Source organism: Winogradskyella echinorum, from assembly GCF_014297365.1.
Classification (GTDB): domain Bacteria; phylum Bacteroidota; class Bacteroidia; order Flavobacteriales; family Flavobacteriaceae; genus Winogradskyella; species Winogradskyella echinorum.
Map to the genome: position 1 here is coordinate 692,055 of NZ_JACOQD010000002.1, position 57,671 is coordinate 749,725.

38 protein-coding genes (2 of these 38 cut by a window edge) are annotated in these 57,671 nt (G+C 32.5%); 14 read left to right on the forward strand and 24 right to left on the reverse strand.

The window, feature by feature from the left end:
* Window positions 1-1,801 carry the 5' portion of a M3 family metallopeptidase gene (locus tag H8K90_RS10235; protein WP_186845865.1) on the reverse strand. Its footprint begins 266 nt before the window's first position, so the window shows 1,801 of its 2,067 coding nt (coding positions 1-1,801); the start codon lies at window positions 1,799-1,801; the stop codon falls past the left edge of the window.
* A 119-nt stretch (window positions 1,802-1,920) separates the two neighbouring features.
* Complete coding sequence (hpf, locus tag H8K90_RS10240; protein ID WP_186845866.1) at window positions 1,921-2,220, reverse strand: ribosome hibernation-promoting factor, HPF/YfiA family; 300 nt, start codon at window positions 2,218-2,220, stop codon at window positions 1,921-1,923.
* A 113-nt stretch (window positions 2,221-2,333) separates the two neighbouring features.
* Between hpf and H8K90_RS10245 the strand changes: the two genes are divergently transcribed.
* Together H8K90_RS10245 and H8K90_RS10250 are read left to right on the forward strand one after the other, a co-directional pair.
* On the forward strand, window positions 2,334-2,918 hold the full coding sequence (locus H8K90_RS10245) for a non-canonical purine NTP diphosphatase (RefSeq protein WP_186845867.1): 585 nt from the start codon (window positions 2,334-2,336) through the stop codon (window positions 2,916-2,918).
* Window positions 2,919-2,935: 17 nt separating this feature from the next.
* Window positions 2,936-3,772 carry an alpha/beta hydrolase gene (locus H8K90_RS10250; protein WP_222611342.1) on the forward strand — a complete coding sequence of 279 codons (837 nt, stop codon included), beginning with the start codon at window positions 2,936-2,938 and terminating at the stop codon, window positions 3,770-3,772.
* Between the two features lie 4 nt (window positions 3,773-3,776).
* Here the strand turns inward: H8K90_RS10250 and H8K90_RS10255 are convergent, their stop codons facing one another.
* The 5 genes from H8K90_RS10255 to H8K90_RS10275 all read right to left on the reverse strand — a co-directional run bounded on the left by H8K90_RS10255 (window position 3,777) and on the right by H8K90_RS10275 (window position 13,727).
* The gene (locus tag H8K90_RS10255) at window positions 3,777-4,004 is read right to left on the reverse strand and encodes a DUF3820 family protein (protein ID WP_186845869.1); all 228 of its coding nucleotides are present in this window, start codon (window positions 4,002-4,004) and stop codon (window positions 3,777-3,779) included.
* 1 nt (window position 4,005) lies between these two features.
* A complete protein-coding gene (locus tag H8K90_RS10260) occupies window positions 4,006-4,551 on the reverse strand; it encodes a DUF922 domain-containing protein (protein ID WP_186845870.1) in 546 nt (181 codons plus the stop codon).
* A gap of 35 nt (window positions 4,552-4,586) precedes the next feature.
* Window positions 4,587-6,494: a PBP1 and LysM peptidoglycan-binding domain-containing protein gene (locus tag H8K90_RS10265; RefSeq protein WP_186845871.1), complete on the reverse strand. Its 1,908-nt coding sequence runs from the start codon at window positions 6,492-6,494 to the stop codon at window positions 4,587-4,589.
* A gap of 13 nt (window positions 6,495-6,507) precedes the next feature.
* Window positions 6,508-8,043, reverse strand: a complete 1,536-nt coding sequence (gene guaA, locus H8K90_RS10270) for a glutamine-hydrolyzing GMP synthase (protein WP_186845872.1) — start codon at window positions 8,041-8,043, stop codon at window positions 6,508-6,510.
* A 146-nt stretch (window positions 8,044-8,189) separates the two neighbouring features.
* Complete coding sequence (locus H8K90_RS10275; protein WP_186845873.1) at window positions 8,190-13,727, reverse strand: discoidin domain-containing protein; 5,538 nt, start codon at window positions 13,725-13,727, stop codon at window positions 8,190-8,192.
* A gap of 497 nt (window positions 13,728-14,224) precedes the next feature.
* On the opposite strand from H8K90_RS10275, the gene H8K90_RS10280 reads away from it, so the two are divergent.
* Together H8K90_RS10280 and H8K90_RS10285 are read left to right on the forward strand one after the other, a co-directional pair.
* Window positions 14,225-17,908: an efflux RND transporter permease subunit gene (locus H8K90_RS10280; RefSeq protein WP_186845874.1), complete on the forward strand. Its 3,684-nt coding sequence runs from the start codon at window positions 14,225-14,227 to the stop codon at window positions 17,906-17,908.
* Between the two features lie 10 nt (window positions 17,909-17,918).
* On the forward strand, window positions 17,919-19,661 hold the full coding sequence (locus tag H8K90_RS10285; protein WP_186845875.1) for an efflux RND transporter periplasmic adaptor subunit: 1,743 nt from the start codon (window positions 17,919-17,921) through the stop codon (window positions 19,659-19,661).
* An 87-nt stretch (window positions 19,662-19,748) separates the two neighbouring features.
* Here H8K90_RS10285 and H8K90_RS10290 read toward each other — a convergent pair whose 3' ends face one another.
* Together H8K90_RS10290 and bshC are read right to left on the reverse strand one after the other, a co-directional pair.
* Window positions 19,749-25,343 carry an RICIN domain-containing protein gene (locus H8K90_RS10290; protein ID WP_186845876.1) on the reverse strand — a complete coding sequence of 1,865 codons (5,595 nt, stop codon included), beginning with the start codon at window positions 25,341-25,343 and terminating at the stop codon, window positions 19,749-19,751.
* Window positions 25,344-25,555: 212 nt separating this feature from the next.
* Entirely contained in the window at window positions 25,556-27,157 is a 1,602-nt protein-coding gene (bshC, locus tag H8K90_RS10295; protein WP_186845877.1) for a bacillithiol biosynthesis cysteine-adding enzyme BshC, read from the reverse strand.
* 118 nt (window positions 27,158-27,275) lie between these two features.
* Here bshC and H8K90_RS10300 point away from each other — a divergent pair, with 118 nt between their 5' ends.
* The 4 genes from H8K90_RS10300 to H8K90_RS10315 are packed head-to-tail and all read left to right on the forward strand — an operon-like array spanning window position 27,276 to window position 33,345.
* On the forward strand, window positions 27,276-29,756 hold the full coding sequence (locus tag H8K90_RS10300) for a M14 family metallopeptidase (RefSeq protein WP_186845878.1): 2,481 nt from the start codon (window positions 27,276-27,278) through the stop codon (window positions 29,754-29,756).
* Window positions 29,757-29,783: 27 nt separating this feature from the next.
* Window positions 29,784-32,615: a M16 family metallopeptidase gene (locus tag H8K90_RS10305; RefSeq protein WP_186845879.1), complete on the forward strand. Its 2,832-nt coding sequence runs from the start codon at window positions 29,784-29,786 to the stop codon at window positions 32,613-32,615.
* A 27-nt stretch (window positions 32,616-32,642) separates the two neighbouring features.
* Entirely contained in the window at window positions 32,643-33,014 is a 372-nt protein-coding gene (locus tag H8K90_RS10310; RefSeq protein WP_186845880.1) for a VOC family protein, read from the forward strand.
* Between the two features lie 4 nt (window positions 33,015-33,018).
* On the forward strand, window positions 33,019-33,345 hold the full coding sequence (locus tag H8K90_RS10315; protein ID WP_186845881.1) for a hypothetical protein: 327 nt from the start codon (window positions 33,019-33,021) through the stop codon (window positions 33,343-33,345).
* A gap of 24 nt (window positions 33,346-33,369) precedes the next feature.
* On the opposite strand, the gene H8K90_RS10320 is transcribed toward H8K90_RS10315, so the two are convergent.
* From H8K90_RS10320 to H8K90_RS10340, 5 genes are all read right to left on the reverse strand, one after another.
* Window positions 33,370-34,065, reverse strand: coding sequence for a hypothetical protein (locus H8K90_RS10320; RefSeq protein WP_186845882.1), 696 nt, complete (start codon window positions 34,063-34,065; stop codon window positions 33,370-33,372).
* Complete coding sequence (locus H8K90_RS10325; protein ID WP_186845883.1) at window positions 34,062-39,737, reverse strand: T9SS type A sorting domain-containing protein; 5,676 nt, start codon at window positions 39,735-39,737, stop codon at window positions 34,062-34,064. The genes H8K90_RS10320 and H8K90_RS10325 overlap by 4 nt, the downstream gene beginning before the upstream one ends.
* Window positions 39,738-39,766: 29 nt before the next feature.
* Window positions 39,767-42,088: a peptidase G2 autoproteolytic cleavage domain-containing protein gene (locus H8K90_RS10330; RefSeq protein ID WP_186845884.1), complete on the reverse strand. Its 2,322-nt coding sequence runs from the start codon at window positions 42,086-42,088 to the stop codon at window positions 39,767-39,769.
* A 30-nt stretch (window positions 42,089-42,118) separates the two neighbouring features.
* Entirely contained in the window at window positions 42,119-42,628 is a 510-nt protein-coding gene (locus tag H8K90_RS10335) for a T9SS type A sorting domain-containing protein (protein ID WP_186845885.1), read from the reverse strand.
* A 113-nt stretch (window positions 42,629-42,741) separates the two neighbouring features.
* Window positions 42,742-43,389: an outer membrane beta-barrel protein gene (locus tag H8K90_RS10340; RefSeq protein ID WP_186845886.1), complete on the reverse strand. Its 648-nt coding sequence runs from the start codon at window positions 43,387-43,389 to the stop codon at window positions 42,742-42,744.
* 230 nt (window positions 43,390-43,619) lie between these two features.
* Between H8K90_RS10340 and H8K90_RS10345 the strand changes: the two genes are divergently transcribed.
* Complete coding sequence (locus H8K90_RS10345; RefSeq protein WP_186845887.1) at window positions 43,620-45,434, forward strand: tetratricopeptide repeat protein; 1,815 nt, start codon at window positions 43,620-43,622, stop codon at window positions 45,432-45,434.
* A 274-nt stretch (window positions 45,435-45,708) separates the two neighbouring features.
* Window positions 45,709-46,251 (forward strand): DUF4287 domain-containing protein, encoded by a 543-nt coding sequence (locus H8K90_RS10350; protein ID WP_186845888.1) that lies wholly within the window; start codon window positions 45,709-45,711, stop codon window positions 46,249-46,251.
* Window positions 46,252-46,273: 22 nt separating this feature from the next.
* Here H8K90_RS10350 and rimO read toward each other — a convergent pair whose 3' ends face one another.
* Entirely contained in the window at window positions 46,274-47,578 is a 1,305-nt protein-coding gene (rimO, locus tag H8K90_RS10355) for a 30S ribosomal protein S12 methylthiotransferase RimO (protein WP_186845889.1), read from the reverse strand.
* Between the two features lie 80 nt (window positions 47,579-47,658).
* Here rimO and H8K90_RS10360 point away from each other — a divergent pair, with 80 nt between their 5' ends.
* Together H8K90_RS10360 and H8K90_RS10365 are read left to right on the forward strand one after the other, a co-directional pair.
* Complete coding sequence (locus tag H8K90_RS10360) at window positions 47,659-48,738, forward strand: serine hydrolase domain-containing protein (protein WP_186845890.1); 1,080 nt, start codon at window positions 47,659-47,661, stop codon at window positions 48,736-48,738.
* 142 nt (window positions 48,739-48,880) lie between these two features.
* Entirely contained in the window at window positions 48,881-49,852 is a 972-nt protein-coding gene (locus H8K90_RS10365) for a fibronectin type III domain-containing protein (RefSeq protein WP_186845891.1), read from the forward strand.
* Window positions 49,853-49,905: 53 nt separating this feature from the next.
* On the opposite strand, the gene H8K90_RS10370 is transcribed toward H8K90_RS10365, so the two are convergent.
* The 9 genes from H8K90_RS10370 to H8K90_RS10410 form a co-directional block, all read right to left on the reverse strand.
* Window positions 49,906-51,579 carry an amidase family protein gene (locus tag H8K90_RS10370; RefSeq protein ID WP_186845892.1) on the reverse strand — a complete coding sequence of 558 codons (1,674 nt, stop codon included), beginning with the start codon at window positions 51,577-51,579 and terminating at the stop codon, window positions 49,906-49,908.
* A gap of 124 nt (window positions 51,580-51,703) precedes the next feature.
* Window positions 51,704-52,678: a signal recognition particle-docking protein FtsY gene (gene ftsY / locus H8K90_RS10375; RefSeq protein ID WP_186845893.1), complete on the reverse strand. Its 975-nt coding sequence runs from the start codon at window positions 52,676-52,678 to the stop codon at window positions 51,704-51,706.
* A gap of 140 nt (window positions 52,679-52,818) precedes the next feature.
* A complete protein-coding gene (locus tag H8K90_RS10380; RefSeq protein ID WP_008271041.1) occupies window positions 52,819-52,971 on the reverse strand; it encodes a DUF4295 domain-containing protein in 153 nt (50 codons plus the stop codon).
* Window positions 52,972-52,977: 6 nt separating this feature from the next.
* Complete coding sequence (gene rpmG / locus H8K90_RS10385) at window positions 52,978-53,160, reverse strand: 50S ribosomal protein L33 (RefSeq protein ID WP_008271040.1); 183 nt, start codon at window positions 53,158-53,160, stop codon at window positions 52,978-52,980.
* A gap of 26 nt (window positions 53,161-53,186) precedes the next feature.
* Window positions 53,187-53,423, reverse strand: coding sequence for a 50S ribosomal protein L28 (gene rpmB / locus H8K90_RS10390; RefSeq protein ID WP_186845894.1), 237 nt, complete (start codon window positions 53,421-53,423; stop codon window positions 53,187-53,189).
* 114 nt (window positions 53,424-53,537) lie between these two features.
* Window positions 53,538-54,782: a competence/damage-inducible protein A gene (locus H8K90_RS10395; protein ID WP_186845895.1), complete on the reverse strand. Its 1,245-nt coding sequence runs from the start codon at window positions 54,780-54,782 to the stop codon at window positions 53,538-53,540.
* The gene (locus tag H8K90_RS10400) at window positions 54,783-55,124 is read right to left on the reverse strand and encodes an Hpt domain-containing protein (protein WP_186845896.1); all 342 of its coding nucleotides are present in this window, start codon (window positions 55,122-55,124) and stop codon (window positions 54,783-54,785) included. It lies immediately after the preceding gene.
* On the reverse strand, window positions 55,125-55,736 hold the full coding sequence (locus H8K90_RS10405) for a fumarylacetoacetate hydrolase family protein (RefSeq protein ID WP_186845897.1): 612 nt from the start codon (window positions 55,734-55,736) through the stop codon (window positions 55,125-55,127).
* A gap of 396 nt (window positions 55,737-56,132) precedes the next feature.
* Window positions 56,133-56,906: a 3'-5' exonuclease gene (locus H8K90_RS10410; protein ID WP_186845898.1), complete on the reverse strand. Its 774-nt coding sequence runs from the start codon at window positions 56,904-56,906 to the stop codon at window positions 56,133-56,135.
* Window positions 56,907-57,074: 168 nt separating this feature from the next.
* On the opposite strand from H8K90_RS10410, the gene H8K90_RS10415 reads away from it, so the two are divergent.
* Together H8K90_RS10415 and H8K90_RS10420 are read left to right on the forward strand one after the other, a co-directional pair.
* The gene (locus H8K90_RS10415) at window positions 57,075-57,617 is read left to right on the forward strand and encodes an RNA polymerase sigma factor (RefSeq protein ID WP_186845899.1); all 543 of its coding nucleotides are present in this window, start codon (window positions 57,075-57,077) and stop codon (window positions 57,615-57,617) included.
* 11 nt (window positions 57,618-57,628) lie between these two features.
* Window positions 57,629-57,671, forward strand: partial view of an ABC transporter permease family protein gene (locus H8K90_RS10420; protein ID WP_186845900.1) — the start only. It continues 356 nt past the right edge of the window; the window shows 43 of its 399 coding nt (coding positions 1-43); it begins with the start codon at window positions 57,629-57,631; its stop codon lies off the right edge, out of view.

Consider the following 57,671-nt stretch of genomic DNA (forward strand, 5'->3'; position numbering starts at 1 on the left):
CATACCAATCCATAACACCCAATTGCTTATCTATATCTCGCCAAAGTTGGTCTGTATCTAACGGTTTTTCGGGATTATATTTATCGTATAAATTCATGTCGTAGATACAGCTTCTTAAAGAGCGTTGCGCAGATATACCAGATGATACATTTTTAGCTTTTACCATATTATCAAACAATTCTTTTGGTAATACCTCGCCAGTTTCGTAATGCTTTGCAAATGAACTTAAGATATCATAATCCCAAATCCAATTTTCAAAAATCTGAGACATCGCCTCTACAAAATCACTTTTAGTGTCGGCCTGCAAACTGTATTCTCCGCTATAAGACATAGAGTCCATAATATGACCAAACTCATGAAATAAGGTACTTAACTCATTGTGCGTAATCATAGATGGTAGTTTATCTGTACCCATAGTAAAATTACCTAATAACATAGCCACAGGCACTTCATAACCATCATTCATTTGCTTACCATTAGATAACGGTACGGCGTAAAACCAAGATTCTTTATTTGGTCTTGGAAATAAATCTAAATAAAAACGCCCCTTAAGTTTTCCGTTTTCGTAGACTTCATAAGCCTCAACATCCTCATGCCAAACAGATGCATTTTCAATTTTTCTGAATTCTACATCAAGTAATTCTTGATATAACTCAAACATTCCAGTAAGACATGTTGTTGTTGGCAGATACGCTCTTATTTTTTCGTTATCAACTTTATATTGTGTTTTTAATATCTGGTTATGGTAAAATGGTAAATCCCAAGAATTTAATTTTTTATTAGTTCCTATGCCATCAATACGCTCTCTAGCCGTTTTTAACGCCTCAATATCTTGAATGGCTTTCTCTTTAGATTCTGCCACTAAATCATTAACAAATTTCCAAACAGTCTCTGGATTTTTTGCCATTTTTGGCACCAAATTATATTCTGCATAAGATTTATATCCCATTAATTGTCCGAGTTGATATCGTTTTTCGACCAATTGATTAAGAATCTCTAAATTTTTATCGGCTCCTCTGTTGGAATATAATATTTGAAATGCCTTTCTGGTTTCAGATTTAATTGCATTTTGCATTACAGGGCCACTTGTTGACGGTTGAGCAGGAATTTCATAAGTTCCATTTTCGGTCTTATATTGCTCTTTAAAACTTTCAGGAAGCCCTTCTGCTTCTGGTTCATTAAGTTTTAAAATGGCATTTGCAGTATTCATATTTGTGGAATATTGCGATGTTAATTCCGAAATTTCAGCTTGAAGGGTTTTGAACTCCTTGAGTTTGTCTTCATCTAAATTAACTCCAGATAGTTCAAAATTATTAATGATATCATCTACAAAACGTTTCCTTTTGTTATTCAGCTTTTTATAATCATCTGAAGCTGCAAAAGTTTTAAACTGTCTAAACAATCCTTTATCTGATGAAATTTCTGTTCGTAACGAATCAATTTTTTGAGAATATTCAATGCCTTTTACTCGAGTTATAGAATCTGTCGACGTCCAATACAGCATAAATGAATTATTACCCGCTTGACTCAACCTATTTAAAACAGCATCAAACGAAAGAAATGTATTCTCTAATGTCGGTGTAGATTGATTTTTTATAATTTCTATAGTCTGCGCAGTCTTTTCTATTTCATAAGACACAAAATCTTCTATGGATGCTCCTGTGACATTAGCATAATCAATAGGTTCATTTAAACCCACATTAAACGGATTATCAGCTGCAAGTTCTATAGTTTTTGTAGTTTCTTTTTCTGAACAATTCATAAATAAAATCAATACTAAAATGGATACAATTCTTATCATAAGATTTATTATTAATTGTAGTAAATATACAATTCTAAAAAACAAGATACTCCAACAAAAATAAACCTCATAAAACTAGATATGCTTTATGAGGTTATCTCCATTTTAAGATGTTGCGCTTAATGTGTTTTATAAACTTCTTTGCGTTTTTTAAGCTGTCTCTCTAAATCGCTAATAGTCTCTCTAACAGCAACTTCATAGTTCCCTTCATTAGACGTGGCAAATACACGTGGTCCGGGAAGGCTTAACTCTATATCGCAAATCTTTCCTTTGTCGTGAAAATTATCATCGTGCTTAAACTTTACAGCCGCACTGATTAAAAATTCATATCTATTAAATAATTTACTCAACTTATCTTCTGTGAAAGCCGAAAGTGTCTCACTTACATCTGTATTTACATACTGGAAATTTACCGTCATAATCAATCTATTTTATGTTAATAATTACTATTTCTAAGATACGAAATTTTATGCGTTTTATTAGAATTAATACTCATAAATATTAACTAAATTTGGTATCAAAATTCACATATATGCAACTCGTTTTTGCTACCAATAATCATAATAAACTTAAAGAAGTGCAGGCCCTTGTGCCTAAACATATTAAACTATTAAGTTTGGCTGATATTCTTTGTATAGAAGATGTGCCAGAAACCCAATCTACTATAGAAGGTAATGCTATACAAAAAGCTGAATATATTAAAGCCAATTATGGCTATGACTGCTTTGCTGACGATACAGGACTAGAGGTTGAGGCCTTAAATGGTGAACCCGGAGTGTTTTCTGCGCGATATGCCGGACCTCAGCGAAATGCAGAAGCTAATATGTCTAAATTATTATCTGAGTTAGACAACAAAACTACTAGGCGAGCACAATTTAAAACAGTTATAGCATTGCACCTTAACGGCAAACTCGAAACTTTTATAGGCATTTGTAAAGGTGAAATTACAAGAGAAAGGCAAGGTGAAAAAGGTTTTGGTTACGACCCTATTTTTAAAGCTGAAGGATATGATAAAACCTTCGCTGAAATCTCATTAGAAGAAAAAAATAAAATCGGTCATCGTGGTAAGGCTGTACAACAGTTAATTCAATTTTTGAAAAATCAAGAATCTCATTAAGCATAAAATTAAATATGATGGCATCTATAAAAAGAGTCTTTTTAATATTTTTATGTTTGTTAGCCATACAAATTAGGGCTCAAGAAAATAAAGAGAAAATTGATAAAGTACCAATAATCATTGGCGAATCAATAACATTTTATTCTAAGGTATTAGATGAAGATAGAACGCTTAATATTTATTTACCTCAAGGTTATTCAGCTGATTCTACTAAGACTTATCCCGTAATCTATTTATTAGATGGCTCAATTGACGAAGATTTTGTTCATATTTCTGGTATAGTTCAATTTGGATCATTTTCATGGATTAATATGATACCTGAAACGATAGTTATTGGTATTTCTAACGTAGATAGAAAAAGAGATTTTACATACCCAACCACAATCGAACAGGATAAAAAGGATTTTCCGACAACTGGTGAATCCGAAAAATTCATCAATTTTATTGAAGTAGAACTCCAGCCAATGGTTAAAGCTCTATATAAAGTAAATGGGATTAAAACTATTATAGGGCAATCTCTTGGTGGTTTGTTAGCAACAGAAATTCTATTTAAAAAACCAGACTTATTTGATAATTACATTATAATTAGCCCAAGTCTTTGGTGGGATAATCAGTCTTTATTAAAGTTAAAACCTAAAGTATATTCCAGTCATAAAAACATATATATTGGCGTAGGCAAAGAAGGAGATATAATGGAAAAAGATGCAAAACAGCTTTATAAAAATCTTAATTCTAATAGAAAAGAAAATACTAAAGTCCACTTTGGTTTTTTTGAAAAGTTAGACCATGGAGATACATTACATTTAGCCGTTTACTCGGCTTTTGAAGAGTTATTTAAAGTAAAAAAAGACTAAATTATTATTTTTTAAAATTGCGTCTTATATTATAAATCAATTCTTCTAATCCATTGATTTTAATATCGTGCATCTGTGTCATCATTAGGCCTAGTTTGCCCTTCGGAAAACCTTTTTGCTTAAACCAAGTGTAATAATATTCTGGTATATCAACTAAATAATGGTCTTTATATTTACCAAACGGCATTTTATAGTGTGCCAACTCAACAAGCGCTTCTTTACTGCCTTCCAAATTACTGAGACTTATATTTATCTAAAGCTTTAAGCTCTGCAGCTATAAAACTTTCCCATTGCTTTTGCATTTCTACATTAATAGAATGATTGGTTTGCTTATCATAACGCTTTTGAGTTTCATTTAAGGCTTCATTAACCGAATTATGAAGTTTATTGAGTTGTACCTTAAGGTTTTGATTTACATGCACTCTATTTAATTGTTCTCTAAACTTACGCACATATAATTCTGTAATATCGAAATGTAATTGCTCATGTCCTAAAATATAATCATCACTTTTATCTTTTAAGAACCAAGATCTATTTGGATAAAAATGAGCTTCAACTGTAGCGGAGAAGTCAATGATTTTACTTCCCGAAGTTTTTACAGAGTAACCAAAGGTAATACCAGAAGCCGTTAAAGCTGCAGCATTAGATTGTACATCTGGCTTTGCTCTAAAATCTGCCCAAGTGAGTTTTTTAGATGCGTTCCAAGTTATGGTTTCATCCGTAGAATCAATTCCAACGAATATAAACAGAAGGCAAAATATGAAATGTTTTATTTGCATTATTTCTGTTTAACGTAATAAGAAAGCTTTTTATTTTAATTTGCCTTAACGATTCTTAAGTTATCGTATTTAACAATGTAAACGGCCTCATTTACATAACCTCCAAACATAGCTTTTTTATACCTAAACTTGTTTTCTACATATTCTGTTTCAATAGTATCACTCGACGCATCGTATAGAGTCTCTTCTGAAGCCAAACGCATTAATATATCTAAAGTAAGGTCAAAACCACGAGCCGCGTATTTACTTGGAGAAACACCATATTCTTTCTGGTATCTCCTTACAAATCCATTAGAATTAGATTCATCAAAATCTTTATTTACAGATGGGTAATGAAACTTAAGATTAGACAAATTATTGTTATCAATATCTTTACCTTCAAAGGCTTTATTCTTATCTAAAGTCATTAAAACAATCTCTGTTTTATCATTAATTAAAGCATTAAGCATACTTATAATACTCGATGCAAATGAATTGTTATTAGTTTCTAAAAACACAATGGTTTTACCAGCGGCGAATACATTATCGAGTTCAGTAGGATATATAAAAAAAGCATCTTTGGTCTTATTCTTTCTATCCATTCTAGTAAAGATTAATTTAGCGCCAGGAAACTCATTTTTTAAAGCCTCACTAGATGCACGATGCGCTTGATCAGAAATGATAACGACTTTAGTTTTTAAGCTATCAGCTTTTACGAAATCTATCATTTTTTTGCGCAATAACTTATCTTCAGGTAAGGTTTGAAACACATTGCTATATACCTCTTTTGGCTTTTTCATTGCAGCAATTACTGGCACTCTATCATTTTTTAATGCAGATGCAACACGATCAAAGCTTTCTTCTTCCATTGGGCCAATAATTGCATCATATTCTGAAAAATCGTTTTCATCCAATAAACTTCTTACAGCCGAGGGTCTATAACGTGTATCAAAAACTTTTAAGTCTGTAGAAATTCCCAATTGTTTAGCCGAATCTAAAGCCATTAATACTCCAACATGAAAATCTAAAACAATAGACAATAGTTTTTCTTCTTTAATTTTTTCCTTAGTCTCATTTACAGCATCAACATCAATTCTATCGAGACGATATGGCATCATTAAAGCTATTTTTTTAGTTTCAAAATTTTTAAGGTTCATCTTTAAATTTGTAACCTCTACAGCAGACAAACCTCCTTCTGTATTAACACCTGCAGGAACTTTTAATACCATACCAGCTTTTAAACCAGTTTCTTTTAACTCAGGATTTAATTCTTCTAATTGCTCTTGTGTTAAATCTAATTTTACTTTTAACCTATAAAATCCTTCTTTTGGTAAAACCTCATAATAGCCATAAGAAGTTTCAATTGGCTTTTCTTCCTCATCCTCAATATTAGGAACGTTAAGTTTATCACCTGGTTGAATGACGTCATTCATGTTTGGGTTTAAACCTTCGAGTTCAGCAACAGTAATACCAAATTTATAGGCGATTCTCCATTTTCCTTCTTTTGGTTGAACAGTATACTTTTTAACAGTATTGTTTAACGTTTGCTTAGAAATAACGGTTCTATAATTAGGTATTCTAATCTTATCCCCTTTTTTAAGATTCTCTGAATATAGAAATCGATTGGCTTTCTTAATTTCGTCTTCAGAGACATTGTATTTTTTAGATAAACCGTATAAAGTTTCTTTGCGCTTTACCTTATGCTTTTTATAACCAATAAGTTCACGGCTTTCTTCTTCAATGGCTTCATTCTTAATCTTAGAATTAGGAATAATTAAAACTGTATTAGGTTGAAACTTTGTCTTTGCATCAGGATTTAAAGCATAAATATCGAAAGGAGTAACCAAATATTGCTTAGCTATACTCTCTATAGTTTCTCCCGCTTTTACTTTGTGTTCTTTATAATTTTGAGCACTTAAACTTATTGTAAAAGCAATAAATATGACGGTTAAAATATTTTTCATGTATTCTATTTTGTTATTCCCACTCTATAGTTGCTGGTGGTTTTGAGCTGATATCATATACAACCCTATTTACACCTTTTACTTTATTTATAATTTCATTTGAGGTTTTTTGCAAAAACTCATATGGTAAATTTACCCAATCTGCCGTCATTCCATCTGTACTTTCTACAGCTCTAAGAGCAACACATTTTTCGTAAGTACGCTCATCTCCCATCACCCCAACACTATTAACAGGTAATAAAATTGCCCCTGCTTGCCATACTTTATCATACAAATTCCAAGAACGTAAGTTATTTATAAAAACAGCATCTACCTCTTGTAATATACGTACTTTTTCTTCAGTTAGATCTCCAAGAATACGAATTGCCAAACCAGGACCAGGAAAAGGATGTCTTCCTAATAATTCTTTATCCATATTCATAGAAGCTCCTACGCGTCTAACTTCATCTTTAAATAATGCCTTTAATGGTTCAACTACTTTTAATTTCATAAAATCTGGCAAACCACCAACATTATGATGACTTTTAATCGTTGCACTTGGACCACCAGTTGCCGAAACACTTTCTATAACATCTGGATAAATAGTGCCTTGGGCCAACCATTTTACATCTTGTATAAGATGTGCTTCATCATCAAAAACTTCAATAAAGGTTTTACCTATTGCCTTCCTTTTTAGCTCAGGATCACTTAATCCTTTAAGAGCATCCAAAAAGCGTGCCGAAGCATCAACTCCCTTTACATTGAAACCCATACCTTCGTATTGCTCAAGAACCTGAGTGAATTCATTTTTTCTTAATAAACCATTGTTTACAAAGATGCAATACAAATTCTTACCGATAGCTTTATGCAATAACATAGCTGCTACTGAAGAATCAACTCCTCCAGATAAACCTAGCACAACTTTATCGTCACCTAATTGTGCCTTTAAACTGTCAACGGTTTCTTCGACAAAAGATTGTGGAGTCCAATCTTGATCCAATCTTGCAATATGTACTAAAAAGTTTTCTAACAATTGTCTACCATCTGTAGAATGATATACTTCCGGATGAAATTGAATTGCATAAGTAGTCTCACCTTCTATTTTATATGCCGCATTTTCCACATCGTGTGTACTTGCCAGCAGTACTCCATTTGTTGGTAAGGCTTTAATAGTATCACTATGACTCATCCATACTTGGCTACCTTTAGAAATACCCGTAAAGAAATCTTCGTCATTTTTTATAAAGTTTAAGTGCGCTCTACCATATTCTCTGGTATTAGATTCTGCGACTTCTCCACCAGAAAAGTGTGCTAAGTATTGTGCACCGTAACAAACTGCCAATAATGGTTTTTTACCTCTAATTTCAGACAGATCTGGATGTAAAACATCTTCACCTCTTACGGAATTAGGGCTACCAGATAAAATAACAGCTTTAAAGCTTTCTCTGTCTGTTGGAATTTTATTGAATGGATGAATTTCGCAATAGATGTTTAACTCTCTAACGCGACGCGCAATAAGCTGTGTGTATTGCGACCCGAAATCTAATATTAGGACTTTGTTGTGTTGCATGCGCAAAAATAAGGATTGCAACTAAAATTAATACAACAACCTAATAAATTTTACACGAAATTGTTAACACTTAAAACAATTTTGTAAATAAAAAAAGCTGTCTAATATAGACAGCTTTTTTTATAAGTATTATTGACATTTAAAGTCTAATTAATAATAATCTTCTGTGTTTTACTCTGATTATCATTAAATACTTTAACAAAATATACTCCGGATCCTATCATTGAAATATCAATAGTATTGCTTGTTTCTAAATGATTTATTGATTCATTTAATACTAATCGACCTTGTATATCATATAAACTTACTCTACAATCAGCATTTAATTGTCCTTTTAAAACTAAAGACTTTGGACTTGTTGTAGTATATATTTGAATATAATCTAACTCATTCTGCCCAACAGATAGTATAGATGATGTAACACGAAGATAGAAACGACCAGTACCATTTAAGTTTGAACTAGGTGTGATTGTATAATCACCTGAATTTAATAAAGTAATAGTATTAGTTACATTATCTTCTAAATATACTTCGACATTACTTGGTAATGTGGTTTCGCTTATACTAAAGGTAATTTGCTCTCCTTGATTAGAATTAACACCTAATGGAATTACAGTATTAACTAAATCTAAAGGATTTAAAGCTTGTAATGCAATTGGAAGCCCATTATTATCTTCTACTAAATGAGAATAAATTGCAAAATTCGGTGCTACATTACCTAAAATTTTACCGTCGTATCCACGATCTAAACCTTTACTTGCGTTATCGTTAAAATAAAATTCAGTAGTATAATCCTCGTTGCTTGTGCCTAAATTTAGCTTTAAATAGGTTAATATATTTGTACTACGCCCAGCTATAAAATCATCATCAACACCTATTGCTCTCATTGAAGGGTCAAAAACAATATTGTAATCATTTACATAGGCGTCATTTGCAGCCACAAAGAACCCTTGCCCTGGAGCCATTAATTGGTTACTTGCATTGGCTAAGGTGATTATTCCCCATTTATTAGATGTGCCATTTCCTAAATATCCATAAATACCTGAAATATCTTCTAGGATACTTAAATTTGTAGTTACAGGATCTGTATTAGCATCTAAAACATAATTTAAGAACAAATCCATATCGAGATAAGATGGATAAGGGTTACCTATTAAGTTCCAATCTGGAAACGCGGCTCCTGTATCTAAAATATTAACATCAATCGATGTTGTTGGAACAGAACCTGCAAAGGTTAAATTAGTTCCTGCTTGGGTTGCAGCTCTATATCCTCTACCACTTACTAAATTTAAATTATCTAAATCAGTCTGTGCATTGGTATAATTTACATAACCATCTACAGTTTTATCAAATGGACCAAATGCATAAGTTGTTGGGTTAATACCTCCATTATTTAATAAGTCCGTTGCATTATTGTCTAAATTTAAAAAGTCTTCCCAAGATTGTCCAGCAAGAGGTGGTGAAATTAAATCATTACCACCAGAATTTGCATTAACAAAACGTTCATATTTCACTTCACCTTCAATAGTACCATCTGCAATTAAGCTAGAATATAAAACTGATGTAGATTTTAGAGTTGTTGTATTAGCGGAAACTGTAACTCCAGAGTTTATTGTTAATCCAGCACCAGGTTCAACAGTGATAATATCACTTATGGTATTCATAGAAATAACTGCTTCACCTCCTTCAATTAAAATAGTATCATTAAAATTAGAAACATTATTAGGATCACTTGGTGACCAACCATTATTATATGTGTAATTTGTTACAGTGTCTACATTAATTTCTATGGTTTTAATACATTCTGTAGGAATTGTTCTTACAATATTAATCTCAGCGGCTGAAGCCCATACATTACCATTAACTTCAGACAGTGCGGCTAAACGCACATACCTTCCTTGTGTTACTGGAAAACTTACCGTTTTTAATGCATTACTATTTGCCCAAGTACCAGTACTTATTGCAGTTCCCCAATTGTTTGGATCATTACTAACATAGATTTCATAATCTGCAATAGTTCCATTAATTCCTGCCTGACGTGGTAAATATTCAAGACCTGAGACATCTGACTCAATTCCCAAATCTATTTGAAACTCGTGTGGATAAGGGGTATCTGGTATTGTATTATTACTATACTGTGAGTGCCATATCGTATTTGGATCTCCGTCAAGGGCATTTGAAGCAAAACCACCAGAACCAGTATCTTCGCTATTCACATAATAAACTGTTGGCTCTGGTCTTATTATACCAATCTCTGCAGCAGCAGCCCAAGGGTTACCATTTACCTCAGATAGCGCTACAAAACGTAAATACCTTGCTTGTACAGCAGGGAAATTAACCGTTTTTAAAGCTTGATCATTTGCCCATGTACCTGTACTTATGGGAGCTCCCCAATTGGAGGTTGAATTACTTACATAAATTTCATAATCTGCAACTCTACCATTTTGTTGAGCTGCTTGACGTGGTAAATAAGTAAAACCAGACACTAATGAATTTTCACCCAAATCTAAGTGCATTTCATGTGGTGGTGGAGGGTTCGCATTCACCCACTCTGTATGCCATATGGTATTGGGGTCGCCGTCAAATGCATTTGAGGCAGGATTACCAGCATTAAGCTCTTCACTATCATAATATATTAAAATTGGATCAATTGGATTTTGCGGTGTTATTCCTATTGTACTTCGTACTGTATATACTCCTGATTGTCCTAAACTAATATTATTAATTGTATTACTAGGAAGAACTATAGCATTAGGATCTTCTACAGTATAAGTAACAATATCTGAATTAAGAAACAACCCTATATCATCACCTTCAGTAACGGTAATCTCAGTTTCTCCTGTACCACTTTCTCCATTTATTTCATAAATTATAGCTAATTCTTCACAAGGTTTAGATGTAACATTAATTTGTAAGGTTTTAACACATTCTACAATTCCAGTTGCTATAATATCAATTTCAGCTACAGATGTCCATGGATTACCATTAACTTCAGAAAGCGCAACTAAACGTACATAACGACCTAGCTTTTCTGTGAAATTTACCGTCTGTAATTGATTATTGTTTACCCATGTACCTGTATTTACTGCCGCGCCCCAATTATTAGCATCATTACTAACATAAATTTCATAATCTGCAATTCTACCATTAGGACCATTCTGTCTTGGTAAATACTCAAGACCAGATACAACTGATTCAACTCCTAAATCTAATTGTATTTCATGGTTATGGAACACATCTACAGTATTATCATTGGCATTATAATATTCTGTATGCCAAAAGGTATTAGGATTTCCATCAAGAGCGTTTAAAGCCCCATTATTACCTATAGGATGTTCACTATCCGCATAAAGCAAAGTTGGATTTAATGTTATAGGACCATTTATAGAACTTCTGAATGTATAAAGGCCAGATTGATCAAAGGCAATATCATTAATAGTATTACTTCCAAGTACATTACCATCTGGATCTTCTATAGTATAAGTTACATCATCTAAATTTATTAACAACGTTACATCATCATCTTCAGTAACCGAGATCTCTGTTTCGCCAGAAAAACTTTCTCCTTCAACTTGAGCTACAGTTTCAATATTATCACAAGATATAATTGTACCTGCACAATTACAGTTACCATCTTCTATATCGTTACTTGTATTTATATCACCATCGTCACAAACAGTTCCTTCTGCTGGACAGTTTACACCCACGCCAAACACCTGAACTTCTGCCAAACTCAGTATGCCGGTTTGCCGAATCATAACATACCTTGCAATGCCTAAATTTTGAGTTAAAACCTGAGTTCCATCTGCTGTTAGTGTAGCTACTTCCGTATAATCTGCAGGATTTGTACTATCGATATTACCGATATATACTGTAGCACCATCTAAGCGCCCTGTACAACAATCAGTTCTATTAAATACACGGATAGCATTTAAATCATATTCATAAGTATCACCTAAATCTACTCGCCACCATGCATCAGTTTGATTAGCTCCATCACCAGTATGAGTTACGGAATTAGGATTTGCATTAAAAATACCATTAGTATTGCCATCAACAGCTTTAAAAGATTCTCCATTAGGATATAGACTAGATTGAGATGTTGGCTGATTTAAAGCTAAATTATCTTCTAAATTTAAATTACCGACCAAAACGGTTTCAGAAATACTTGGCACACCATCAGCATTCATTGCGAATAACATATAATAGCCTGGTGGCATTATGTTAGCATTAGGCATATCTAATTGAAAATTACCATTTGTTCCTGTAAAAGTAACAGGAACTCTACGTTGTTCGTTATTAACACTATGGGTTGCAGAGGATAGTCTAATAAAAGCAAAATCAGTAACATCTGGAGATGCTATGACAGAAAAAGTGTTATCATAATAAGCTAAATTTGGTGCACTCAAAGTTGGGCGAACAGCTAAATCTCCATTAGTATCAAATAAATATGGAGGGCTATAAATTTCAGCATTAGCATGGTTTGTTGTACAACCACCACAAAGACCACCGCCTCCCATAAATACGCGGCCATCTTTCATTAATATACCTGCACTATGGTATGTTCTAGCTTCATCCATATCAACAACTGTCCTAAATAAATTGGTATCAGGATTATAAATCTCAAGAGATAAATGCGCACCATTATCAGAAAATGGTACTGACGTATCCATACCACCTATAATCATAACTTCACCGTTAGGTAATACAACACCAGTTGGAAAAATTCTTCCTTCTTCTGCATCATTTCCTGTTAATGCTACTGTTACATTATTTTCGTCATTGATATCAATAACATAAGCATTATCGTTACTTGGAGTACCACCAGAATAGGTGTAACTACCACCAAATTTTAAAATTTTACCTATATCAAACATCACAGTAGTTCCATTCATAGCATATATATCTGGCCTGGATGTTGTACCTCTTTGACCAACAACAGTATAAGAACCATTACCAGTAACATCAATCCAATGCATAGTCTCTCCTGGACCAGCATGAAAAATTTTACCATTAGGAGCTGCCCATAACCAAGCATGATTATCTAATCTATAAGAACCTTGTTGAGTTTCGTAAATATCATCTTGTGCATTATACAGTACGTTTTTTGTTATCCCAGGAAGTACAGTCCACCCAGTCTCTTCTGTCCAAATTTCTGCATCTTTAACTCCACTTCCACCACTCCAAGATCCACCAACAGTAAACACTGAACCATCTGATAGAGTTACGGCACCTTGATAACCTCTAGCATAATTCATATTTTCTGCTGCTGTCCATGTTTCTGTTAAAGGATCATAAAGCGTAGCCTTTCCTGCTGAGCTGCCACCTGTTGCCAAAATTCGACCATCTGCCAAATTGTTTATACCTGGACAGAACATATCATGGTTAGTATTTGTAACTATTTCTGGCAGAACACCTCCATCAGTTCCTATAGATGGATCGAATATTTGAGTCCATGTAAAACCATCTGCTCCACCAAAATTAAATTTAGACTTTGACGACCAAGTAAGGATTCTTCCATCTGGTAAATTTGCTATAGCAACTGGTACTATATCGAAAGGAATTACATCACTCCATTGACCATCTACTTGAGGGGTTTGAGAAAAACCTTTGAAACCTACCATTACTAAAAAAAAGAAAATAGTAGACGCTCTTAATTTGTTAATTAAAGTTGAGTTATCCATAGCTAGCAAGACTTAATTAATTCTTATTGTTGATCCGAAAAATCAATAAAAAAAGATTTCTACATGAAATCAAAAGCTGTTCTAAATAGTTTGAGAAAAGCTTTTATAGTTTTATACACAATTGTGTTCCCTTTTTTTTTCGGACCATAAAGAAACATAACAAAGTATCATAACTAACTTTTATTAAGACTAACTACTTTAATAATCGATAAAACAAATCAAAATCAACTATCCGCATGCTTACAAACATCTCATAATAAAAGATTTATATTATTAACATAAATAGAACCAATCACTTTTAGCTTATTAAAACTGTTTGAGAATTCTAGTTATATTTATTTTTTAATTAATAATTTAACTAAATTCACCTTTTATAAAATTAAGCTTATAACTAGGTTTTCTAATACAATTATTAATCTCCTATCATTTTATAAAGTCCTTTTCTTGTAAGATGTAGGAATTTTATAATTTCACAACTTAGGTAGTTAATTTTCAATATGTTAAATAAAAGTGTACAATTTTTAATCAAAAATAAGATTCTTGCCCTCATAGCAATTTTTTTGATTGTTATAATAGGTGCTATTACGCTACCATTTAATATAGGATTAGACTTTTTACCAAAGTATCCTGTTTCGGTTGATGCTATTCCGAATATGGGAGAAAATCAACAGATAGTTTATACTGAATGGGAAGGCCAATCACCCGAAGATATTGAAGACCAAATCACCTACCCTTTAACATCTAATTTATTAGGAATACCAGGAGTTAAATCTATTCGTAGTAGTTCTATGTTTGGATTTTCTAATATCTATATAATTTTTGAAGATAATGTAGACTTTTATTGGTCTAGGTCTCGAATTTTAGAAAAACTCAATGCATTACCAAATACGCTTTTACCAAAAAATGTACAACCCAAACTTGGACCAGATGCTACCGCTTTGGGGCAAGTATTTTGGTACACCTTAGAAGGTAGAAATGAAAATGGTGAAGTAACTGGAGGCTGGAATTTACAAGAGCTAAGAAGTATACAAGACTTCTATGTTAAAAACGCCTTAACATCTACCAAAGGTGTCTCTGAAGTAGCCTCTATTGGTGGTTTTGTAAAAGAATATCAAATAGATGTCAACCCAGAATTAATGAAGCAATATGGAGTTTCATTACCTAGTGTTGTTAAAGCCATTGAAAAGAGTAATCGTAACATCGGTGCACAAACACTCGAAATTAACAAAGTTGAGTATTTTGTTCGCGGTCTCGGCTACATTAAATCTATTGCAGATATTGAGAAAACGGCAATTGTTTCAAATGATTTAACAACCATCCACATCGGAGATATTGCTCAAGTTTCCATTGGTCCGGCTGCTAGAAGAGGCATATTGGATAAAGAAGGAGCTGAAGTTGTAGGTGGTGTTGTAGCATCGCGTTTTGGTGAAAATCCAATGGAGGTATTAAAGGCATTAAAAGAAAAAATTGATGAAATAAGTTTAGGCTTACCAAGTAAAGTATTGCAAAACGGACAAAAATCGCAATTAACTATTGTTCCGTTTTATGACCGTTCAGAATTAATTGAAGATTCTTTAAATACTTTAAGCAATGCTCTTATTTATGAAATAATGATTGCCATTTTGGTCGTTATAATTATGCTAATGCATCTACGTGTTTCTTTCCTTATTTCGGGATTACTACCATTAGCCATATTAACGGTTTTTATTATAATGAAGATATGCAATGTAGAAGCAAATATTGTTGCATTGTCTGGTATTGCTATTGCAATTGGCACTATGGTAGATATGGGTATAATTCTAACAGAAAACATTGTAAGACATGTTGAAAATACTAAAAATGAAAACCTAAATGCTGTAATCATCAATGCTACAAAAGAAGTTTCTGGAGCAATAATAACTGCAGGTCTCACTACTATAATTAGTTTTACACCCATATTTCTGCTAACAGGAGCCGAGGGCAAACTTTTTTGGCCATTAGCTTTTACAAAAACAGTTGCACTATGTGCAGCGATTTTAATAGCATTATTTCTGCTACCTCCTATTGCCGCACTTTTTATTAAAAAGCACAATCAAAAGAAAACAGTTGATACCATTTTTTCTGTTCTTTGGGTATTAGTTGGGTTGTTAACTTTTTTATATGGTCAACATCTTGGATTATTTATTCTTGGTTTTGGTCTCATAGGCATATTAGAATCTTTAAGATATAATAAACAACCTCAGGCAAAACGTATAAGGTTAATATATATTGTTATTACAATTACTATTCTATTGGCTATCTATTGGAGACCTTTGGGATATGCTAACAATTTATTTCTCAATTTTCTATTTATTATTGCTATTTGTGCAGTGGTACTTGTGCCAATACATTTCATTATTTTAAAATACGAAATAATGCTCAAATGGGTTTTAGAGCATAAACTCATTAGCATATCTATTCCTTTGATAGTGTTAGTTATAGGTAGTATAATATTCGTTAATACCGGAAGAGAATTTATGCCTTCTCTAGACGAAGGAGAATTTTTACTAATGCCAACTTCAATGCCTCACTCTGGTATTGAAGAGAATAACAAAGTTTTAAAAATGTTAGATATGGCAGTTGCATCAATACCAGAGGTAGAATATGTTGTTGGTAAAGCTGGTCGTACAAAATCTGCATTAGATCCAGCACCAATTTCAATGTACGAAAATCTTATCTCTTACAAATCCGAATACATTAGTGCTTCTAACGGAAAACCTAAACGATTTAAGACTAATGACAAAGGTCTATTTGAAACGAAATCAGGAAATTTTATTGAATCTGGAAGTGGTATAGATTCCAAAGATTTGATTGAAAATAGCAATGGAGATTATTATAGAAACTGGCGAGATCATATTAAAACTAAAGAAGATATTTGGGATGAAATTGTAAAAGCTACTGAATTACCAGGTGTCACCACGGCTCCAAAACTTCAACCAATTGAAACCAGATTAATAATGTTACAAACTGGTATGCGTACTCCATTGGGTATTAAAGTTAAAGGGCAACGTCTAGAAGATATAGAGGCATTTAGCACGCAATTAGAACAAGAGTTAAAAACCATTGATATTGTTAAATCTAAATCCGTATTTGCAGATCGTACAGTTGGCAAACCATATATGCTTATTGATATAAATAGAGAACAAATTGCACGTTATGGACTAACTATAGAAGCTGTTCAAGAAACATTAGAAGTAAGTGTTGGCGGAAAATTACTAACACAAACTGTAGAAGGAAGAGAACGTTATGGTATAAGAATTAGATATCCTAGAGAATTAAGAGGAACTCCTGAAGCCCTAGAAGCCATATACATTACATTGCCCAATGGAGAATCCTTACCAATTAATGAATTTGTTGAGATTACATATGAAAAAGGTCCTCAAGCCATAAAAAGTGAAGATGGATTTTTAGTTAACTATGTAATATTTGATAAAAAAGATGACATCTCTGAAGTTGATGCTGTCAATGCTATAAAATCTATATTAAAATCGAAAATAGAACAAGGTAAATTAGACGTGCCAGATGGTATAAATTATGAGTTTAGTGGCACATACCAAAATTATGTACACGCACAAAAAACACTTAGGTTAATAATTCCGTTAGTACTAATTGTTATCTTTTTAATATTATATCTTCAATTTCGTTCAGCATCTATTACATTAATGATTTTCGCAAGTATTGCGGTAGCTTTTGCAGGCGGATTTATTTTTTTGTGGCTCTATAGCCAATCTTGGTTTATGAATATTGATTTAGGTATCAAAAATATGAGAGATTTGTTTCATATGCATCCCATAAATATCAGCGTAGCAGTTTGGGTTGGATTTATTGCTCTTTTTGGCATTGCAACAGACGATGGAGTTATAATGGGCACTTATCTTAAGCAAAGTTTTAAAAATAAAACATATTCAGATATTAATAGTATTAGAGCTTTAGTTATTGAAGCTGGTAAAAAAAGAATTAGACCTTGTTTAATGACTACTGCTACCACAATTTTGGCTTTATTGCCTATATTAACCTCAACAGGGAAAGGAAGTGATGTTATGATACCAATGGCAATTCCATGTTTAGGAGGTATGCTAATGGCTGTAATAACCTTATTTGTTGTGCCACTATTGTTTTGTTGGCAAAAAGAAATGCTCTTTTTAAAGAAGCCTGTAAACTAATAAAGTAAAAATGATGACAAAAAAAATTGGAATTTATATTGGCTGTGTAGTTCTTGGTTTTGCTTTAAGTTTTATCTTTTTTGATTATAATAATGATCAAAGCAAGAACACTAAAAATGACACAAAAAATATAACTCATAAAGAATGGACTTGTGCAATGCATCCACAAATAAAAGAGCAAGAAGAAGGCACATGTCCTTTGTGTGCTATGGATTTGGTATTAGTTCCATCTGATGATAGTGAAACTTCACTATCTGATAATCAGTTTAAAATGTCTCAAAATGCCTTGGCTTTGGCTAACATTGAAACTTCAGAAGTGAATTTTAGTAGTGAAGACGAAGTCATAATAAAACTATCCGGCATAATAAGTACAAATAAAGAAACTGATGCTACACAAACCTCAATTTTTGATGGCCGAATAGAAAAGCTTTATGCAAATTATATAGGCACAAAAATTAGAAAAGGTAAACAAATTGGACTTATATACTCACCCGAATTGTATTTGGCACAAAATAAATTATTGACTTCTGTTTCATATAGAAAAACGCATCCACAACTATTCGATGAAGTAAGAAACTCACTAGGATTATGGAAAATGACTGACGAGCAAATAGAAAACGTCATTGTAAGCGAAAAACCAATGACAAACTTTCCTATATATGCAGATGTTTCAGGAACAGTTACAGAAATTATGGCTTCAGAAGGTAGTTTTTATAATCAAGGAGATCCTTTATTTAAAATATCAGACCTCAGAACTGTCTGGGCTGTTTTTGATGCTTATGAAAGTCAATTAGGATCTTTAAAAGTTGGGCAAAGTCTTGAATTAAAATCCAAGGCCTTTCCTAAAGGTATTACAACTGGAAAAATTGATTTTATTGAGCCCATATTACATACTAAAAAAAGAACAGCGACAGTTCGTGTAGTAATCGATAATAGAGATGGAAAACTAAAACCCGGTATGCTCATAGAAGGTAGTATTACATCCAAACTTTCAAAAGGGGTTTTAACCATTCCAAAAACTGCTGCGCTTTGGACAGGGAAGCGATCTATTGTTTACCTTAAGCCATACCCAAACAAACCTTATTTTGAAATGACAGAAGTGGTGCTTGGTCAATCTTTAAAAGATAGCTATGAAGTTTTAAGCGGTTTAGAGGCAGGAGATACTATTGTAACCGAAGGTGCATTTACTATTGATGCGGCAGCTCAGCTTCAAGGAAAAAGGTCAATGATGAATACTATAATAGAAACTAAAAACCACCAAAAAAATACTAATTTTAAGGACTCTGACCTCTCAACTAACCATATTTCAATTGATTGGGATATGCTTAAAAAAGATGAATTCAACCTTTTAATCAAAGATTATTTATTATTGAAAGATGCATTTGTAACTTCTGATGTTAAAAAAACAAAACATCATGCAAATTTATTATTAAAGGCCATAAATAAGTTAGACTTGAAAAAATTACCAGATCTCAATAAAAAAAATATTGAACAATTATCTAACATTACAAAATCAATAAGCACCATAAACGATTTAAAGAAACAAAGACTTCACTTTAAATCCTTATCAACTAAAATTATTGATATGGTATTAAATTCTAAAAGCTTAAACGACCGAGTTTACATTCAATTTTGTCCTATGGCTGATGAAAATAAAGGAGCAAAATGGCTAAGCCTAGATAAGAAAATAATGAATCCATATTTTGGGGATAAAATGCTCAATTGTGGGAGTGTTTTAGAAGAAATAAATTAAGAAGTATAAAATTACATATCTCTATACTAAAAGAGCTGTCACTTTATAAATGACAGCTCTTTTTATTTTTAACTAGATTTTAATCCTCTATTTAATGATTATTTTTTGAGTTTTACTCTGATAATCATTAGTTACTTTCACAAAATAGACACCAGTTCCTATACTCGCGATATCAATAGTGTTTAATAAACTTGATTGCATAAGAGATTTATTTAAAACCAATCGTCCCTGTATATCATATAAATACACGCCTGTAGTCATTTCTAATTCGCCTTCAATTATCAAGGATTTTGGATTAGATGTTGTATATATATGAATACCATCTAACACATTATTTCCTACAGATAATACCGATGAAGTAAAATGTAGATAGAAACGTCCTGTACCATTCAAATTCATATTTGGTGTGATAATATAATCATTAGAATTTAATAAAGTTATAGTATTAGATTCTGTATCTTCTAAATACACCTCAACATTACTTGGTAACGTAGTTTCACTTATACTAAACGTAATTTGTTCACCTTGATTTGCATTAACACCTAATGGAATTATTGTATTAGTTAAATCAGAAGGATTTAAAGCTTGTAAAGCTATTGGAAGTTCAGAGTTATCCTGTACTAAGTGAGAGTAAAGTGCAAAGTTAGGTGCTACACTACCCAAAATTTTACCATCATATCCTCTGTCTAAACCTAGACTTGCATTTTCATCAAAATAGAATTCAGTACTATATTCATTATTACTTGTGCTTGCTTTGAGCTTTAAAAAGGTTAGAACATTTGTGTTTCTCCCTTGAATAAAATCATCATCAGAACCTATAACTCTCAACGATGTATCAAAAGTAATATCATAATCATCTACATGAGTGAGACTTGCTGCAACAAGAAATCCTTGCCCAGGAGCCATCAATCTATTACCTGCATTAGCTAATGTAATAACATCCCAACCATTAGAAGCATTACCATCGTAACCATAAATACCAGAGATATCTTCTAACAGATCTATGTTTTTTACGTTTGGCGCAGTCTCATAGTTTAGGAAATCTGCAATACTAATATATGAAGGATATGGATTACCTATTAAATTCCAATCTGGATAATTGGCACCAGAATTTACAATATCAACAGTAACTGGTGTCGTCAACACATTACCTGTAAAAGTTAATGTTGTACCGCTAACTGTTGCAGCTCTATAACCTTTACCACTATCTAAAGTTGTAGAGGTTTCATCAGTGTAATTTACATACCAATCAACTGCTTTATCAAAAGGTCCAAATAGATAGGTTCTTGGATTATCATTGCCATCATTTAATATATCTTCAGCATTTGTGTCAGTAAGTAAAAAATCCTCCCAAGTCTGCCCAGAAAGTGGCGGAGAAATAAGATCATTACCACCAGAATTAGCATTAACATACCTTACATATTTTATGTTTCCATCCACTGTACCATTTGCAATTAAACTAGCAAAGGACTGTGAAGTTGACTGTAAAGTAGTTGTATTTGCCAATAAAGTAACACCATTATCTACGGTAAGTGCAGCACCAGGACTCACTGTAAAATCATTACAAATTGTATTACTAGAAATAACAGCTTCACCAGAATTTACAATTATAGAATCATTTGCATAAGAAAGGCCATTAGGATCACTCGGTAACCAACCATTATCATAAGTATAAGTTGTACTTATAGGAGAACTATCACAGCCTAATAATTCGATCTCGGCTAACTGTGTTAAAGCTATATTACCTAAATTTTTGGTGATTTCTATTCTATAAGTTGTGTAAGCAGTTGTATTAGAAAATACAAAATATTTAGATTGATACCTGGTATAAAACTGCTCACCTGTCCAAACTCCCAATTCTGTATAAGCACCACCATTAGATCCTAATATTCTAAAGTTTTCAGGGTCTCTATCTGGTACATCATTAGCACTTGTAATAATTAATTGGTTCACATATTGAGGTCTTACAAACTCAATAGAAATAAAACTAGGGTTACTTACACTTGGTACACCTGTATTATCTAACCATTTACTAAAATCATTTTGCGTCTTTTTATTATCAAAGGCTTTGAACTTATTTTCGGCTTCATTAATCTCTCCTCTTGCAGTTATAATACCTGTACCAACAGGATCTGTATGGTCTACAATTAAGCCAGTACAATCATTCGATCTTAAATCAGTGAATGTCCACTTAAAAAAATCAGATCCATCATTAGGATATGTTTTAACACTAGCTCCATTAGACAGCGAGTTGTTCTCAATTCCTAGATAAAGTCCATTAACCTTACTTTTTATAGCATATTCATCATTACCTAGATATTCTAATGAAAACAATTGGGCATCTGTACCATTCTCTTCATACTGTATCAAATTAGTCCCTGGATCTTGCCCAGCATAAAGTACATCGAGATTTTTATTACTATGTACGGCCTTTATAGTAAAATAATTATCCTCAGCAGGTGCTATTATAAATTGTTGATTTTCCCCTAAATTACTTGTCCACTGAATAACATCTGCTAGATTATCTTGAGATTGATCAAAAACATCCATTACCAAAGTACTACCAACATTAGTAATCGTATAAACTGAAACACCAATAGTTGAACCTTCATATACTGTTATTTGGGCAGTATCTGTAAATGCACCTTCAACTGTAGTTGCAGTAATAGAAACAGTTCCTTCGCTAATCCCTGTTACAGTTCCGGTTGCATCGACAATCGCAATAGACTCATCGCTTGAAGACCACACAATACCTTGTTCACTTGCATCATTAGGTAGCACTGAAGCTGTTAAAGAAATGGTTTCTTCAGTAAAAACCGATGCAGTAGTGGGTGTTACAGTAACTCCAGTAACCGGCTCATATAATAAATCTGTAAATGTCCATTTAAAGAAATCTGACCCATCGTTGTTATAGGTTTTAATACTACCTCCATTGCTTACTGAATTATTCTCAATTCCTAGGTAAAGCCCATTAGACGTACTTCTTATTGCGTATTGATCATTTCCTAGATACTCAAACGAAAACAATTGAGCAACAGTACCATTTTCTTGGTATTGTATAACATTAGTTCCTGGATCTTGTCCTTGAGCTTGTACATCAATATTTTTATTGCTATGAACAGCCTTAATCGTATAACTAGTGCCATCCACAGGAGTAACAATGAACTGCTGATTTGCACCTGAAACGTAATTCCATTGCTGTACATCTGCAAAATTATCGTTAGATATACCTGCGATATCCATTGCTAAACCACTTCCTACATTTGTTATGACATAAGTAGAAGCATTTATCGTTGGGTTTTCGTAATTAGGCTCAAGTTGATTTATCCATTCTTCTACAAGGTCTACTCCTTGCTGATCGGCTACATTTTTAGCAATTGGTGGCATAGCAATCGTTTGGTCAACACTTTCTGTTCTATGGAAAAGAATTGATTTTGAGGCATCACCTCCTACAATTATACGTTCTCCAGGAATTCCCAACGGAGTATTTGTACCAGCATACATAAGACCAGTTTGCACCAAACTGTTAGATAATCTTAAATCAAACTGAGCCCTATCACCTGTTCCACCTGGTCTATGACAATAGGCACAGTTGAGATCTAGGTAAGACCTTGCTTTTTCATCTAAAGTAGCATTAGGATCATCTTTGGCTTTATAAGTTTGGTAGCCTAAGACTGTATTATCATCAATTGTTTCATCTAAAATTCCTAAATGACTTAATGTTACCAATTGATTTGCGGTAATTGATGTCGTTGGGTAAGTGATATCAGAATTTAAATACCTTGTTCTAGGACCTAATGTTCCTTTGGTAGCTGGATTATGACAAGAAATACAGTCTTGAGTGCCTGGATAAGTCCAAGTTTGATTTCTTGTCGATCCACCTTCTGTAGTAATTTGTATTGTCTCTTCTATACCAGAATCTAGCAGTACAGCATCTGTTTCGTCTGCATTCCATTTATATGTTAAATAATAAAAATTACCTGTGCTTGCCTTTACCGAAAACCTAGTTTCTAAACGCTTTGTAATACTAGGATTAGAATCATCAATAGGCAATTCAAAATGCTTTATCAAAACAGAACCAACAGGGAATTCCCAATCTCCATTTTCTGAAAAGCTAATTTTTTCTTGTGGAGTATCATGAGTACCATCATTTGGAATTACCATCCAGCGCTTTTTAATGGCTCCATCAGACCAAAATGATTCAATTAAATCATAAGGAATTACACCAGAATTTGGAGTTAATGTTTGTAAATCTTGAAATGCTCCTGTTTGTGATAATAATTGAGGTGCAGCATCTAGTGGCGATTGATTTACTTGAGATAATTTGTATAAGAAGACATTATTTCCTTGACTCAACAAATAAAGCTCACCTGAGTTATCTTCACCAAAACCTATAATATTTGTAGGCGAAAATGCGGTTATTAAATCGTATTCACCTGTATTAATATCTACGGACCATATTTCTTCACCAGCACCATAATCGGCACAAATATATTTACCATAAAAATCTGGCATATCGGTTCCTCTATACACATAACCGCCCATTAAGGCATTAGCCTCAGCCCTTGGAAATGCTACCAATGGACCTTCATGTGGCATATTGTTGTACATTCCACTATCTGCACCACCACAACCTGCACCAGGACCTGTTGCATAACCTTCATAAACGGGCCATCCATAATTTTTTCCTCTACTAACAATATTTACTTCTTCGTGTGTACTCTCACCTATTTCCCCTATATAAAAAGTACCAGTTAGTTTATCCTTAGTCATTCTATGTGGATTTCTGTGACCAATTGTATAGTACTCTTCAAAATTTTGACCAGAAGGGCTCAGAAAAGGATTATCATTTGGTATACCGTAACCCACACCAGAAATTTCATCATTAAATCGACCTGTATCTAATTTTCTAATTGGAGCATGACTTTTAGTTGGGTCTTGATCTACATCTATTCGTAACACACCACCATCTAAGTTGGTTGTAATATTTTGAGGCTTTGTGTATGCAGATTGTTCTCCTGTAGCCAAATATAAGAAGCCATCATTGCCAAAATCCATAGAGCCTCCGCGATGTGTAGAACTAAACATTCTCATTTTTAACATTGTTAATTCTGATCCCGGAACAACAGTATATGTTGTTGGATTAACTTCATACCTTCTTAAGTATAAAAAACCTCCCCAATAATCCTCTTGGTAACAGCCAAATCCACTTAAAAAGGCATTAGGATAATCATTCCCATTACCATCTTTAGAAGTGTAATAGGTATAGAAATAGTTTTTACCAGGAGTTCCGAACTCCGGATGAATAGCCAAACCTAAAAATCCTCCATCCCAAACAACACCAACCTCATTTGATAAATCTGCAACGAGGTTTTTTGTAGTTACGGATTCATCATTTTCAAACCAATATATTTCACCATTTCGCTGACCTAAAATTATCACGTTAGTGTTGGGCACATTTGTAAATGTTAAAGGTGAATCGAAAGTTAAATTTGGAAAAGCCGGTTGATAGGGTTGAGCCGATGCCGTAACATCTGGAAAATTACCGTTTAAAAATGTACCAACTGCTTCTGGTTGAGTAAGACCTGGTCCTATAAAATATGGTGCTACTCCTAAAATAGTAAATACAGAAATCCCAATAAGAATTGTAGAAATCTTATTCCTTTTAATTGAAAGATTCATTATGTAAAAATTGATTAATAGCTTTCACAAATAAAAAGACTTTAACCGAATTTCTACCTTAATTAAGGCAAACTACTTTTTTTTTCGACAAACCATCTATTTGCCACAAAATTAGATGTTTAACCTAAATAAATATTGTCATTACATCCAATAATAATGTCGTATTAAATAAGAATTATATAATTTCAAATTAAAAAAAGAAGAACTTATTTTTATAAAGTTAGGATTGTAAAATCACCTTTTAAAGGTTGTAAAGATTTCATAATTTCTGGTATTAATTGATTACCAAATTCTAAATATAGCTCTGAAAAATTGGTATTACGTTCTTGCAAACTCTGCCCAGGAAACAATTGCTCTTGCAACTCCGTACAACGACTAATTTGATCTACTAATTTCTTTTTTTGTGCTTTTAAAAGTCGCTTTTCTAAAGCTTGTAATCCTTTTATTTGCTTTACTTCTTGAGCCTTAACTGCACCTAAAAAGGATTTATCGGTTTGTTCAGCAAGTTCATTTAGATTTTTAAACTGTGCTTCTAGATGTTTTATTTGTTCTGAAAAATCAATATCTATATTAGATATTTTTCGCACTTTTTTATTGATAAAGGAATTTCTATCTAAGAATAAATCTTTATCCGAAATATTCAATTTTTTAAGCTTATCTGCCTGCTTCGCCGTTTTTATCAATGCCGAATTCCGCAACAATAACATTGGAAAAGTAACCTGTTGTGCTTCAAAATTAGATTTTAATTGCAACCAATAAATTAGCTCTCCACCTCCACCTATATAGCAAAGATTTGGTAAAATTACTTCTTGATATAGCGGTCGCATTATAACGTTTGGTGAGAACCGCTCTGGCACCTCTTCGAGGTGTTTTAATAGCTCACTCTTACTCCAAGTGATGTTTGTGTCTAAAACCGAAAAAACACCATCAGTTTCAACAATACGTTCTCGCAAACCATCCTTAATATAAAAGAAATTGATTTCTCTAGGATTCACCTGAATTTTCAATCCTAATTCTTCAAGTTTTGAATTCGTTTCAGAAACCGTTTTAAAAGCCGTTTGCGCTATAAGTTCCTTTTTAATATTTGGGATGAATAAGCGTTTTAAATCAGCGTGGTCAGAATCTAAAATCACCAAACCATACTCACCAAATAATTCATTAGCTAAATAACGTGTGGCATCAGCTAAATTATCATGGTTTAAATATGCTTCCTTAAACCACGTTTTTAATTGTTCGGCGTTTTTTCCTGGTCCAAACTCAGCAGAAACAACTTCAAATACTGCATCTAAGCCTTCGGTATTAAAATGACCTACAGCTCCTGTCTGATTAGAGTTCCACTGAATTTTTTTTCCTCTAAAATTGAAATAGTTGATTTCTTCAAAATCATGATCCTCAGACGCCATCCAATAAACAGGTACAAAATTGTATTCTGGATATTGCTCTTTTAAGTCTTTAGTAAGATTGATTGTAGAAATAATCTTGTATAAAAAATACAGTGGTCCCGTGAATAAATTTAATTGATGACCTGTAGTGATGGTAAACGTATTTTCAGAATTAAGACTTTCTATATTTTCAAGTGTTGCATCCGAAGTGTCTAATTTACTGTATTGTTTTTTTAGAACCTCAACTAACACTTTTCTGTGTGATTCTGAAACAAGTTCAGAATGACGCTTCTCTTCTATCTGTGCTTTAAAATTATCTAGTAACGGAAACCTATTGTACAAAGGCTTTAACTCTGATTTTTCATCTAAATAATCACATATAAAATCTGAGAAGTAATTAGTTTCTCTAAACGGAATACAGTCGGTTGGCATACAATTCTATAAATAAGGCATAAATATAAGACTCTTCTATTTTTTAACTGCTAATTTTTAGTTAATTCAGTTTGGCTGACTATCTTTACTTGCTTTCAACCAAAAAATAAATTATTAAATGCAAAAATTAGTTTTAGTTCTGTTGGTCGTTTTTGGTAGCTTAACCTTAACATCAGCTCAAAACATTAAATCACCAAGCGACTTTTTAGGTTATGAAATTGGTACACAATTTAGTCGTCATCATCAAGTTGTAGATTATTTTAAATCTGTAGCTAATACACTTCCTAACCAAGTAAAACTAGAGGAATATGGTAAAACTAATGAGCGTAGATCGTTGTACTTGGCTTATGTATCAAGTGAAGAAAACATTAAAAACCTTGAGACGATTCGTGAAAATAATCTAAAAAATACAGGTTTATTGGAAGGCACACCTACGGCTACAGATATTGCCATCGTTTGGTTAAGTTACAATGTACATGGTAATGAAGCATCTAGTACAGAAGCCGCAATGCTAACTTTATATAAACTACTTACCGAACGAAAAGAGTTACTAAAAAATACGGTTGTTATTATTGACCCATCGATTAATCCAGATGGAAGAGATCGCTACGTAAACTGGTATAACGAAACTGCAAGTCAGCCTTATGATATTGACCGTAACGCAAGCGAGCACAGCGAACCTTGGCCAGGAGGACGACCAAACCATTATCTCTTTGATTTGAATAGAGATTGGGCTTGGGCTACGCAAGTTGAAACTCAACAACGCTTAAAAGTCTATAATAAGTGGATGCCACATATTCACGTTGATTTTCATGAGCAAGGCATAAATGAGCCTTATTATTTTGCGCCAGCAGCTGAACCGTTTCATGAAATTATTAGCGATTGGCAACGCGATTTTCAGACTCAAATAGGAAAAAATCACGCCAAATATTTTGATGCAGAAGGTTGGTTATTTTTTACTAGAGAACGTTTTGATTTATTTTATCCGAGTTATGGAGATACATATCCAACTTATATGGGAGCGATTGGAATGACGTATGAGCAAGGTGGACATGGTATGGCTGGATTGGGTATTTTGAATGATGAAGGTCACGTACTAACTTTAGTAGAACGCTTAACACATCATACCACAACTGGACTTTCAACCGTAGAAATTGCTTCAAAAAATGCTTCAAAATTAAATTCTGAATTTGCTAAATTCTTTGATAATTCTAGCTTAAAATACAAGAGCTACGTCGTTTCTGGTAATGCAGATAACTTAAATAGTTTAAAAACACTTTTGAGTAAGCATGAGATTACTTTCGAAAATTCCAACGGCTCTAAAGTTTCGGGTTACAATTATAAAACCGGACAACAAGGTAGTATGAATACCAATAGTGAAGCATTAGTTGTACATACCAATCAACCAAAAGGAAAAATGGTAAAAGTATTGTTTGAACCAAATGCAAAACTTTCAGATTCGTTGACCTATGATATTACTGCTTGGTCTGTACCTTATGCTTATGGTTTAGATGCCATTGCAAGTACTTCTAAAGTTCCGAGTTCTAAGTTAATGGAGAAAAAAGCATTACAAACCTTAAATGATGCTTATGGATATGTAAGTAAATGGAATTCACTTGAAGACGCACAATTTTTAGCCGAATTATTAAAACAAAATTTCAGAGTACGATTTACTGAAAAACCATTTACATCTAATGGCAATACATTTGAACGTGGTTCTTTAATCATCGCAAAAGGTGATAATAAACATATTGAACAGTTTATTTCAAAACTCAACACTATTGCCCAAAAACATTTACAGCCATTAACACAAATTAATTCTGGATTTTCACAAACCACACCAGATGTTGGTTCTCCAGATATTAAATTAATTAACAAACAAAAAGTTGCTATCCTCTCTGGCAAAGGTACATCATCGTTAAGCTATGGAGCTATTTGGCATTTCTTTGAACAACAATTGCACTACCCTTTAACCTCTATAAACACTGATAATTTAAGTAGAACCAACTTAGATAAATTCAATGTTTTAATCATTCCAAGTGGTTATTACGGAAGCGTATTGACTGAAGGCAACATGACAAAACTAAAAGATTGGGTTCGTGCAGGTGGAAAAGTCATTGCTATTGATGGAGCTTTAAGAAGTTTTGCTGGCAAAGAAGGATTTAGTCTAAAATATAAAGACTCTGAAAATGATGAACAAGATGATAATTTAACGCCTTACGCAGATCGCGAACGCGAGTATAGCAATAACCTAATAACTGGTGCCATTTTTAAAACTAAGGTAGATAAAACGCATCCTATGGCTTTTGGTTATGGTGAGGATTATTTTACGTTAAAACTAGGTAGCTCAGCTTACAGTTTATTAGACAGCGGTTATAATGTAGCTCACTTAGATAATACAAAAGTATATTCTGGTTTTGCAGGTAAAGACGCACTAAAAAACTTAGACCAAACGTTAGTGTTTGGAGAAGAACCAATGGGAAGTGGCAGCTTTATCTATATGGTGGACGACACCTTATTTAGAAGCTTTTGGGAAAATGGAAAACTGTTCCTGGTTAATTCTATTTTCTTTGTGAATAATAATGCTTTTGAACTTTAATGCAGCATCAATCAAAAAAATAATATTATGAAACATTTTAAATCACTAATCTTAAGTTTTGTTCTTGTATGTACCATCGCATCTTGCAAACAAAACGAAACCAAAACCGAAACCAAAGAATTTAAAGTTGATTACGAAAAATTCACTTTAGATAATGGTCTGCAAGTCATTCTTCATGTAGACAAATCAGATCCTGTTGCTGCTGTGGCTTTGACGGCTCATGTAGGTTCTGCTAGAGAAAAAGAAGGACGTACAGGTTTCGCACATTTATTTGAGCATTTATTGTTTTTAGAATCCGAAAATTTAGGCAAAGGCGGACTCGACCAGATGAGTGCTCGTATTGGTGGTTCTGGTGCCAATGGCTCTACGAGTAGAGATCGTACCAACTACTTTCAAACGGTACCAAAAGATGCTCTCGAAAAAATGATTTGGGCTGAAGCAGACAAGCTAGGCTTCTTTATCAATACAGTTACAGAACCTGTTTTGGCCAAAGAAAAACAAGTGGTAAAAAACGAGAAACGTCAACGTGTGGACAATCAACCTTACGGACATAATTCTGCTGTAATAAACAGTAATTTATATCCTGAAGGTCATCCTTACAGTTGGGAAGTTATAGGTTCGCTAGAAGATTTACAAAATGCAACTTTAGAAGATGTTAAAGAATTTTACAGACGTTGGTATGTACCTAATAACGTGACTTTAACCATTGCTGGAGATATAGACGTAGCGCAAACCAAAGCTTGGGTAAAAAAGTACTTTGATGAAATCCCAAAAGGCGAAGACATTCCAAAAATTGAAAAACAACCTGTTACTTTAAAAGCTTCTAAACGTTTGTATTATGAAGACAATTTTGCACGTGCACCAAGATTGACAATGACTTGGCCTGCGGTTTATCAATACCACGAAGATTCTTATGCCCTCAGTGTGTTATCGCAATATTTAACTCAAGGGAAAAAAGCACCTTTATACAAAGTATTAGTTGAAGACCAACAATTGACGAGCAACGTTAGGATGTATCAAAATTCATCTGAAATCGCAGGACAACTAATGCTTAGTGTTACAGCTTTTAATCAAAAAGATTTAAACACTGTTGCATCTGCTATAAATGATGGCTTTAGAGATTTTGAAGCAAATGGTATTTCTCAAACAGATTTAGATAGGATTAAAGCCGGACAAGAAACGCAGTTTTACAATGGGCTTTCTAGTGTTTTAGGAAAAGGATTTCAATTAGCACAATACGAGATTTTTGCAGGTGATCCTGGGTTTATAAATCAGGATGTAAAAAATATTTTGGCCGTAACACCAGAAGATGTTATGCGTGTGTATAACAAATATATTAAAGATAAAAATTACGTTGCTACTAGCTTTGTACCCAAAGGACAAAAAAGTTTAGTGCTAGATAATTCTCAATTAGCCAAAGTAGTTGAAGAAAAAATTATAGAAGGTGCCGAGGAAACTTTTGATCCTAGTATTGCTGCCACGTACGAAAAAACACCTAGTAGTTTTGATAGAAGTACTGAACCTCCATATGGTAACAGTCCTGAATTGACAATTCCTCAAGTATGGAAAAATGAATTGGCTTCTGGAATAAAAGTTTTTGGTATTGAAAATACAGAAGTGCCATTAGTACAGTTCGAAATGCAAATTCAAGGTGGATTATTGCTAGAAAATAAACATAAAGTTGGTGTCTCTAACCTATTAGCAAATCTTATGACTAAAGGGACAAAAAATAAAACGCCTGAAGAATTAGAAAATGCTATTGAAAGTTTAGGTGCTAACTTATACGCTTATGCAACAGATGATAGTATTATAATTTCTGGAACAACCTTATCTAAACATTTTGACGCGACTATGGCATTAGTCACAGAAATTTTATTAGAACCTCGTTGGGATGAAAAAGAATTTGACCTTATAAAACAAAGTACCATTAGCGGTATTCAGCGCAGTAAAGCCAACCCAAATAGTATTGCTTCTAATGAATTTTCAAAATTACTTTATGGAGACAATAATATATTGGCCTATAACAATAATGGAACAGAAGACACTGTAAATACTATATCATTATTGGATTTACAAGATTATTATAATACTAATCTCACTCCAAAATTAACTCATATGCATGTTGTTGGCGCCATCTCCGAAGAAGATGTAATCAATGCCTTGGAGACTATTAATACATCTTGGGAATCTAAAGATGTTGTTTTACCAGAATTGCCAATGCCATTATACCCTGAAACTTCTAAGGTTTATTTTTATGATGTTCCAGGCGCAAAACAATCTGTTATTCGTTTTGGCTATCCTGCTTTAAAAATTACGCACAAAGATTATTATGCAGCAACAGTTATGAATTATCGTTTAGGTGGTGGAAGTTTTGCTTCGCAATTAACGCAAGAATTACGCGAAGGTAAAGGTTACACCTATGGTATTCGTTCAGGATTTTCTGGTAATAATCAAAAAGGTGAATTTACCATTAGTAGTGGCATAAGAACCAATGTAACTTATGAAGCTACTAGTTTAGTGAAAGATATTTTAGAGAATTACGGTAAAAATTATAGTGAAAATGATTTAGATGTCACAAAAGGTTTTACCATTAAAAGTAATGCAAGAGCTTTTGAAACCCTTGGAGCTAAACTTAATATGCTAAATAATATTAGTAATTATGGCTTTGCAAATGATTATGCGAAACAACGTGAGGCTATCGTAAATGATTTAACTGTTGAAGATGTAAAAGCTTTAGTTGAAAATTATATAAAACCCAACCAAATGATTTATTTAATTGTTGGTGATGCCGAAACACAATTAGAAAAGTTAGAAGGATTAGGATTTGGGAAACCTATTTTACTAAATGGTGAAAAATAAAACTCAATTAACTAAAATACTACTATTATGAAACTAGGCGCATTCTCAATAAGCCTTGCTGTAAAAGACATAAAAGCTTCTAAAGCGTTTTATGAAACCTTAGGGTTTTCAGTTTTTGCAGGAGATTTAGAAAAAAATTACCTCATCATGAAAAATGAAGAATCACTCATTGGATTGTTTCAAGGCATGTTTGAAAATAATATTTTAACCTTTAATCCTGGTTGGGATCAAAGCGCCAAAACTTTAGAGAATTATGATGATGTGCGCGATATTCAAAAGCATTTAAAATCTAAAAATATATCATTAACAAATGAAGCTGATGAATCTACCACAGGTCCTGCAAGCCTTGTTGTTTTAGATCCAGATGGGAATGCCATCTTAATCGATCAACATATCTAAAATTATGAACTGGGATGACGCCTTAAAAATTTACGACGACATTACTGAGGCCTGTGATGGTTTTGAGCGTAAAGGCAAAAAGATGATATATACTTCATCTAATGGTTATATGTTCACCCTTTTGAATAAAGATGCAGAAATTGGTATTCGTTTGCCAAAAGAAGAAGCTGCAAAGTTTATAGAAGAACATAATACTGGTCATTATTATTCTTATGGAGCAAAAATGAAAGATTATGTTTTAGTCCCAGAAACACTTTGGAACGATAAAAAACTAATGGTTAACATTTTTGAGCAGAGTTTTGCTTATGTAAATAGTTTACCGCCAAAATAAAAAGTAAAAGCATAACAAATAAGGTTAATTGAGAATATTAAATTGATAAACACCAGACTCAGATGTGTTACCTTCTGCATCTTTGCTTACAATTTCCCAATAGTAAATTGTTCCAGGTGTTACCGAAAGTGTTAACTGATTTACTATAATATCACTTGAGTTTATACTTGGAGGATTGCTGGTGCCAAAATACACATCATAAGCAACTATATCATTATCAACATCGCTTCCACTCCATTGTAATGTTACTGAATTTATCGCAGCAATAGTCTCTGCCATACTTGGTGATATAATCTCTGCAGGAAAAGGTGCATAGGTTTGTACTCCTGGGCCAGCATTATAAAAATTCCAAACATCACTTGATTTTATTTCATCTTGATAATTGTATTCTACAAACCATTTATAGGCATTTGCTCGCTGAATAGTAACAGGAAATATAAAGTCTGCAGCTTCATATTGCTCTATATTACCTGTGGTTAAGTTTTCTATGGTTACTGTATAGAATTCTGCATTATTATTTGGTACCCATTCAAAAGAAACGGTACTTTGAGTTGGTGTTAAATCTGCACCTTCATTGCATAAAGCATCTTGATATGGAAAAACTAATTGCACCCCATTTGGTGGATCTAGATTTGGATTTATATTTGGGCCATCATCAGTGGTATCTTTACAGCCAAACATAAATACTACTGTACAAAATATGTAAACGATTTTTTTCATTTCTTTATAATTTTATATGATAACATGTTAGATTGAGACTGAACATTAACATAATACATACCCAGAGATAAGCTACTTGTATCTATACTCATATCTGTACCTTGATTAATAAATGTTTTATTTAAAACTAGCTGTCCGATTGAAGAATAGATATTTACATTAATGGTTTCGCCCACTTTACCATCGTAAATATTTATAATATTATTAAACGGATTAGGGTGAACGATAAAATCATTAGACATTATTATTCTTTCTTCGTAAATACCTTGACATTCCATATCTGTACTTACCTTTAGATGGTTAATTCCTGGTTCTAATTGAAGTGTAATTTCAGAATTATGTGTGGTAAAAGTTATACCGTTAAATTCAATATGGTAACTAGAACTTCCAGACATATCTACTGATAATTCGTTACCAGAAGAATTTCTACTAGCAAAAACTGTTAGTGGATTAGGTTCTGTTATAATAATAGTATAACAACTTTGGTAATCTGGCCACTCCTCGATAGTTATACACATTTGATATGTATCTGCTAATAGATTAAAAATATCTACGTCATTGGTGAAATTATATTCTTGGTAAAAAACCTCTCCGGTTCCATCCATAATTTGTTCACCAATTAATGTGGCGGTATAGTTGTAAAGTTCTTGAGCTATTATAGTAACTTTTCCATTATTACTATTTAAACATGTTTCGCCAGTAATTGAAATTGTAAAATTATCGTTAGGCAAATCTATGATTGCACATCCAAATAAATCTACAGCTGCTCCAAATTCTGTACTCGGACAAAGATCATCATCATTTGGAATACCGTCATTATCTGCATCTTCGCAAATGGTTTGGTAATTAGCTGTATCATCCTTTAACCAATCGTCATATAACCCTTCTGTATTTTCTATAACTGCCAAAGGGTTATCAACTAAAATACATCCCAAATCTGGATTATTTGTAGCGTTAAAAATTTGTAAGCTTTCATTATTACCGTTTTGTATATTTAATTGGTCTGCTACCAATAAATTAGATTGACAAAACAGTATATTTAAGTTAGGATTTTGTGTAACATCTATGCTTGTTAACTGATTAAAGGCACAATTAAAATCTTCTAAATTCACCAAAAAATCTACATTTATAATCGTAATTAAATTGTTAGATATGTCTAAATCTATTAGAGCTGTATTTGTATTAAGATTTAATTGGGTAAAACTATTATTAGAAACATCTAAGACCGCCAAGTTTAATAATATTGAGATATCTAAACTTGAAATTAAATTACCAGAAACATCTAAATCTACTAATGCTGTATTAGTACTTAAATCTAATAGTGTAATAGAATTGTCTTCAATATTTAATGTTGTTAGGCTTATGAAATCTTCAATTCCTGTAATATCCGAAATCTCTCGATTACTTAGATTTAGAAAGATAACATCTTCAATATTTTCAGTCAACACATAATCATCTAAAGCTCCAGAATCGTAACCTAAATCAATTAAGGCCTGTTCGAAATTATCATCTGGAACATAGGTTTCACCAAAGAAACAATTTATGGCAAATTGAGCCGTTGCATCTATATTCCAAATTGATCCAGCTGGTACTGTTCCATTATCTGTTTCTATACAATTTAAGTTGGGATTGTTAATAGCATTTAGCTCTGCTAAAATTGAGTTTTGTCCATTTTTAATATTTAGCGTTTCGAGTGAATTAGATTCGCAACTCAAGTTTGTTAATGCTAAATTTTGCTGAAAATCGAGTTCTAAAATGGCATTATTATCACAATTAAAAACTTGCAAAGACAAGACTTCGTTAGGTGAAAAAACCGTAAATGCATTATCGCTTATATTTAAATTTGTAAGACTAGTATTTGCACTAAGGTTTAAGCTACTTATAGCATTAGTAGAACAATTAAGCGTTACTAGAGCTATATTGCTCAAAGTTTCTAAATCTGCTAACAAATTATTTGAACAATCTAGATTTATCAAATTGATATTTGAGCTTACATTTAACTCATTTAACGCATTGTTAGAGCAATTTAAAATCTCTAAAGCTGCAAAATCTTCTATTCCTGTGAGGTCAGCAATATTATTTCCACTAACATCTAAACTTATTAATGCTTCAATATTTAAAGTTGGCACATAATCATTTAATGGACCAGAATCGTATCCTAAATCTATTAAGGCTTGTTCAAAATTATCATCTGGAACATAGGTTTCTCCATAATTGCAATCTTCATTGTATGTTGTAACACTATCTTTAATCCAATTTAAACCTATATTGTTTGCATCATCAACTTGAATACAGGATAAATTCGGGTTTCCTGAAGTATTAAAATTTGTAATATCTGTGTTTATTCCGTTTTGAATATTTACAAAACTGAATAAATTATTAGATAGATTTATAGTTATTGTTTCTGGGCAATACTCTGTTTGATTCGGTTGAAAAACACAAGCTGAAATTGCCATGGAGCTTAAATCTATATCACCTTCAATTTGATTACTACTTACGTTTAACGATTTTAATGTAACTAAGTTATTAGAAAGCTCAAGGTCCGATATAAGATTTGAACTAATATTTACTTCTATTAAATTAGTATTGTTACTTAAATCTAATTCTGATATTTGATTATTTGAGCTTGACAAAAATTTAAGTAAGGTATTAGACGCTAGCTCTAGTTGTGTAATCTCATTATAATCACAATTTAATTGTTCCAAAATTGAATTCGCCGACACGTTGAGTAAGGAAAAGTTGTTTTGAGACGCATACAATTCAACTAAATCAGTATTATTTAAAAGGTTTAAATTAGAAATTTGATTATTGGAAATTGACAAAAAGTTTAATGCCAAATTATTAGATACATCTAAGTCTGCTAACTCATTAGATCCACAATTTAAAGTTTCTAGTGCTGCATAGCTATTAATCAACACATTAGACAAATTGTTATTAGCACAATTCAACGTAATCAATGTGGTATTATTTGTACCAAAAGTTGATAAATCGTTCAGTTGATTACTACTACAATTAATATCTTCTAAAGATGCATTAGTGCTAATGTCTAAATTGGTTAATTCATTGTTAGAACAATTTAAAATTCTTAAAACCGTATTGTTATTAATATTAAGAGTAGATAAATTATTATCTGCACAATCTAGTAATTGTAGATTAAGGTTTAAGGATGTATCGAGATTGTTAAGGTTGTTATTAGAACAATATAGCTCAATTAAGTTTGTTGTACCAGTGGTATTTAGTAATCCGTTAATATCATTAACATCATTGGTTAGAAGGTAATTAGAACTACAGTTTAATCGCTCTAAATATTGCATTTCGCTGACATCTAAAGCTTCTAAAAAATTACCACTACAATTTAATTCTAAAAGTGATTTAAAATCTTGTATTCCGGTTAAATCTGAAATGCTTTTACTGCTAACATCTAGGGTCAGAATATGCTCAATATTTGATGTTAATACTTGTGCGTCTATTACATCGTCGTACCCAAAATCTATTAGTGCTTGTTCAAAAAAAGCATCTGGAATTATTGTAAAACGATTATTTGTACAATCACCATCGTAAATCGCAAAGGCGTCTTTTTGCCAACTACCAGGAATACTAGCAACTAGGGCATCATCAATATTTATGCAGTAGAGATTGGGATTGTTTGTAGTATTAAAAATCGTTAAAGCTCCATTATTTCCATTTTCAACATTAAGGTTTAAAAGTGAATTATCATTGCAACGTATAGAGGTTAATGCGGTATTTGTGGTTAGGTCTAAATCTTCAATCTCATTATTAGAACAATCTAAAATTTGTAAAGCAGTATTAGCGCTTAAATCTAAAACTGTTAAATTATTATCAGAACAATTTAATTCTTGTAATGCCGTAAAGTCTTGAATACCCGTTAAATCTGAAATTGAAAGGCCAGAAATATCTAGAGGCATTGCAAATGCAACAATATCCGTAGTTGCTACAAAATTATTTAGTGTGTTATCAGAATCTATCCCTTGGTCGATTAGAGCTTGTTCAAAATTATCATCTGGCACATAGGTTCCGCAATCTAAATTGTATGCAGCAGATGCATCCTTTTGCCAACCAATAGCAGTGTTAGCAAATGCAACATCATCAACTTCGATACAAAAAAGATTTACATTATTTGTTGCTATAAAAGTTGAAATTAAATTATTGCTTCCATTATTAATACGCAATGCAAATAAGTTATTATCATTGCTTAAAAGGCTAACTAAAGACGTATTAGAAATAATATCTAAACTTTCTATTTGATTAAATGAACAGTCTAAATCATTTAATAAAACATTTTGACTTACCTCCAAACTAGTTAAAGAATTATTTGAACAATTTAGTATCGTCAACGCTGTATTATTACTTAAATCTATAGCATCGATAAAATTACTGGCACAATATAAAGTTGTTAGCGCTGAATTTGCAGAAACATCTAACTCTAATAAATCATTATTTGTAACATCTATTTGAAGTAATACTGGATTATTTGAAAGGTCTATAATTTCAATAGAATTTGTACTACAGTCTAAAGTTTCTAGACTTATAAAATCTTCTATACCAACTAAGCTAGATATTGAACTATTAGAAATATTTAAATCTGTAATAGTGCTTATAGAAGACGTTAACACTAAATTATCTAGAGCATCATCATAACCTTGATTAATTAAGGCTTGCTCAAAATTATCGTCTGGCACATAAGTATAAATGTCTGCACATACATTTTCAGAAAAATAAACCCAATCATCTTTTATCCATCCAGAAGGAATAAAACCATTATCTATTTGAATACAAAATAAGTCCGTATTATCTGATGCATCAAATAACGAAACCAACTCATTATAGCCATTAGCAACAACTAAAGAAGTTAGTTGATTACGCGAAACATTTACTAGGCCAACTCCTTGGCATAGAGTAACAGGATCTGTTTGCGGATCTGGACATACTACAGTATTAATAGCACTTAGGTCTAAATCTGTTAATGCATTATTTGAAACATCTAGATTTTTTAGAACAGTATTAGCAGATAAATCTAGTACACTAATTTGATTTGAAGCACAAAATAAACCTTCTAGATGAGTATTATTACTAACAATTAGTTCACCTAATAGTCTATTATTAGAAACACTTAAAAACGTAAGGTTAGTATTGTTTGAAACATCAATTGTAGATAATTGATTTCCAGATGCGGTAAGGCTAAGTAAATTACTATTATTTGATACATCTAAATTTTGAATTTGATTATCAGAACATGTTAATGATTCTAAGCTTACAATATTACTAACGGCTAAATTTTGTAAAAAGTTAGAGCCACATAATAATGATACTAAATTGGTATTATTATCAACATTAAGCGTAGTTAAATTATTATTACTACATATTAATGTTTCTATAGCAGTAAAATCTTCAATCCCAGAAAGATCTGATATTCCTAAATCACCTACATCTAAAAAAGTTACACCACTAATACTATTAGTTAAAACCAATCCATTGTTTGCAATACCATCTCCCATACTAGCTGCATCACCAATTGATACTACTGCTCCATCCTCATCATGAGTTTCTAAATAATTTTCAAAAATAGCATCAGGAATCGCTGTTGTTTGCGCTTTTGCAAAAAAAGACGACAATACTATAATTATTAAAGTAATTCGGAAATTATGTTTCATAATACTAGGGTTAGATTAATAAGACTTTATTAATGTCTAGTTTCCTTATTTACTTCCTTGTGGTAATGGATATGCTTATCCATACTTTCCCTAATTTTATTGATAAAATTCTGTTTGAATTCTGGATCTTCGTTTATTTTTTTCCAAATGAAATTCTGACTCTTAGAAATGTCAGATTCATTCATCATTTTTTCTGCCATTACCATAGCTTTTTCAATTTCTTCATCCGAAACTTCAAAATAAATTACACCGTTTTCTTCTTCGTAATGACGACCATCATGGGCAATATTATCTGTTTGAGTAGAGCTATTAGTATTTTGACCTAATGCTATTGTACCATTTTCAATATTGTCTATTCTTTCAATGGTTTTTGTTAATAATTCTTTTAAAGCTTCAATCTCGTTTTTATGTGCTAAGACTTCATTTTCTAATTTTTCTACTATGGTATTGTTGTCGTTATTATTTATCCCAACAGCAGTGTTTATAAGGTTAATACTAAATTGATTTTCTGAAGATTCCCAAGCAATACCAACAATGTTTTTAATATCTCTTATAGTTATTTTATTTGGAGATACTGCAATACCTAACCCATCGTTATTTCCACTTGGCAAAATATAATCGCCAATATTTACCTTACCCAAAACTTTTACCGGCACCTGCCCCATGAAAGCCACTTTTTCATAAAAATGTTCTTCACTAGGTTGTGGTAATGCACCTAGTACAGCAGGTTTGTAAGATATCACCATCATACGCTGAGAACTAGAGGTGTTTTTAGAAATTTTTCCTCCATTAACTCCAACAATATCACCATAACTCATTACCTCATTGACATTAAGCCTTTCTAGGTATTCTGCATAATCACCAGCTCCAGAAGCATAAGAAACTCCGCGATACTTTACCTTATTATCATTAAAAGTAAACAACATATAACTAGAAAAAACTTGATTAGCTACAGCTGCGATTGTTTTTACAGCCATTATAACATTATCAGCCGTTTCATTAATAATTATTGAAGGAATAGGTGCTGTAACACAGGTTCCTAATCCAAAACAACCTGTACTACTTGATACTGCAGCAGCAAAATCACCACCTTGCGCAATATTATCTAATAGCTGCCATGCTAAATCGAGTGTACCATCAGTAAAATCGTAAATAACACTGAGTTTTTCCAAGTTATAATCGGCATTGTTACTAAACTCACTTTCGTTAGTCTCTCCTTCAATTCTTCCCCAGAGCATAGGACCAGAAGTATCTGGAAGAATCTCACCTGATACGGTATTAGCTGTAGAAGGAACTGCCGCATTTAAATCGTCAAAAATACTTGTGTCTAAACCAACAAGTTCAAATACATCTTCAATAGGACCAGTAATAGCTTCTAAATCGTGAGGAGAAACTGAACCAACTGGTGTTTCATCCCAAAACGACACAAAATTGTTTTGGTTAAGAGCTCCTACGGCATTAACTTTAATTGCAATACCTTGGTTACCACCTTCGACTAATAGTGGATAATTTTTAATATTTAGATCTGAACCTTGAATCGAAGATGAGATTTTAACCTGTGAGTCTGATGTAATATTTAGACCACCATCTAGATGTGTAGAATCTGTTACTTTTAGATTTTCTGCCGTTAAATCTCCAAAACTAGCTTCGCCATTAACCACTAAATCATTTAATGTAGTTAATCCTATAACATCGAGCGTACTATTTAATAAACTACTTCCATCGACGTTTAAATTACCGGTTAAATTTGTTAAACTGCCATTATTAACATTAAATGCATTATTAAGATCTGTAATGCCGTCTACATTTAAGGTTCCTGTAAGATTTGTAGCATTACCATTATTAACATCTAGAGTGCTACTTAAATTTGTTGGTCCTTCTACTTGCAATTCTCCATTTAAATAAGTTCTATCATCAACAGTTAAAGTGCCCGTTGCTGTTATATTTCTATGAAATGCATAAGGCAAAAACGTGAGTCGTTCTCTGCTCATTTCTTCAAAATTACTGCCAGCTTCAAAATCAATTTCTACCTTTAAATCTTTTGGTGTTCCATTCCAATTCATTTCTTTGAAATAGTCATGATTACCATCACCAATTAACAGGTTTATACGACCAAATTCATCGGTTTCTGTAGTTTGTACTTCTTGAAATTCTAATTGATTTTGTTCGTCATATATAGTAAATCGGATAGCGATAGTTGTGTTTGGTAAATAATTACCTGGCGAATCTACACCTGGTAATTCTAAATCATCTGGCGCAATAATTACCGCTTGGTAAGTAATACCATCTGTTTGCGCATAGGCTAGAGAGAAAAAACAAACGAAAAATGCTAAGGTTAATATTTTTTTCATAATTGGTGGTTTTATTTTTTTTGATACTTTTTAAATCTTTATGAGTTTTTCATTAAAATATTTTCTACCAGAGGTTACTTTTAAAAAATAAAGTCCGCTCGATAAATCATTTAAGTTGAGTTCAACTTTTTGTAAGGGTAAGAATTCTTGGTTATGAATAATTTTGCCATTCACATCAAAAAGCATAATAGCTATATCCATAAACATAGTATCACTAAAGCTTATAACTACAACATTAACAAAAGGATTAGGATAAACTTTTAAATTTAAATCATTATCTAAATTATTAGTGACTTTAACGTTAGTTAAAGGTTGCTGATAACCTTGTCTTAGATAATAGCCATTGTTAGCGTATGTGCCTATAACACTAGACTGACCAATGCTTTGGCTTACTTTATAGGTCCCTTTTGATGTAACAACATTTTTTGATGAGCCACTACTCCCTAAATTTGAACTGATTATGCGATACCCAGAATTTTCCTGAGCATACATTTGTTGTAAAAAACAAAATAGTAATAGTGTGATTAGTATTGTTTTCATATCATTTTATTCTATTTTTTTTATTTCTTATCATTCTAAACCTAAAACTATATTTTTACATATTATTAAGTTTTGTTTTTTGTCCACCTTTTGTCCACTTAAACACCGTTTTTCTAATAATCACAGTAACATCTTGGCAGGTTTATTATAAAACCAACTCCAAATTGATGAGCATTCAGATTCAATTTTTCAGCATTTTCACCACTACTTATTAATACGGATTTACCATAATTATAACCCACAAAAATGGCTGTACTTCTAGAAATTGGATACTGCATCTCTATTCCTCCTCTAAAGAATAAAATATTGTTATTAAATTCTTCCTCACCTTCTAGGTTAAAAACATCATTATTTATCGTTTGATTTCCTCTTATTAAAAATTCTGAAGCGATAGATACATTTGTGAAAAACGTAAGCTCTCTTAATTCAAACATTTTTATGCCTAGTCCAGCTTTTACTCCTAAGTAACTTAAATCCCATTCAAAATAGTTGTCAATACTGCTTTCACTACCAATGGCTCCGTAATTATTATAAGTTGCACCAAGAGACAAAAACAAAGTCTTACTTGAGTTTATACTTTGTCTGTATCCCATTCCGTAGTACGATTTTGATTTAGAAAGTAAATTGTCTAGTGGTCTTCCTTGAGAGTTTTCGTAATCGAAAGACGAAACTGTTGTACCCAACTCAAAGTAGAGCTGTTGACTAAAGCATGATATGCTAATCAATAAAACAATTACAGTTATTGTATAATTCTTAAGCATGAAACCAGTTTTTGTTGATAGCTAATTTAGACGTGAAAACTGATGAAAAAAAGAAAAAAGCGCCATGTCCACCTTTTGTCCACCCCTAAAAAAAACGAAGTATTAAATTTATTTTGATATTTATTACAGGTAGACAATGGTAAACCACATTCGTTTAAATATTTGATTTACAGTATTTTATAATTAAAAAATAATTAGCATTATCTTAGATAACCTAACAACCAAAAATCATGAGTATATTAAATTCGTCACTTAATGTCCCTTTTTCTAAAAAAAACACTGATGTCTACCTTAAGGTGGACAAATTGATTTACCTATTAGTTTTAGTTTTTGCGTTATGTGTTTCTAGTTTATATAGCCAAAATCAAAAACGTGTTGACAGTTTATTGCAAGTAGTTGAAACACAAACAGACACAACACAGATTATTACATATGCACAACTTTGGGTTGAATATTTATATGTTAATCCTTTAGCTTCGAAACCTTATTTAGATAGTACTATTATTCTGGCAAAAAGATTAAAGAACGACGACTTTATTGCCAGAACAACCAATTACTTAGGTGTTTATCATAATATGACATCTCAATACGAAAAGTCTGATTCTATTTATGATTTGGTTATAGATATGTACACAAAACTAGGTGATATGACACAAGTATCTTATGCACTTAATAATAAGGCCAACTCACTTAGGAGTTTGGGAAGGTATAATGAATGTTTAGAGGTACACATGAAAAGCTTAAAATTAAAGGAAGAAATTGGAGATACAGAAGAAAGTATTGCGGCAAGTTATTGGAACATTGGTAACATTCATGGAGATATTGAAAATTTTGAGATTTCAAATGATTATTACAACAAAGCGAAGATTATTTATCAGAAATTAAATCTACAAGATGATGTAGCTACCATTAATGTTAATCTAGCGCTTAACTTAAAAGGCCAAAAAGAATATGAAAAAGCTAAATCGTTACTATTTGAAGCTGTGCCATTTTATAAAGAAAAAAATTATAACAATGATTTAGCGGGTGCATATGATAATATTGGATGGATCTACGCACAACAAGATAGTCTAGATATCGCAGAAGATTATTATAACCAAGCATTAACAATTAGTAAACAATATGGCGAAACGTCACTTATTGGATTAAACTTAAGACATCTAGGTGAACTTTATAATCAAAAAGGTGAATATAGAAAAGCTTTAAATTATATGAAAGAAGCTATAAAAATAGCTGAAGAAACTGGAACACGTAAAAAGAAAATTGGTGATCTCTTAGAGATTTCCAAGGCTTATGCAGGTCTCAATCGCTTTAAAAAGGCTTATGAGTATCACACAGATTATCATAAACTACATGATGAAATTCTTGGAGAAGAAAATATAGAGCGCATGAATGAACTTGAAGTAAAATATCAATCCGAGAAAAAAGAAAAAGAACTCATTATAAAGGAAAACGAAATTAAACTATTAGAAGAACGTAAACAAAGAGCAGAAAACCAAAAACTATTTCTTATTATATCACTTATTGGTTTATTAGCACTAGCTTTTGCTATAGTCTATGCGCTTCGACAAAAAATGAAACGAAATAAAGTAGAACGCGAAAAATTAGATAACTCGCTTCAATTTAAAGAAAAAGAACTCACCACACATGCACTACATCTAGCTCATAAAAATGAAATTTTATTAGACTTAAAATCCCAATTAAAAGAACTTAAATCTAATAACAACCCAAATTCTAGAAGTTACCAAAAAGTCATAAATACTATAAATTTAGATATTAATAATGATAGTAATTGGGATCAGTTTAGAAACTATTTTGAAGAAGTTCACAAAGATTTTAATTCTAATGTAATGCGTACATATCCAGATGTAAGTAACAATGATCTACGTTTAATGTCGCTTTTAAAAATGAACTTATCTAGTAAAGAAATTGCTAACATCCTAAACATATCAATTGAGGGAGTTAAAAAAGCGCGTTACAGACTAAGAAAAAAGCTAAACTTAAATACAGAAGAATCCTTACAAGAATTAGTTATAGAGCTATAAAACAACAACTAAAATAACATAAGTCCACCTATTGTCCAATACAATTTTGTAATTGTCCACTGATTGTCCATAGCAATTATTTTATAAAGTGCACTCTTAATAATAAATTTGTTATGTCATTTAATATTATGACAAACCAGTTTTGTGGTGCCTTGCGCTGGATGAGTTTAGCGACATCCAGTTGCAAGTCGCTACGAAAACTAAAGTAATTATTTCTACTCGACTTTCCATAATTATTAAACTTGTACTATCTTTAGTAAAACAATTTTAAGTTATGGACACAGCACTTCAAACCATGATTAATAACATGCCTGAGAAAACAGGTAAATCTTTAGACGAATGGAAGAAAATTTTAAAATCAAAAGCCTTCGCTAAACATTCTGAAGGTGTTAAGTTCTTAAAAACAGAACATGGAGTCACTCATGGCTTTGCAAATACCATTGTAACCTTATCTAAAGAAGAAAACAACTCCGCTGATGATTTAGTTACAAATCAATATAAAGGCAAGGAAGCTCTATTTTCTATCTATGAAAAACTACTGCCAATTCTAAAAGGGTTTGGAAAAGATGTTACTATAACTCCAAAAAAGACCAGCGTTAGTGTTATTAGAAAAAGGCAGTTTGTATTGATAAAACCTGCTACCAAAACACGCATAGACCTTGGATTAAAGCTACCCAATAAACCAATTACAGACAGACTTGGTAATTCTGGCCCTTTTGGTACTATGTGCACACATCGTGTTCAGATTACTACAATTGACGATATTGATGAGGAATTAATAGGTTGGATGAATGAAGCTTACTCGAAAGCGTTATAAGTAATAATAATTTGAGAGTTTCTTATTTAACAACCTCACCATAAAGGTCAAAATCTTCAGCTTCAATCACTTTTATCGTAGCAAATTCACCAGTCTTTAAGTATGTTTTGGTGGCATCAATCAATACTTCGTTATCCACGTCTGGCGAATCGTATTCTGTTCTACCTACAAAGTAATTTCCTTCCTTTCTATCGATAACCACTTTAAACTCTTGCCCAATTTTAGCTTGGTTTAATTCCCAAGAAATTTGAGACTGAATTTCCATAATCTCATTAGCACGTTGCATCTTTACCTCTTCTGGCACATCGTCCTTTAAGTTATAGGCATGCGTATTCTCTTCGTGCGAATATGTAAAGCAACCCAAACGTTCAAAACGCATTTCTTTTACCCAATCTCTCAACGTTTCAAAATCTTCTTGTGTTTCACCAGGATAACCAACAATAAGCGTAGTTCTAATAATCATTTCAGGCACTTTTACTCTAAAGTCTTTAAGCAACTTTGTAGTTTTTTCCTTAGTTGTACCACGACGCATACTTTTTAAGATAGAATCCGAAATATGCTGTAATGGAATATCTAAATAGTTACACACCTTTGGTTCACGATTCATTACATCTAACACATCCATTGGGAAACCCGTTGGAAAAGCATAATGTAAACGAATCCACTCAATGCCTTCAACTTTTACTAAGTGTTCTAATAATTCAGCAAGGTTTCGTTTTTTATAAAGATCTAAACCATAATAAGTTAAATCTTGAGCGATTAATATCAATTCCTTAACTCCGTTAGCTGCTAATTTTTCAGCTTCAATTACAATCTCTTCTATTGGAGTACTTCTATGTTTCCCTCGCATTAAAGGAATGGCACAAAAACTACAAGGTCTGTCACAGCCTTCGGCAATTTTTAAATAGGCATAATTTTTTGGAGTTGTAGTCAAACGCTCACCAATCAATTCGTGTTTATAATCTGCGCCTAAAGCTTTTAATAATCCTGGTAATTCTGTTGTACCAAAATACTGATCTACATTTGGTATTTCCTTTTCTAAATCTGGCTTGTAGCGTTCACTCAAACAACCAGTTACAAAAACTTTATCCACTTCACCATCTTCCTTCTTTTGCATGTACTCCAAAATGGTATTCACACTTTCTTCTTTGGCATTATTAATAAAACCACAAGTGTTAATCACTACAACATTTCCTTCTTGCTCGTGCACAACATCTTTACCACTAGCCTTTAATTGTCCCATTAGAACTTCACTATCGTAAACATTTTTACTACAACCAAGTGTTATAACGTTGATTCTGTTTTTCTTAAGAGTTTTTGTACGCATGTTTTATAAATCAGTTTGCAAAGATACAACGTAATTTAAACCTTTTATATATTTACGAGTCTAAATGCAAAACCTAACTTATGAAACTTTTTAAGTATATCTTTATTTTTACGTGTTTATGCTCCGTATTATCCTGCTCTAGTGATAATGATTCTTCCGATGATGAAAATCCCCAAAATGAAGACATTTATTTTCCTCCAATAAATTCTGATACTTGGGAAACGAAGACCATTGCTGAGTTAAACTGGAATGAAAGTCAATTACAACCATTATTAGATTTTCTCGAAGAAAAAAACAGCAAAAGTTTTATGATAGTACATAATGGTAAAATAGTAGTTGAAGAATACTTCAATGGACACGTTAATACTACACCTTGGTATTGGGCAAGTGCAGGAAAGACATTAACCACTGCAGTGGTGGGCATTGCACAAGACGAAGGATTAATAGATATAAACAATAAAGTTTCGGATTATTTAGGTACAGGATGGACCAGTGCTACATTAGATAAAGAGAATCTTATTACATGTAAGAATTTATTATCTATGGATTCTGGATTGGATGATACTTTAGGAGATGATGTATCATCAGCAAATTTACAATATGTAGCCGATGCTGGCAGTCGTTGGGCTTACCATAATGTATATGTAAAATTACAAGATGTGGTGGCTACAGCAAGTAACAGCACTTGGGATGATTATTTTGAGCTAAAATTAAAAGACAAAATTGGTATGTCTGGAAGCTGGATCGATTTAGGTAGTTTAAGTGTTTACTGGAGCAATACGCGTAGCATGGCACGTTTTGGTTTATTAACTTATGCTAACGGCAATTGGGAAACTGAACAAATTATTCCAGAACCTTATTTAAATGATGCTACTAATACTTCACAATCCATCAACCAAGCTTATGGTTATTTATGGTGGTTAAATGGTAAATCTACGTATCACTTACCTCAAACACAATTTGAATTTTCTGGTGAATTAATACCTAATGCACCAACAGACATGTATGCTGCCTTAGGCAAAAATGATCAAAAGATTTACGTGGTTCCTAGTAAAAAACTGGTCATCATAAGAATGGGAGAATCGGCAGATGATGAAAATTTTGGACTTTCGGATTTTGATAATGAGCTTTGGGCTAAAATCAATGCATTGATTAACTAATCAAAATCACAAACTCCTTATATATAAGGTGTTATACACACAATCGCCCATCCTCATAAATTATGTCATTTATTAATTAATTTAAGGTCTATTTATTTGTAGGTAATCTACTATATTTGTGCCCCTTAAATTAAATTTATCAATGAAAAAACTAGTATTACTTTTTGCTATTTCTATTTTAGCATTTAGCTGTTCGAGTGGTGACGATTCAGACAGCTCTAATTGTTCTAAACCTACAAATTTAGATGTTCACAACTTAACCAATACCACTGCTACATTTAGCTGGAGCACTGATGTTGATTCTGCCTTATTTCAAGTTGAGTATGGTCCATTCGGTTTTACACAAGGCTCAGGGACGATTTTAACTGTACCAGAAACTTATGTTCATGTACAAGATCTTTTAGCGCAAACGCAATACGCGTTTTATGTAAGAGTTTTTTGTAATGAATCTGGTGAATATAGTAATTGGTCAACACCGTTTAATTTTGTTACATTAGATAACAATCCTTTTTGTGATGATCCCGGAAATCTTTACGCACAGCAGTATAATGATTCGGTTAGCCATAATCACATAGATTTATCATGGTCTGATGGAGATTTTGATGGTTCGCAAATTCAATACGGTATAGAAGGATTTACTTTAGGAAATGGATCTATTCTAACACTTGATCAAACAATATATCCTAGTAATGCTAGAATAAGTGGATTAAACGCAGATACATCTTACGACTTTTATGTACGTAACATTTGCGGTGATGCTGGCTATAGTTCATGGATAGGACCTCTAACTCATAGCACTTTAGAAGAACCTTTAAATCCTAGCTGTTTAGATCCTGTTAATTTTACGTTGGACCAAATTTATACGACTTCTGGAGGTGCTGATGTATTAGTATTTAGTTGGGAAGCTATGAATGGAGAAAGTACATGGCAATTAAACAAAACTGGTTACAACGATGCACCAGGCTCTGGTACTATAATTGACACAAGTTATAATCCTATACAACTTACAAATCACACCCATACTGGTGCTGTTTATCATTTTTATGTAAGGGCTTATTGCGGTACAGACGGTTATAGTGATTGGGTTGGCCCAATTACAGTTACAGGACCATAATCCATATAAAATCTTAATAAAAAAGCCTTTAGAAAATTCTAAAGGCTTTTTTATTAATTATAATCTTTAGGTGCAACTCTAGCTTTAGAAGCCTGCTCATAAACATAAGCCCATTCTAGTAATTGTTTTTCTTGAAGGCGCTTTGCAATAAACGTTAACCCTTTTGGTACTCCATCTACTGTATAACCCATTGGTACTGTAAGTGCAGGATATTCTGCAACTGCAGCAAAACCAGCATGATAATTATTTATGGATAAAAAGCCATCGAGATTATGTGCTTTCATCGGATTATCAAAGTATCGTTTTCCATTGCTACTTAACGTGTCTTTTATACGCTCTAAATATGTTGCATCCCCTAAATCATTGGCAATTCCATTAAATAATCTTTGCCCATAAGGCATGGTATTTAATGAATCCTTTAAGTTAAAGGCTATAACATCAGAGACAGTTCTCAATGTAATATCTTCATTTGCATAGCCTTCCATATAAGCTGGTAAATCTTTTTTCATATCCAGATTTAACAATCTAAGGAAGTTTGGCAGCCCTAACTTTTCTTCTTCTATTTCTACTATTTCTGCACCTTGTTGCTTTAAAACTTCTAAAGCAGTAATGTATAAAGTATCTTCCCATAAACGTTTTGGTGCTCCAAAGCGTTTACCTTTTAAATTTGCCGTTTTTAAATCCTTTGCATAAAAACCAGATTCCCACATAATCATAAACGATTTACTATCTGATTTATCTTCACCAAAAATAGCATCCAACACAATGGCATTGTCCATTACATTTCTTGTAATTGGTCCCGCTGTATCTAATGTTGAAGATATTGGTACAATTCCACTTCTACTTACTAATCCTATGGTTGGTTTTAATCCTACTGTAGAATTCTGACTGGCAGGCGATAAAATAGAACCAGACGTTTCACTACCAATAGTTGCAACTGCAAAGTTTGCTGAAGCCGCTACTCCACTTCCAGAACTTGAACCACCTGTATCAAAAATTCGTCTTCCATAAGGATTTAGAGTTTGTCCACCAACAGCAGAATAACCACTTGGGCAGTCTCCACAGAAAAAGTAAGCCCATTCACTTAAGTTGGCTTTTCCTAAAATTAATGCACCTTTAGATTTTAATTGCTTTACTATAAAAGCATCATCAGTAATATTTTCTTTTAAAGCTACAGCACCTGCAGTTGTTGCCATGTTAGACGCATTAATATTGTCTTTTAAAAGTATTGGCATTCCGAAAATAGGATGTATTTCGTCATAATCATCAACTTCATCAAGCATATATGCATCCTTAATTACATTAGGATTAATTGCAATAACAGAATTTAATGACAATGTGTTTTCACGATCAAACTTTCTAATACGATATAAGTAGAATTTGGTTAGCTCTTGATAATTGAATTTACCCTCTACAATATGATTTTGAAGTGTTTCAATATCTTGCTCTAAAATCAATGGTTTTAATCTATTATAATCGGCTTCTTTAAAATCTTCCATTTGAGGATTAATGGTTGCCCAAATTTCAGCTTTTGTCAAATTTTTAGAATCTAAAACTTTAAACTCTCTGAAATCTTTAGTAGAAATAGCATCTATATCTGAGGAATCACCTGAAGAAGATTGTTCAGTAGATTTAGAATTATCAACTGGTGTTTTAACATCTGATGATTTTGTGTTTTTGCAGGATAATATAAAACAGAAAACAAGAAGAAATAGAATATTGCGCATGGTTAGTATTTTTTATAAAAATACGAAAAGACCTGACAGGTTTCAATAGCCTAGCAAGTCTTATACTCAAAATTTTATAATATCCATTCTGAAAATACTTTCAGAATAGCTGATGCTTTCTTTATTACTTAAAAAATGAATCCACAAACTCGTACTTATTAAAGACTTGCAAGTCTTCAATACCTTCTCCTACTCCAATATATTTTACAGGAATTTGAAACTGGTCAGAAATTCCAATCACTACTCCGCCCTTTGCTGTACCATCTAATTTAGTAACGGCTAAGGACGTCACTTCAGTTGCAGCTGTAAACTGTTTAGCTTGTTCAAAAGCGTTTTGTCCTGTAGAGCCATCTAAAACCAATAATACATCATGTGGTGCATCACCAACTACTTTTTGCATCACTCGCTTTACTTTGGTGAGCTCATTCATTAAGTTGACTTTATTATGCAAACGACCAGCAGTATCAATAATTATAACGTCTGCATCTTGGTTAACACCAGATTGCAAAGCATCAAAGGCTACGGAAGCAGGATCTGATCCCATCTCTTGTCGTATCATAGGTACATCTACTCGGTCTGCCCAAACTTGTAATTGGTCTATGGCTGCTGCTCTAAACGTATCGGCTGCACCAAGTACTACTTTTAAACCTTGTTTTTTAAACTGATACGCCAATTTACCAATAGTAGTCGTTTTACCTACACCGTTAACTCCCACAACCATTAATACGTAAGGTGTTTTTTTACCATTTTCTTGAGCTGGTAATTCTGGAATCGTATAATCAGTCTCTTCACCAGAATTTGTTTCAGACAGTAAACCTGCTATTTCTTCTCTCAGAATTTTATTTAGCTCCGACGTTCCTAAATATTTATCTTTTGCTACACGTTCTTCGATGCGTTCAATAACTTTAAGAGTGGTATTTACACCAACATCACTGGTAACAAGGATTTCTTCAAGATTATCTAAAACATCGTCATCGACTTTAGATTTTCCGGCTACAGCCTTATTTAATTTATTGAAAAAAGAAGATTTAGATTTCTCTAAACCTTTATCTAGGGTTTCTTTCTTTTCGGAAGAGAATATTTTTTTAAAAAAACTCATGTAATTTGTATTTGCTTAGCTAATAGCAACAACCTTGCCCTTAATATTTTACTGCTAAGTTGTCAGATTTGCTCAAATATAGCCATAAAAAAACTGCTTTCAAATGAAAGCAGTTTTGTAAATCTACATTTATATGTAGTTTATTTTTTGTTTAAAAAGTCATTAACAAATTCTGGTGCCATAACTGATTCTACGAACATGTAAGCTCCAGTTTTTGGTGATTTCACCATTTTTATCGCTTTTGTCAAACGCTTTGATCCTGTCTGTAAAGATGCTACTGATTTCTTTGCCATGTTTTCTTATTTTATCTCTTTATGAACTGTCATACGCTTAAGGATAGGATTAAATTTCTTAATCTCCATACGGTCTGGCGTATTCTTTTTATTCTTCGTTGTAATATATCTTGAAGTTCCTGGTTGACCAGAAGCTTTGTGCTCTGTGCACTCTAAGATAACTTGTATTCTATTTCCTTTTTTTGCCATTGTAAATTGACTTAAGCGCTACGCTATTATTTGTAAAATCCTTTTGCTTTAGCTTCTTTTAATGCTGCAGAGATACCAATTTTATTGATAGTCTTTAATGCAGATGTAGAAACTTTTAATGTTACCCACTTATCTTCTTCAGGAATGAAAAAACGCTTCTTCACTAAATTAGCGTTAAACTTGCGTTTTGTTTTATTCATAGCGTGAGAAACATTGTTTCCAACCATCGCTTTTTTCCCAGTAAGTTCACAAACTCTTGACATTGTATTCTTTCTTTAGGTCTATTAATTTTTTCTGTTTATTCTAATTCCAGAAATGGATATTTTTAAACAGGGTGCAAATTTAGTAAAACTTTGAGGTTTAGCAAAAATATATTTCTACTTTTTTAAAATTTCTTTTTGAAGCATTTCAAAGGCTTTATTTGTAGCTCTTCCAATTACTTTTTCTCGATGGTTTCCAAAGTTAAAAACTTCTGAATAAACCTTGTCTTTTGTGGCTATAGCAATCCAAACAGTGCCTACATCTGCATCTGAGTCTCCTTTTGATGGACCTGCATTACCTGTGGTACTTATTGCAAAATCACTATTAAATAAAACTCTAACATTTTGTGCCATTGCTTCCGCTACTTCTCTACTAACCACAGAATGAGATTCTATATCTTGTGCTTTTACATCTAAAATATTTGTTTTAGATTCTGTAGCATAACTAACAATACTCCCCTTAAAGTATTTAGATGCTCCTGCATTTGCAGTAAATGCTTGTGCAATTCGTCCTCCTGTACAACTTTCGGCAATTGCTAAAGTTTTTCCCATCTCTGTTAATTGCAGACCAATAACTGCTTCTATAGATTTATCTTCTTCAAAACCAACAAAAACATCTTTTATTAATGGGAGTACTAAATGAATTTGTTTCTCCATTTCTAGCTCAACCATATTTTTATCCATTGCTTTTGCGGATAACCTCAATCGAACACGACCTAAACTCGGTAAATAGGCCAGTTTTATAAAACTTGGTAAAGCATCTTCCCAAGACTCTATACGCTCTGCTAAAGAACTTTCACCCAAACCATAGGTTAATATAGTTTTATGTAATATGTATGGAAACTTAAATTTATTTCTTAATTGCGGAATAACTTGATCTGAAATTAAAGCCTTCATCTCATACGGCACACCAGGCAATGACACAAACACCTTTTCACCTTTTTCTATCCACATACCAGGTGCAGTCCCATAATGATTCATAAGAACTTTTGCCTTTGATGGCACTAGTGCTTGTTGCTTATTAACATCTAATAACGGAATGGTGTATTTAGAAAATATCTGTTCAACATTAGCCAAAACGTCTTTATCTTCTATTAATGAATCACCAAAATATTCACATAGTGTATGTTTGGTAATATCATCTTTTGTAGGGCCTAACCCACCAGTAATTATAACGATATCAGCATTTTCTTCAGCCTCTTTTAAAGCCTTAAGAATATGTTCTTTATCATCTTGTATTGATGTAATCTGATAGACAGAAACACCAATTTTATTAAGTTCTTTTCCTAAAAATGCAGAATTAGTATCTACAATCTGGCCTATGAGAATCTCATCGCCAATAGTAATTATTTCTGCTAACATTTACAGTCCGAAGTCGGCTTTAATCTCGTTAGTCGCATTTTCTACAGCAGTAAGAACGGTTTGCAATTGAGATTGCACATTCTTATCTGACTGCTCAAATTTTCCCCAATCTTGTACTTCGATAAGGGTGTCTAAAATACCCAACTCAAATAAGTCTATTGTTGGTTTCATTTTGTGCGCGGCCTGATAGGTCTCTTTATAGTCATTAGCTGGGACAGCTGTTCTTAATCGTTCGGCGTCTTCTGGCACCTCTTCAATAAAAGCTGCTGCTAGTGCTGCAACGAAGTCTTCATCGTTATCAGCCATTTCTCTTACGCGATCTAATTTATAATATTGTGGCATTTATTTAATTTTTATTGAAAACAATTCTTCGTTTTCTATATATCCTGTTAATTGATCTTCTGCAAAAACCTTACCAACTCCTGCTGGTGTTCCTGTAAAGATAATATCTCCAATTTTTAAAGTAAAATATTTTGAGACATATTCTATAAGTTCGTCAATTTTCCAAAGCATTAATTCGGTGTTTCCTGTCTGTACGACTTCGTCATTTTTCTTTAAACTAAAGCTAATATTGTTTACATCATTAAATTGAGTCTTTGGCAACCACTTCCCTATTACGGCAGCACCATCAAAGGCTTTAGCCTTTTCCCATGGCAAGCCTTTTCCTTTTAATTGGGCTTGTAAATCGCGAGCTGTGAAGTCTATTCCTAACCCTATTTCGTCGTAATATTTATGTGCAAATTTTTTAGCGATATGTTTCCCAACTTTTTTAATTTTCACCAAAACTTCGACTTCATGATGTACATCATCCGAAAAATCTGGAATAAAAAACGGTTGCTTATTCAATAAAATAGACGTATCCGGTTTTAAAAACACTACAGGATCTGTTGGTTTTTCGTTTTCAAGTTCTTTAATGTGGTCTGTGTAATTTCGACCTATGCAGATTAATTTCATTCTTTAGCTGTTAGGTATTAGCTTTTGGCTTTTAGCCTATTAATGTGTAAAATGACTCAATAAAATTTCTATAGTTACACTTGAGTATATCAAAACTACTGGCAAATTAATTAAAAGGAATAGAATCGATTTAAAAATATTTAATCTATCAGCCTTTTGACCTAAATGTGTTATAAATATTAATAAAATGATAATTAATAATATAGCATTGATAAGCACTGTAATAATAGTGCAAGTATAACCAATAATTAAAATTAACTCATTTCGTGTGATTAGGAATAAGGCAAAGAAAATTGATAAAATAATAAAAGACCATAGTGCCACAGATTTTGACAGACCTATGTAAGCCGAATAATCTGATATGTAGTTTTTTAAATTGGTCAATTAAATTGTTTATCAAAATTTATTATTAAACTGTCGCAATTTAATAGCAGTTAACACCTTCTTGGTATATAACGGAAAGTCCGCATTAAGCAACCAACCAAAATAACCTGGTTCTTGTTCCATAACATCGACTACACTTTTGTTTTTGTGCTTTCCGAAAGAGAAACACTCTTCCCCTTTTTTATTATAGATTAAAAAACCTGCAAAATCGGCAAACTTTTTTCTTGAGCTGAATTCTGCCAAGAATTTAGTGTCATTTTCTAACTCCTCGTATTTTTCTAATTGAGCTTTAAGGACTTCGTAAGTTGCTTTTGTATCTGCTTCTGCACTATGCGCATCACTTAGGTCTTTATCGCAGTAAAATTTATAAGCTGCAACTAATGTGCGTTGTTCCATTTTATGAAAAATGGTCTGCACATCTACAGATTGTCTTCCTTTCATATCAAAATCTATCTCTGCTCTTAGCATTTCTTCTGCTAATAACGGAATATCGAAACGGTTAGAGTTAAAACCACCTAAGTCCGAATCCTTTATCATATTATAAATCTCTTTAGACAAGGCTTTAAAAGTGGGTTTATCAGCGACATCTGCATCAGAAATTCCATGTATGGCTGTCACTTCTGCCGGAATTGGCATTTCTGGGTTAACAATCCATGTTTTGCTTTCTTCCTTTCCATCTGGATAGACTTTTAGGATAGAAATTTCTACAATTCTGTCTTTAGAAATATTTACACCTGTAGTTTCTAAATCGAAAAAACAGATAGGCTTTGTTAGGTTGAGTTGCATTAATTTTTTGAATTTAAACAAAGGTAATTAGAAATCTTCTAATTGTGCGATTAAGAATAGGAAACTGAAACATAACCAATATTAATTCGTCAATTAATTATAAAATAAAATGCAATAGAAAATAAAAGTTACGTCTTTATAAATGAGAGCTGTAAAAAAGCGCTTTAAATGAACCAATCAGAAAACAGTAAAAAGCTTAATACATTTTTTAAGGAAGAGTATTCTTCTCTTAAATATTATGTAAAATCTAATCTTAAGTCTAGTGTCGATAAAGATCCTGAAGACATAATACAAGATGTAGCATTAAAGCTATTTACTAGTGCAGATCGCTACTCACCAATTAACAACGTAGCTGGTTTTGTATATAGAGCCATTAAAAACAGACTTATTGATGTAATGCGCGCTTCAAAAAGAAATAAAGTGGATTATGAGGCGCAAAATGAAGCTAAGTTCTCTGAGTTTGCTCACATGATTTACGAAGGATCATGTGATTTATACTCAGAACAACTAAAGCAAGAGTTAAAAACAGCAATTATTAATCTTAAGCCTCATTATAAAGCTATAATAATTGCTATAGACTTTGAGGGTTACACTTACAAAGAGGTTGAACAAGAAACAGGTATTCCTATAGGAACCTTAATGTCTAGAAGACACAGAGCCATTTCACTTTTGTACAAAAATTTAAAATCGAAACAAGAAACAAACAATTAAATAAAAAGAATATGTCAAATTACTTTAAACACAAAATGAGAGGTAAATCTCCAG

Bases quoted from the DNA above. Each gene is read 5' to 3' on its own strand.
- H8K90_RS10310 (WP_186845880.1), top strand. From the start codon at position 32,643: ATGAAACTAGGCGCATTCTCAATAAGCCTTGCTGTAAAAGACATAAAA.
- H8K90_RS10360 (WP_186845890.1), top strand. From the start codon at position 47,659: ATGAAACTTTTTAAGTATATCTTTATTTTTACGTGTTTATGCTCCGTA.
- H8K90_RS10250 (WP_222611342.1), top strand. From the start codon at position 2,936: ATGGCATCTATAAAAAGAGTCTTTTTAATATTTTTATGTTTGTTAGCC.
- rpmG (WP_008271040.1), bottom strand. From the start codon at position 53,160: ATGGCAAAAAAAGGAAATAGAATACAAGTTATCTTAGAGTGCACAGAG.
- H8K90_RS10350 (WP_186845888.1), top strand. From the start codon at position 45,709: ATGGACACAGCACTTCAAACCATGATTAATAACATGCCTGAGAAAACA.
- H8K90_RS10280 (WP_186845874.1), top strand. From the start codon at position 14,225: ATGTTAAATAAAAGTGTACAATTTTTAATCAAAAATAAGATTCTTGCC.
- guaA (WP_186845872.1), bottom strand. From the start codon at position 8,043: ATGCAACACAACAAAGTCCTAATATTAGATTTCGGGTCGCAATACACA.
- H8K90_RS10415 (WP_186845899.1), top strand. From the start codon at position 57,075: ATGAACCAATCAGAAAACAGTAAAAAGCTTAATACATTTTTTAAGGAA.
- H8K90_RS10400 (WP_186845896.1), bottom strand. From the start codon at position 55,124: ATGCCACAATATTATAAATTAGATCGCGTAAGAGAAATGGCTGATAAC.
- H8K90_RS10320 (WP_186845882.1), bottom strand. From the start codon at position 34,065: ATGAAAAAAATCGTTTACATATTTTGTACAGTAGTATTTATGTTTGGC.
- ftsY (WP_186845893.1), bottom strand. From the start codon at position 52,678: ATGAGTTTTTTTAAAAAAATATTCTCTTCCGAAAAGAAAGAAACCCTA.
- H8K90_RS10395 (WP_186845895.1), bottom strand. From the start codon at position 54,782: ATGTTAGCAGAAATAATTACTATTGGCGATGAGATTCTCATAGGCCAG.
- rimO (WP_186845889.1), bottom strand. From the start codon at position 47,578: ATGCGTACAAAAACTCTTAAGAAAAACAGAATCAACGTTATAACACTT.
- H8K90_RS10405 (WP_186845897.1), bottom strand. From the start codon at position 55,736: ATGAAATTAATCTGCATAGGTCGAAATTACACAGACCACATTAAAGAA.
- H8K90_RS10260 (WP_186845870.1), bottom strand. From the start codon at position 4,551: ATGCAAATAAAACATTTCATATTTTGCCTTCTGTTTATATTCGTTGGA.
- H8K90_RS10330 (WP_186845884.1), bottom strand. From the start codon at position 42,088: ATGAAAAAAATATTAACCTTAGCATTTTTCGTTTGTTTTTTCTCTCTA.
- H8K90_RS10365 (WP_186845891.1), top strand. From the start codon at position 48,881: ATGAAAAAACTAGTATTACTTTTTGCTATTTCTATTTTAGCATTTAGC.
- H8K90_RS10340 (WP_186845886.1), bottom strand. From the start codon at position 43,389: ATGCTTAAGAATTATACAATAACTGTAATTGTTTTATTGATTAGCATA.
- H8K90_RS10315 (WP_186845881.1), top strand. From the start codon at position 33,019: ATGAACTGGGATGACGCCTTAAAAATTTACGACGACATTACTGAGGCC.
- H8K90_RS10410 (WP_186845898.1), bottom strand. From the start codon at position 56,906: ATGCAACTCAACCTAACAAAGCCTATCTGTTTTTTCGATTTAGAAACT.
- hpf (WP_186845866.1), bottom strand. From the start codon at position 2,220: ATGACGGTAAATTTCCAGTATGTAAATACAGATGTAAGTGAGACACTT.
- rpmB (WP_186845894.1), bottom strand. From the start codon at position 53,423: ATGTCAAGAGTTTGTGAACTTACTGGGAAAAAAGCGATGGTTGGAAAC.
- H8K90_RS10335 (WP_186845885.1), bottom strand. From the start codon at position 42,628: ATGAAAACAATACTAATCACACTATTACTATTTTGTTTTTTACAACAA.
- H8K90_RS10345 (WP_186845887.1), top strand. From the start codon at position 43,620: ATGAGTATATTAAATTCGTCACTTAATGTCCCTTTTTCTAAAAAAAAC.
- H8K90_RS10285 (WP_186845875.1), top strand. From the start codon at position 17,919: ATGATGACAAAAAAAATTGGAATTTATATTGGCTGTGTAGTTCTTGGT.
- H8K90_RS10245 (WP_186845867.1), top strand. From the start codon at position 2,334: ATGCAACTCGTTTTTGCTACCAATAATCATAATAAACTTAAAGAAGTG.
- H8K90_RS10275 (WP_186845873.1), bottom strand. From the start codon at position 13,727: ATGGATAACTCAACTTTAATTAACAAATTAAGAGCGTCTACTATTTTC.
- H8K90_RS10380 (WP_008271041.1), bottom strand. From the start codon at position 52,971: ATGGCAAAGAAATCAGTAGCATCTTTACAGACAGGATCAAAGCGTTTG.
- H8K90_RS10325 (WP_186845883.1), bottom strand. From the start codon at position 39,737: ATGAAACATAATTTCCGAATTACTTTAATAATTATAGTATTGTCGTCT.
- bshC (WP_186845877.1), bottom strand. From the start codon at position 27,157: ATGCCAACCGACTGTATTCCGTTTAGAGAAACTAATTACTTCTCAGAT.
- H8K90_RS10305 (WP_186845879.1), top strand. From the start codon at position 29,784: ATGAAACATTTTAAATCACTAATCTTAAGTTTTGTTCTTGTATGTACC.
- H8K90_RS10300 (WP_186845878.1), top strand. From the start codon at position 27,276: ATGCAAAAATTAGTTTTAGTTCTGTTGGTCGTTTTTGGTAGCTTAACC.
- H8K90_RS10265 (WP_186845871.1), bottom strand. From the start codon at position 6,494: ATGAAAAATATTTTAACCGTCATATTTATTGCTTTTACAATAAGTTTA.
- H8K90_RS10370 (WP_186845892.1), bottom strand. From the start codon at position 51,579: ATGCGCAATATTCTATTTCTTCTTGTTTTCTGTTTTATATTATCCTGC.
- H8K90_RS10290 (WP_186845876.1), bottom strand. From the start codon at position 25,343: ATGAATCTTTCAATTAAAAGGAATAAGATTTCTACAATTCTTATTGGG.